The organism is Streptomyces sp. NPDC100445, assembly GCF_044759735.1.
In the GTDB taxonomy this organism is placed as follows: domain Bacteria; phylum Actinomycetota; class Actinomycetes; order Streptomycetales; family Streptomycetaceae; genus Streptomyces.
Genome location: NZ_JBIVZV010000002.1, coordinates 731155 through 781110, shown reverse-complemented (window position 1 = coordinate 781110; position 49956 = coordinate 731155). Strand labels below are relative to the sequence as shown.

Genomic DNA, 49956 nt, shown 5'->3' with positions numbered 1-49956 from the left:
GGGGGCGCCCCCCCGACCCCCCCCCCCCCCCCCCCCCCCCCCCCCCCCCCCCCCCCCCCCCCCGCCCCCCCCGCCCCCCCCCCCCCCCCCCCCCCCCCCCCCACGCCCGTACGGCATCCGCGCGCTCAGTCGCCCGTCCGCGCCCACTGGAGCTCAACGGTGCTCTGGTCGAACCCGGGGCCGCGCCGCGCCACCGGGTGCACCCTCAACCGCAGGCCCAGGCCGTCCAGGACCCGCCGCTGCTGCGGCACCTCGAGCGCTTCCCACGTCTCCGCCGACCGAGGCCCCACAAGGCCGTCGAAAGCGTCGAGGTCGAAGGCCGGCCGCAGCCGCCGGGCCACGTTCTGCGCGTCCGTGATCTGCTTCGCCAGCTTCGCCGTGATGCGCCGCAACTGCTCACGGGTGATGATCCCGTCCGCGTAGTCGTCCGCCGCCGCCTCCTGGCGCGCCTTCAGCCCCTCCGCCCGCTCCAGGGCCGCCAGGGCCGCCGAGTCGTCCCCGCGGAACACCTCGGCCGCCTCGGGCCGCGACAGCACACCAACGACCACCCGCCCCACGTACCGGTCGAGCACTTCCTCATTCCGGCCGACGCAGCCTCCCGCGTCGCAGACGTACGTCGGCTGCTTCCTGCCCCGCTTCGCGTTCCCCTTCAGCGCAACCCGGAACACCGACCCGCACGGCCCGCACGTGGCGACCTCGCCACACGTCAGCAGGTGCTTCCGCGCTCCCGGCAGCTCCCGCACCACGGCCCGCTCCGCGAACAGGTTCCGAAGCTGCGCGTACTGCTCGTCCGTGATGAGCGCCGGCCATGCCGCCTTGTACTCCACACCCTGGTGCACGCGGATCCCCACGTTCGCCGGCCGCGGCGCGAGCTTCTTCACGCTGGTCTTGTTCCGCAGCGACCCGTCCTCGTTCTGCCCGACCGCCCGCCGCTTGAGCTGCATCCCGGCACCGGGCGACGGAACACCAGGCTCGTTCAGGTCAGCCGTGATGCCGATGAGACTGCCGCCAGCCAGCAGGCGGGTGACGATCTCCCGGACAATCCCGGCCTGTACCGAGTCCTCGACGTCATGGAATCCGCTCACCTGGCCTCGCGCGTCGTACGCGTACGCCGGACGAGACGTGGGTCTACCCCGGACACGGCGACGACACCACGCTGGGCGCCGAACGGCCGCACCTGCCGGAGTGGCACGCGCGCGGGTGGTGATCGGCGCGCGCGAGCACTCCGGGCGACGCGGCCGGCTGAGCGGGTGAGTGGCTGTGAACGGCACCCTGCGGGCGAGTACCCGGAGCGGTCCGGCCTCACCGCCGGTTCACGCCGGGCGCGCGCCCGGCTCATGCGCCCGGCGTGCGGCACACAGACCGCGCCCCGTGTGAACATTTCACCCGCGTCCGGCGCGTGTGCGCGCTCCCCCGGCGCGGTGCGAGGCGGTCAACTGGTTGCAGCCCCGCACAGGATGACGGCTCCTGAGCGGTACGGGCCGCCGGTCTTCCACCCCGCCCTCGGCCGGCGGCCCGGGCTCCGGGCACGCGCGCGGGTGGTCGCACGCTCCCGCGTTCACACAGCCGCAACACCCGTTCCCAGTATGCGGACAACCAGCGCCGTGACCTGGACAGACGCGTCGTTCGCTGCCACTCTCCGGCCATGCATCCTGCTCCTCGCCTCTCGCGCCGCGCGGCGGCCGCCGCGGCCATAGTCCTGCTCGCCACCGCTGTCGGCTGTGCTCCGCAGCCCGAGGAGAAGGCGTCGGCGGCTCCGTCCGGGTCGGCCGCCCAGCACTGCGCGAAGGGCACGCCGGCCACCAGGACGCCGGGGAAGCTGACGGTGGCGACCGACGAACCGGCGTACGAGCCCTGGTTCCAGGACGGCAGGCCCGCCGACGGCAAGGGTTACGAGTCGGCGGTCGCCTACGCCGTGGCGAAGCGGCTCGGGTACGGCAAGGACGCGGTCGTCTGGCAGAGCGTGCCGTTCAACAAGGCCTTCGCGCCCGGTGTGAAGACCTTCGACTTCGACATCAACCAGGTGTCGATCAGCGCCGAACGCAAGAAGGCCGTCGACTTCTCCTCCGGCTACTACGACGTGCGCCAGGCAGTCATCGCCCTGAAGCACGGCGGGGCCGCCGGAGCGAAGGGCATCGCCGACCTGAGGAAGCTCAGGCTGGGCGCCCAGGTGGGCACCACGAGCCTCGAGTACATCACCGACGTGGTGAAGCCCACGCGGCAGCCCGCCGTCTACGCCAAGAACGACCAGGCCAAGTCCGCGCTGCGCAACGGCCAGGTGGACGCCGTCGTCACCGACCTGCCGACCGCCTTCTACATCACCTCCGCCGAGGTGACGGAGGCGAGGATCGTCGGCCAGTTCGAGAATCGGGGCGGCACGCCCGAGCAGTTCGGGCTCGTACTGGACAAGGGCAGCGCGCTGACCCCGTGCGTGACGCGTGCCGTCGACGCCCTGCGCGCGGACGGCACGCTGGCCCGGCTGGAGAAGCAGTGGCTCTCGGACGCCGTCGACGCCCCGGTGCTCAAGTGACGGTCACCCGCGGCGTGCCCGACCGGGAGGGGGCGGACGGCAAGGGCGGCACGGCCGCCGTGGCGAACTCGCCCGACGTTCCCGGAAGCGGCGCTTTGGGTGACGGGTACGTGCCCTCCGCGCGGCGGCTGGCGCGTGAACGCCACCAGCGCGCGCGTGCCCGCCGCGCCACGGCCGTCGCGGCCCTGTCGACGCTCGTCACGGCCGTCGTGCTCTACCTGGTCGTCGTCGGCGCGCCGGGCTGGCCGCGCACCAAGGAGACGTTCTTCAGCGCGCACTACGCGCGCGAGGCTCTCCCGAAGGTCCTCGACGGCCTGTGGCTGAACTTCCGCCTGCTGCTGGTCTGCGGTGTCGCCGTGCTGGTCCTCGGCATGCTGATCGCCATCGCCCGGACCCTGCGCGGCCCGGTCTTCTTCCCGCTGCGGGTGCTGGCGGCCGCGTACACCGACTTCTTCCGCGGTCTTCCGCTCATCATCAACCTGATGATCGTGGTCCTCGGCGTCCCCGCGCTGCGGCTCCAGGGCGTGACGGTCGATCCGGTGCTGCTCGGCGGTACGGCGCTGACACTGACGTACTCGGCGTACGTGGCGGAGGTCTTCCGGGCCGGCATCGAGTCCGTCCACCCCTCGCAGCGCGCCGCGGCCCGCTCGCTGGGCCTCACCAACCGGCAGGCGCTGCGCCACGTCGTGCTCCCCCAGGCGGTGCGCCGGCAGGTGCCGCCGCTGCTCAACGACCTGGTGTCGTTGCAGAAGGACACCGGCCTGGTCTCGATCGGCGGCGCGGTGGACGCCGTCCGCGCGGCCGACATCATCGTGGGCCGCAGTCTGAACTACACGCCGTACATCGTCGCGGGGCTGGTCTTCGTGGCGCTGACCATCCCGATGACCCGTTTCACGGACTGGGTGACGGCCAGGACGGACAGGCGACGGGCGCAGGGTGGATCCCTGTGAACACCTGGGGAGGACCCCTGTGAACACCACCGCGAACACTCCGGCGAGCGGCACCCCCGTCCTGCGGATGGAATCCGTCCGCAAGACCTTCGGCGGTTCGGTCGTGCTGCGGGACGTCGGCCTGGAGGTCGCCCCGCACACCGTGACCGCGCTGATCGGCGCCTCCGGCTCGGGCAAGTCGACACTGCTGCGCTGCGCCAACCTCCTGGAGGAGATCGACGACGGCGCGATCTGGCTGGACGGCGTGGAGATCACCGATCCGCGCACCGACCAGGACGCCGTGCGCCGGCGTATCGGCGTGGTCTTCCAGGCCTACAACCTGTTCCCGCACATGACCGTGCTCGACAACATCACGCTGGCGCCACGCCGGGTGCACGGCGTCTCCCGGCAGGAGGCCGAGGAGCGCGCCGGGGAGCTGCTGGAGCGCCTCGGACTGGCCGAGAAGGCGAGTGCCTACCCGGACCGGCTCAGTGGCGGTCAGCAGCAGCGTGTGGCGATCGTGCGGGCCCTGGCCGTACGGCCGCGGCTGTTGCTGCTGGACGAGATCACGGCCGCGCTGGACCCGGAGCTCGTGGGCGAGGTGCTGGAGGTGGTGCGCGGCCTGAAGGACGAGGGCATGACCATGATGCTGGCGACGCACGAGATGGGGTTCGCCCGGGACGTCGCCGACCAGGTGTGTTTCCTCGACGGCGGGGTGGTGCTGGAGCGCGGCACGCCGGAGCGGGTCTTCGGCGACCCGCGGCAGGAGCGCACCCGGCGCTTCCTGCGGCGGATCGTGGACGCGGGCCGGCTCTAGCGGGCCCGCACGGGGTCACGCCTGCGCCCGCGCCGCCCCCAGCAGGGCCGCGACCCGCTCCACGCCGAAGACGTAGCCCTGGACCCCGCAGCCGGCGATGACGCCGTCCGCGCGCAGCGACACGTACGAGTGGTGCCGGAACTCCTCGCGCTGGTGGATGTTGGAGATGTGCACCTCCAGGACGGGCATGCCGTCGCAGGTGTTCAGCGCGTCGAGGATCGCCACCGACGTGTGGGAGTACGCCCCGGGGTTGATGACGATGCCGCAGTGGCCGAGCCGCGCCTCGTGGATCCAGTCGACCAGTTCGCCCTCGTGGTTGGACTGCCGGAGGTCCACCGTGCCGCCGTGCGCGGCCGCCGCCTCGGCGCACCGGGCCTCCACGTCGGCCAGTGTGTCCCTGCCGTAGATCTCGGGCTGGCGCTGGCCGAGCAGGTTCAGGTTCGGCCCGTTGAGAATCATGATCGGGGCGTTGGCCAGGGTGCGGGGCACGGTTCCTCCGGGTCCGTTCGGGGCGGTGTTCTCGACGACCGCCGCTCGCACCCGGTCTATCACGGTGACCGCGGCGGCCCACGAGGCCGAGCGCGCCGGTCACCACGGCGTGTGCCCCGGCTCCGCGCGACGCTCCCGCACGCCCCGTGACCCCGGTCGGTCCCCGGGAGTTGACGCGGTATGCACGAGGTACGCCGCGTCAGCACACCGTCCATGCCGCGGCTCGCCGCCGCCTCGCTCGCCGGGACCGCGATCGAGTTCTACGACTTCTTCGTCTACGGCACCGCCGCCGCACTGGTCCTGGGCCCCCTGTTCTTCCCGACGTTCTCGCCGGCCGCGGGGACGCTGGCGGCGTTCGGGACGTTCGGCGCGGGGTTCGTGGCCCGGCCGCTGGGGGCGGTGGTCTTCGGGCACCTCGGGGACCGGCGCGGACGGCGGCCCGTGCTCGTGGTCTCCCTGCTGCTCACCGGCGCCTCCACGGTCGCGGTCGGCTGTGTGCCGTCGTACGGGACGATCGGTGTCGCCGCACCCGTGCTGCTGCTCGCCCTGCGCTTCCTCCAGGGGTTGGGGCTCGGCGGGGAGTGGGGCGGGGCGGTCCTGCTGACCGCCGAGCACGCGCCCGTCGGCCGGCGGGCCCTGTGGTCGAGCTTTCCGCAGGTGGGGCCGGCTCTCGGCTTCGTCCTGGCCAACGGGATCGTGCTCGCGCTGTCGGCGACGTTGTCCGCCGCGGAGTTCGCGCGGTGGGGGTGGCGGGTGCCGTTCTGGGCGGCCGGGGCGCTGGCACTGGCCGGTCTGTGGCTGCGCGCCTCGCTCACCGAGAGCCCGCGGTTCCTGGAGATCGACGACCACGCGCGCGTGCCGTTCGTCGAGGTCGTACGGCGGCACGGACGGCTGGTCCTGTTGACGGCGGGGGCACTGGCGGCCGGGTACGCGGTGTTCTACACGGTGACGACGTGGTCGCTGGCCTACGCGACGGAACGGCTGGGCGTGAGCCGCACGGTCATGCTGACGTGCGTCATGGCCGCGGTGCTGGTGATGGGCGCGCTGACACCGCTCGCGGCCCTGCTGGGTGACCGGTACGGGCGCCGGCCGATGTGTCTGACGGGGTGTGCGGCCAGCGCGCTGTGGATGCCCCCGATGGTCGCGCTCCTGGCGACCGGCGAGCCGCTGCTGATGTTCCTGGGCATCCTGGGCGCCCTGCTCGCCTTCGTCACCATGTTCGCGGTGATCGCCGCCTACCTGCCGGAACTGTTCGAGCCCCGGGTGCGCTGCACCGGTACCGCCGTGGGCTACAACCTCGGCGGGGTGCTCGGCGGCGCGCTCACCCCCCTCGTGGCCACCGCGCTCGCCGACCGGGGCGGTCGTGTCCCCTGGGGAGTGGCCGCGTATCTGAGCGGTGTCGCCCTGCTCAGCCTGGCGTGCTTCGCGCTGCTCCCGGAGACGCGTCCGGTGCCCGCGGCGGTGGCGGAGCCGGTGACGGAACCGTTGACGGGCTGACCGGACGGACTCACGGGCATCCACCGGCCGGGCGGGTGCCGGACCTGGTGATGACCTGGTGACGGCTTATGACGGGATGACAGCGGGTCAGGGGTTGATCGCCAGCTCCAGGTAGGCCGCGAAGATCACCAGGTGCACACCGCCCTGGAGCGGGGTGGCCCGGCCCGGCACCACCGTCAGGGAACTGACGACCACGGTCAGCGCGAGCAGCAGCATGTGCGTCGCGCCGAGACCGAGGACGAGCGGCCCGGACAGCCAGACGGAGGCGAGCGCCACGGCCGGGATGGTCAGGCCGATGCTGGCCATCGCCGAGCCCAGCGCCAGGTTGAGGCTGGTCTGCACCCGGTCACGGCGGGCGGAACGCAGCGCCGCGATGGTTTCCGGCAGCAGGACGAGCAGGGCGATGACCACACCGACGACGGCTGCGGGCAGACCCGCCGCCGCCACACCGGACTCGATGGTGGGCGACACGCTCTTCGCCAGGCCGACCACGCCCACCAGCGCCATACCGAGCAGCGCGACGCTGATCCAGGTGGTGCGTACCGAGGGAGGACCGGCGTGGTCGTCGGCGGTGATGACCTCGCCCTGGTGGGTGATGGGCAGGAAGTAGTCACGGTGGCGCACCGTCTGCGTGGTCACGAAGAGGCCGTACAGGATGAGTGACGACAGCGCGGCGAACGTCAGCTGGACCGTGGAGAACTCCGCCCCGGGCTTGCTCGTCGTGAACGTCGGCAGTACCAGGCTGAGCGTGGCCAGCGTCGCCACCGTCGCCAGTGCCGCGCCCGTGCCCTCGGGGTTGAACACCGCCGTGCCGTGCCGCAGGGAGGCGACGAGCAGGCAGATCCCCACGATCCCGTTACATGTGATCATCACGGCGGCGAAGACGGTGTCCCGGGCCAACGTGGAACTCTTGTCACCGCCGTCGGCCATGAGAGTGACGATCAGAGCCACCTCGATGATCGTGACGGCGATGGCGAGCACCAGCGAACCGAAGGGCTCACCCACCCGGTGGGCGATCACCTCGGCGTGGTGGACCGCCGCCAGGACGGCGCCGGCGAGGACGACGGTCACCAGGGCGACGATCGCGCCCGGCAGGTGCCGGCCCCAGACGAGGACCAGGAGGACGATCGCGAGCACCGGTACGAGGACCGTCCAGAGCCGGGTGAGCGACCGTAGCCGAGTGACCATGCGGCGATGCTCGCAGAGGCCCACCGGGTTCGCATTCCGTTCTTTTCGGATACCTCTCGTCCTTCCCGGCGCGGGGCCCGGTGTCGGCGGGACCGGACTCCGCACCGGCCGAACCGCCGTGTCGTACCGGGCCCCCGTGCGGCCGGCCGCGCGGTCAGGCGTCGGCGTTCTGCTTCGGCGCGCCTTCGTCCGCGTGCCCCGCTTCGGCGGCCGCCTGCTTCCGCGAGGCGATCAGGCTGGTGATGGTGGTGACGGCGAGGACGGCGCAGATCACGCCGAGCGAGACGGGAATGCTGATCTCCGGCACGTGCGCACCGGACTCGTGCAGAGCGTGCAGCACCAGCTTGACCCCGATGAAGCCGAGGATGATCGACAGGCCGTACGACAGGTGGACCAGCTTCCTGAGCAGCCCGCCGATGAGGAAGTACAGCTGACGCAGACCCATGAGGGCGAAGGCGTTGGCGGTGAAGACGATGTACGGGTCCTGGGTCAGACCGAAGATCGCGGGTATGGAGTCCAGCGCGAACAGAACGTCGGTGGTGCCGATGGCGAGCATCACGACCAGCATCGGCGTCATGACGCGCTTGCCGTTCTGCTGGATCCACAGCTTCGTACCGTGGTACCGGTCGGCCACGCCGAACCTGCGCTCAGCCGCCTTCAGCAGCTTGTTCTCCTCGAACTCCTCGTCCTCCTGGTCGGCTCGGGCCTCCTGGATGAGCTTCCAGGCGGTCCAGACCAGGAAGGCGCCGAAGAGGTAGAACACCCAGGAGAAGCTGCCGAGGATGGCGGCTCCCGCGGCGATGAAGACGGCCCTCAGGACCAGCGCTATGAGGACGCCGACGAGCAGGACACGCTGCTGGTACCGGGTAGGCACGGCGAACTTGGCCATGATCAGGACGAAGACGAAGAGGTTGTCGACGCTCAGCGACTTCTCGGTGATGAAGCCCGCGAAGAACTCGCCGGCCGGTTGTCCGCCGCCGAAGAGGAGGAGGCCGAGGCCGAAGAGGCCGGCCAGGGCGATCCAGACGACGGTCCAGACTCCCGCCTCCTTGACCGACACCTCATGCGGCTTGCGGCCGATGAAGAAGTCGACGGCGATCAGGGCCGCCAGGCCCACGATGGTGAGGACCCACAGGGTCAGGTCGACTTGCACTGCACCTCCGGCATTACGTCACGGCAAATACGTCAGCGTCGTCGCTGCCGGAGGTCTCTTCCACCCGCGATGGGCCGGCGTCCCGGGACCTGGACCGGTCCGTACTGACGGGTGCGCCGCAGTCAGGGAGTACTCCCCTCCGTACGGAAAACAGTACCCCAAAGACCAAGGAATGGTAAAGAGTCAAGTAAAGAGACATCTAAAAGCCCTGCTCAAACCGCTTTACTCCTGCTTGGGCAGAACTTCGGCCACTCGCGCGAGCATCTGGCTGGGGATCCGCCGGCGGCCGGGATGCGGCACGGCTCGTACGTCCAGGCGTGACCGCCCCACGCTCGGCGAGGTGGTCGCCGGGCAGTGGGGTGAGTCGCAGGAGCGAACGCCGAAACGGAGTGGGCAAGGGGCCGTGGACGACTGCGTCCTCCCGGTCCGCCCCCAGCAGGAGGTGCACGCCGACGGCCGGGGCTCCTCGGCGACACCGGCATCGGCGGACAGCGAATCGGGGCGCCCCGCCCCGGACGAGGGAGGCGCCGCCGGGACTCCGGACCGGGTCAGCGGAGCTGGGACAGCGGATGGTTCTGTCCTGGCACCAGCTCGGCCGTCAGCGCCGTCGTCCCCTGTGCAGCGTCCCGCGCGCCCGTCCGCCGGCCCGGTCCTACCTGCCCCGCCCGCCGGCCGGTACTACAGGTGCGGCAGGATCGCCGGCATCAGGTCCTGGAAGGTGCGGCCACCGGCCGGGGCGCCGATGGCGGTCATCGTCCAGCCGGAGCCGGCACGGTGCACCTTGGCCATGATCTGGGCGGTGTAGTCGCCCCCGCCGGCCAGGGTGTAGCGGGCGAGTTCCTGGCCGTTGGTCTCGTCGACGAGGCGGCAGAACGCGTTCTGCACCTCCTGGAAGGTCTGACCGGTGAAGGAGTTCACGGTGAAGACGATCTGGTCGATGTGGACCGGGACGCGCTGGAGGTCCACCAGGATCGCCTCGTCGTCCCCGCCCTGGCCGGCGCCGCCGACGCGGTTGTCCCCGGTGTGGCGCACCGAACCGTCGTCGCTCACCAGGTGGCGGAAGAAGACGACGTCCTTGGGTTCCCCGCCCGCGAAGAGGACCGCCGAGGCGTCCAGGTCGATCTCCCGGGTACGGGAGCCGAACAGACCACGCCGCTTCGCCGCCTGCCAGCCGAGGCCCATACGGACCGCGGTCAGGGTGGCCCCGTCCTGCTTCTCCAGGCTGATGGCCTGACCCTTGGACAAGTTCACGGTCACGGCTGATTCCCCTCTCGACTCTCCCCTGTTGCCGCGCCGTGGCACCGCGCGGTCGTCGAAACCCTATGCACCGGCCCCGACGGCACCGAACCCCGGACGGCCCTTTGTGTCGGTGTTGCAACACTCGGCGCGAGCAGCGGGGTCCGGCGCGTCACCGGGATCAGGCGAGGCCCGCCTCCCGCATCTGGCGCAGCTCCTTCTTCATCTCGGAGACCTCGTCACGCAGCCGGGCCGCGATCTCGAACTGGAGCTCGGCGGCGGCGGCGCGCATCCGTTCCGTCATCTCCTCGATCTGTCCGGCGAGCTCGGCCGCCGGCCGGTCCGTCGGGACCGTCCTGCCCTTGGCGTTCTTGCCGGCCTTCGCGCCCTTCGCCGCCTTGTCCCCGAGCGACGGGACGGGGGTCTTGGCGGCCTTGCCGTCCTTCGTGGTGCGGTAACCGGAGCCGAGGAGCTGTTCCGTGTCGACCTCCTCGCGGGCGATCTGCGCGACGATGTCGTTGATCTTCTTGCGCAGCGGCTGCGGGTCGATGCCCCTGGCCTTGTTGTAGGCGACCTGCTTCTCCCGGCGGCGGTTCGTCTCGTCGATGGCCTTCTCCATCGCCGGGGTGATCCTGTCGGCGTACATGTGGACCTCGCCGGAGACGTTCCGCGCGGCGCGGCCGATGGTCTGGATCAGCGAGGTGCCCGAGCGGAGGAAGCCCTCCTTGTCGGCGTCCAGGATCGCCACGAGGGACACCTCGGGCAGGTCCAGGCCCTCACGGAGCAGGTTGATGCCGACCAGGACGTCGTACTCGCCGGAGCGCAGCTCGCGCAGCAGTTCGACGCGGCGCAGGGTGTCGACGTCGCTGTGCAGGTAGCGGACCTGGATGCCGAGTTCCAGGAAGTAGTCGGTGAGGTCCTCGGCCATCTTCTTGGTCAGTGTGGTGACGAGGACCCGCTCGTCCTTGTCGGTGCGCTTGCGGATCTCGTGCACCAGGTCGTCGATCTGGCCCTCGGTGGGCTTGACCACGACCTCCGGGTCGACCAGGCCGGTGGGACGGATGATCTGCTCGACGACACCGTCCGACCGGGAGAGCTCGTAGGCGCCTGGAGTGGCCGACAGGTAGACGGTCTGACCGATGCGCTCCTGGAACTCCTCCCACTTCAGGGGACGGTTGTCCAGGGCCGACGGCAGGCGGAAGCCGTGGTCCACGAGCGTGCGCTTGCGGGACGCGTCGCCCTCGTACATCGCGCCGATCTGCGGGACGGTGACGTGCGACTCGTCGATGACGAGCAGGAAGTCTTCGGGGAAGTAGTCCAGCAGGGTGTTGGGCGGGGAGCCGGGGAGGCGTCCGTCGAAGTGCATCGAGTAGTTCTCCACGCCGGAGCAGGTGCCGATCTGGCGGAGCATCTCGATGTCGTACGTGGTGCGCATCCGCAGGCGCTGTGCCTCCAGGAGCTTGCCCTGCTTCTCCATCTCGGCGAGGCGGTCCCCCAGCTCCTTCTCGATGTCGTTGACGGCCCGCTCCATGCGCTCGGGGCCGGCGACGTAGTGGGAGGCCGGGAAGACGTACAGCTGCTGGTCGTCGCTGATGATCTCGCCGGTGAGGGGATGCAGCGTGGAGAGCGCCTCGATCTCGTCACCGAACATCTCGATGCGGACGGCCAGCTCCTCGTAGACCGGGAAGATCTCGATGGTGTCGCCGCGGACCCGGAAGGTGCCGCGGGTGAAGGCCATGTCGTTGCGGGTGTACTGGATGTCGACGAAGCGGCGCAGCAGCTCGTCCCGGTCGACCTCGTCGCCCACCCGGAGCGGGACCATGCGGTCCACGTACTCCTGCGGGGTGCCCAGGCCGTAGATGCAGGACACCGACGCGACCACGATGACGTCACGGCGGGTGAGCAGCGAGTTGGTGGCCGAGTGCCGCAGCCGCTCGACCTCCTCGTTGATGGAGGAGTCCTTCTCGATGTAGGTGTCCGACTGGGGGACGTAGGCCTCGGGCTGGTAGTAGTCGTAGTACGAGACGAAGTACTCGACGGCGTTGTTCGGGAGCAGCTCGCGGAACTCGTTGGCCAGCTGGGCGGCGAGCGTCTTGTTCGGCGCCATCACGAGCGTGGGTCGCTGGAGCTTCTCGATCATCCACGCGGTCGTGGCGGACTTGCCGGTGCCGGTGGCGCCCAGCAGGACGACGTCTTTCTCACCGGCCTCGATGCGCTTGGCCAGGTCGGCGATGGCCGCCGGCTGGTCGCCGCTGGGCTGGTAGGGGCTGACGACCTCGAAAGGCGCCCCCGTGCGTTCGATGTGGGAAACGGGCCGCATGCCATCAACCGTACGACCCCCCACTGACAATGGGCTTCGATCAGCGGTTCTGCGGGGTGCGGTGGCCGTGGTGCTCCGCCGGACGTCCTCCATGGAGGGCGGGCCGGTGATCCGCGTGGGACGCGACGGCGGCGGCCGGCACACCCGGTTTGTGCTCGACCGGTGTCCAGTCCGGGCGGCCCGTGACCATCAGCGGATCGAAGATCACGACGACGCCCGCGAGGAGCAGGAAGGCGAGCGGGCCGATGAGCATCGGCGCGAGCACGGAGGGCTCGGGTGCGCCTCCGGCCGCGTGGGAGGCGCCGTCGAGGTGGACACCGAGGGCGGCCATCCCGGTGTAGTGCATCCCGCTGACCGCGAGCCCCATGACCAGGCTCGCGCCCACGCTCCACAGGAAGCCCCGGACACGGCCGGCGGCCCACAGGGCGCTGGTGGCGGCGACGACCGCTATGACGACGGAGGCGGCGACGGTGACCGTGTTGTAGGTGAACCGGCCGTGGAAGCGGACCCCCGCCATGCCGAGGTAGTGCATGGAGGCGACACCCAGACCGGTGATCGTGCCGCCGGTGACGAGCGGGATGCCGGTGGCGCCCCGGTAGCCGACGATGAAGATGCCGACACCGACCATGACGATGGCGAGACCGAGACTCGCGTAGGTGATCGGCCCGTCGTAGTGGATCGGCGCGCCCTGGATGGAGAAACCCATCATGGCGACGAAGTGCATGGTCCATATGCCGGAGCCGATCGCGGCCGAGCCGAGGGCCAGCCAGGCGGGCCGCCTGGAGTGCGTGACCAACAGGGATCTGGTGGTGCAGCGCAGGCCGAGGGCGCCACCGAGGCAGGCCATCAGGTAGGCCACCAGCGGGGTCACGGCCCCGTAGCTGAATCCGTCGACCGTGCCTTGCATCGCGGCTGCCCTTCCGCCTTCTTACGTCCCGGAATGTTCGAAAATGCGCCCCCGTCCCAGGACCGCGCGGCGGTCAGGGTTGTCGCAGAGAGTATGACCCCCACCGGAATGGTCGAACGATTCTGCGGCAAAGAAACACGGCGTTGCCCCACTTGTGCGGCACTGGTGAGCGGTCGCGGGGCATCTCCGTCCGGTCTGTTATCGCGCGCGGCCCGGGTGTGGTCGACGCTGTGCTGTCAGTCTGGTGCTGTCGGTATTCGCTCGACGCGAGGAGTACGCATGTACGCGCGCGTGGTCGCCGCCACCGTCGCCACGGTCCTGGGGACGGTGGCGGCCCTGCTGAGCCCTACTTCCGACGCCCGGGCGGGCGAGCACGGCCCACCCACGGTGATCGCCCACCGGGGCGCCTCCGCCTACGCCCCCGAGAACACGCTGGCCTCCATCGACAAGGCCGCCGAGCTGGGCTTCTCCTGGGTGGAGAACGACGTCCAGCGCACCAAGGACGGTGTGCTGGTCGTCATCCACGACGACAGCCTGGAACGCACCACGGACGTGGAGCAGGTCTTCCCCGACCGCGCGCCGTGGAAGGTGAAGGACTTCACCGCCGCCGAGATCGCCCGGCTGGACGCGGGCAGCTGGTTCTCCCCCGCGTACGCGGGCACGCGCGTGCCGACGTTGGCGGAGTACATGCGCCGGCTGGAGCACAACCACGAGAAGCTGCTCCTGGAGGTCAAGAACCCGGAACTGTACCCGGGTCTCGAACAGCAGATCCTGAAGCTCCTCGCGAACGAGGGCTGGCTCGACGACCGGCATCCGGACCGGCTGATCGTGCAGAGCTTCAGCGCCGACAGCGTGCGGACCGTCCACGAGCTGAAGCCCGCGCTCACCACCGCCTACCTGGGCACACCCGCCGTGGCCGATCTGCCCCGCTTCGCAGCCTTCGCCGACCTGGTGAATCCGTCCTACGACTCGCTGTCCCTGGGGTACGTGTCGGCCGCGCACGCCATCACCGGGCCGCACGGCAGGCCGCTCGGCGTCTTCGCCTGGACGGTGAACGACGCGGCCGCCACGCGCCGGGTCGCGGGGTACGGCGTCGACGGGATCATCAGCAACAAGCCGGACGTGGTGCGGACGGCGCTGGCCCCGGACTGAGCGCGGCGGCGTTGTCAGTGGCGGGTCGTACCGTGGGCGCATGGACAGCCACGTGCGTGATCCGCAACCACTGGTGTGGACCGTCGTCGGTACCGACATCGGCCCGCTGCTGCTGGCCGCGACCGGCGAGGGCCTGGTGAACGTCGTCTTCCACGCGTCGGACGCCGTGCGCCTGCGGGCGCTGGAGCGGCTCGCCGCCCGGCTGGGCCGCGCGCCCGTGGAGGATCCGGAGGCGCCGCTGCTGGCGGAGGCGGTACGCCAGGTGCGGGCCTACCTCGCGGGCGAGCGGCACGATTTCGACCTGCCGCTGGACTGGTCGCTCATATCCGGGTTCAACCGGCAGGTACTGCGTGAACTGGCGTCCGGAGTGCCGTACGGCACGGTGGTCGGGTACGGCGCTCTGGCGGGACGGGTCGGGCAGCCCGGCGGTGCGCAGGCGGTCGGGGCGGCGATGGGCGCCAATCCGCTGCCGGTGGTCGTGCCGTGCCACCGGGTGGTGGAGAGCGGCGGTGGCATCGGTGGTTTCGGCGGTGGCCTGGAGACCAAGCGGAAGCTGCTGGCGCTGGAGGGGGTGCTGCCCGAGCCGCTGTTCTGACCGGCCGCCGGACGCCCGGTTAGTCGTCGTAGTGCCGGGCCTCGAACACGTTGCCGTCGAGGTCGCGGAAGTAGAAGCTGCGGGTGGCGGCACCGCGGGCACCCGACAGGCCGTGGTCCATGTCCGACACGGGAACACCGTGTGCCTCCAGACGGGCGCGCAGGGCGTCGAAGGCGCCGGCCGGAAGCGACAGGCAGACATGGTTGACGGGGTGGCCCGCGCTGTCGGCCGAGCCGGGCAGCATCCTCATGCGTGCGGCGAAGGTGCGCGGGGCGAGGTCGAGGATGGTCTCCTCGTTCACGCGCACGGAGGGGAAGGACGCCTTCCCCTCGATGAACTCGGTGAGCCTGACCGGTTCCAGGCCGACGGCCGTCTCGTAGAAGCGGGCTGCCGCGGCGGGATCGGCCACCCACAGGACGACGTGGTCGAGACGCGTGGTGTTGTTCGTCATGCGGCCCAGGCTGGTGGCGTCCCCCACAGGCCGCAAGCGTTTATCCGGTGCCGGCGCCCGCCAGGGATGAGGAGGGACCGACGGACGGGAGGCGGACACGTGGTGCTGGTGGTGTCGGAGGAGGTGCGGGAGGCGATCGGCGCGCGGCGCCCGGTGGTGGCCCTGGAGTCCACGATCATCGCGCACGGCCTGCCCCGTCCGCGCAACCTCGAGGTCGCGCGGGAGCTGGAGGAGGCGGTGCGGCGGGAGGGCGCCGTGCCGGCGACGGTGGCCGTGCTCGACGGCCGGCCCCTGGTCGGCCTGGACGAGCGGCAGTTGGAGCGGGTCGCGAACGAGGACGGCATCCGGAAACTGGGCCACCGTGACCTGCCGCTCGCCGTGGCGGCGGGGGCCAGCGGGGCGACGACCGTGTCGGGGACGGCACAGCTGGCCGCGCTGGCCGGGATCCGGGTGTTCGCCACGGGTGGGCTGGGCGGTGTGCACCGGGAGTGGACGCTGACCCAGGACGAGTCCGCCGACCTGGGGCTGCTGGCGCGGACCCGGATCACGGTGGTGTGCGCGGGCGTGAAGTCGATCCTGGACGTGCCGGCGACGCTCCAGCGACTGGAGACGCTGGGTGTCGCCGTCGCCGGATTCGGCACGGACCGGTTCCCCGGCTTCTACCTGTCGGACTCGGGGCATCCGGTCGACTGGACGCTGGACGGCCCGGAGCAGGTCGCCGCCGTCATGCGCGCCCAGGACGCCCTGGCCGCGCCGGAGTCGGCGCTGATCGTCGCCAACCCCGTTCCCGAGGCGGAGCAGCTCGATCCCGGGCTGCACGCGCGGGTGCTTGCCGACGCGCTGCGCGTCTGCGCCGAGCGCGGTGTCACCGGGCAGGCGGTGACACCGTTCCTGCTGGACCACCTGGTCCGTCACACCGGCGGAGCCTCGCTGGACGCCAACCTCGCGGCGGTGCGCGGCAACGTACGGCTGGCGGCGCGGATCGCCACGGCCTGGACCAGGGGATGACCTCCGGGAGGAACGGGGCGCTGCTGGTCGTCGGGGACGTGGTCACCGATGTGGTGGCCCGGCACCGTGGGCCGCTCGCCGCCGGCACCGACACGGCCGCCGTGGTCCGGACGCTGCCGGGTGGGGCGGGCGCCAACGTGGCCTGCTGGGCAGCCCACGCGGGCTGCGCGGACGTACGGCTGCTGGGACGGGTGGGTGCGGACGCCGCCGCGTGGCACGAGCAGGAGCTGGTGGCGGCCGGGGTGCGGCCCCGCCTGGTGGTGGATCCGCAGGCGGCGACCGGGACGGTGATATGCCTGGTCGACACGGGCGCGGCGGCCGAGCGGACGTTCCTGACGGACAGCGGGGCGTCCGCGCGCTTGTGCCCCGCCGACTGGTCGGACACGCTGCTCGACGGCGTGGCACGACTGCACCTGTCGGGTTACCTGCTCTTCTCCGAGCCGGGCCGCGCGCTGGTCCGCGGGGCAGTCGCCGCGGCACACGCGCGGGGAGTGCCGGTCAGTCTGGACCCGGCGTCGGCCGGCTTCCTGACGGCACTGGGGGTCGACCGGTTCGTGGAGTCCACGCGGGGGCTCGCCGTGCTCCTGCCCAGCAGGGACGAGGCGTGCCTGCTGGCCGGTGTGCCGGACCCGGTGGAAGCGGCGGCCGGGCTGAGCCGGGCCGTGCCCATGGTGGTGGTGAAGGCGGGCGCGGAGGGCGCGCTGGTGGCCCGCCGTGGTGCCGTACCGGTCCGGGTCCCGGCCGTGCCGGCGGCGCCACGGGACACCACGGGCGCCGGTGACGCCTTCACGGGTGCGTTCCTCGCCGCGCTGGTGGCGGGGAACGCGCCTGAGGAGGCTGCGGCGTGGGGCTGTCGTGCGGGTGCGGAGGCGGTGGCACGGGTGGGCGGCAGACCACCACGGCCCGGCCGGGGGAACTGACCCCTGGGAGGCGTTCGGTGGTGAGTGCGGCTGGCGGAACGGCCGGAGGCCTCGAGGGCATGCGCTACGGCTTGCGGCCCCACGCCGAGATCATGGGTGCGGTGGCCAGATCCATGGTGCCGGCCTCCACGGCGGTCAGATGCCGGTCGATCTCCTCGTCGGTGGCCAGTCCGGCGGCGACCAGCCGGTCACGGACCTGACGGACCGTCGCGGCCTCCAGTGCGGTGCAGGCGGGTGAGGTGACGGGGAAGTGCGCGTCGGCCTCCACCTCGCGCAGGCCGGCCTCCCGGAGCAGACGCGGAAGTCTGCGGCCGTACGACAGGTCGGCACCGCGGTCCGCGAGGAGTTGGCGGAAGCCTTGGCGCAGCCGGTTGGCGAGCCGCTGCTCAGGACCGTGTTCGTCGGGGCAGATCAGCGGCTGGAGGGCGGGGTCGGCGTCCTCGACCAGCAGATGTCCGCCGGGCCGCAGGGACCGGATCATGGAGCGCAACGCCCGTTCCCGGTCCGGGACGTGGACGAGGACCAGCCGGGCGTGGACCAGGTCGAAGCCCTCACCCGGTGGTTCGTCGGCGCCCACGTCATGGACACGGACCTCCACCGGCGGACGGGCGGTGACGAGCCGGGAGGTGTCGATGTCGGTGGCGACGACCTGGCCGGCCGGTCCCACCCTGCCGGCGAGCCAGGTCACGACGGAGGTGCCGCCGGCGCCGACCTCCCAACAGCGCGCGCCCGGCCGGACGCCGAGTCGTTCGAGGTGTCGGAAGGTCGTGGGGTCGAAGAGTGTGGCGAAGGCGTCGAAGCGTCGGCCCGCCTCGTCCTGCTGGTTGTCCAGGAGGTATCCGTCGGATGGCGTCATGCCGCGATCATCCCAGTCACCCGGCTTGTCCCGTTCGACCGTCCTCTGTCCACAGGCGGACACAAGCGGAACTTCCTGTTCCCACAGGCTTCCTCACGTTCTGTCCGGGACTGGCAGACTTGCGGGGCAAGGGCACGGAAGCGCTGCTCGGAGATCCACGCGAGGAGATCCAGATGTCGATGGCAGGGAATCTGCGGAAGGTCACCGGGCTGGGCAGGGTCGGTGGTCTGCGCGGAGTCGCGCGGCTGGGCCGGCGCCGGCCGCGCGTGGACCTGAGCCATCCCGCCAGGTCACCGCTGGGCTCGTCGGTGGTCAACTGCGTGACGTACCAGGACGGCGTACGTGTGCCGGGGCCCGCCGACCTGGCGGACGCCGTGCGGCTGGTCCGCAAGAGCGGCGAGGGCTTCGTCTGGCTGGGGCTGCACGAGCCGACGGAAGGTGAGATCGCGGACGTGGCCGAGCTGTTCGACCTGCATCCGCTGGCGGTGGAGGACACGGTCGAGGCCCATCAGCGCCCCAAGGTGGAGCGTTACGGGGACACGCTCTTCGCGGTGTTCAAAACCGTCTGTTACGTGGAGCACGAGCAGCTGACGGCGACCAGCGAGGTGGTGGACACCGGCGAGATCATGCTGTTCGTCGGCGAGGACTTCGTCATCACCGTACGGCACGGCCGGCACGGCTCACTGGGTCCGCTCCGCGAGGAGTTGGAGGCGAACCCGCAGCAGCTCGTCAAGGGACCCGCCGCGGTGCTGCACGCGATCGCCGACCATGTCGTCGACGACTACCTGAGCGTCACGGACGCGGTGCAGGCCGACATCGACCAGGTGGAGACGGAGGTGTTCTCGGAGAACGGCGCCTGCCTCGACCCGGGCCGTATCTACCAGATGAAGCGTGAACTGCTGGAACTCAAGCGGGCGGTGGTGCCCCTCGGGCGGCCCGTGGAGGAGCTGGCCACGCGCCCCGTACGAATCGTCGACCCGGAGATACAGACGTACTTCCGGGACGTGTCCGACCACCTCATACGGGCGAAGGAACAGATCGCCGCGTTCGACGAACTGCTCAACTCCATCCTCCAGGCGCACCTCGCGCAGGTGACCGTCGCGCAGAACGAGGACATGCGCAAGATCACCGCCTGGGCCGCGGTGATCGCCGTACCGACGATGGTGTGCGGCGTGTACGGCATGAACTTCCAGAACATGCCCGAGCTGCACTGGCGGTTCGGCTACCCCCTGGTCATGGCCGTGATGGCGGCGGGGTGCCTGGTGCTGTACCGGGGGTTCCGGCGCAACGGCTGGCTCTAGGCACCGCAGTTCCGGGGCGCGGGGTCGGCCGGGCGGTGGTGTCGGTGGCGTTCGCCGGGCGGACGGCCCGTCCGGGTGACCGGGGTCCGGGTCAGGCGCTCCAGGCGGGATGGCGCGGGTCGTCGGCACGCACGAGAACGTCCGCCGTGCCGACCGGGTCGGTCTCCGTCTCGTAGCGTGCGAAGGCGGGGAGCGTCCAGTGGTCGGTCTCGGGAGTGCGGCGGCGCAGGGCGCCCGGGGAGAGGAGGAGGTGCACGGTCAGGTCGAAGGGGAACCAGTGGCGGAGCAGGAAGGGGCCGTGGAGCAGCAGGACACCGCCGGGCGGGAGCGGGACGTACGGGCTGCGGGTGGCCCGGTCGGTGGCGGGGTCCCACAGGTCGGGCAGGATCCGCCCGGTACCTCCGGGGTCGAGCGGGCCGAAGACCTCCCGCCACAGGGCACCGGTGTCGAACCAGTCGCTGTAGTACGACTCCGCGTCCCGCCGCCCGTGCTCCAGCCGCAGCGAGGCAGGGCGCAGGAAACCCTCGGCACCGACCACCAGTGAGGGTCGGCCGCGCAGCCGCAGCGCCTCCCCCACGCGTGCGGCGAGGTCCCCGGGCCGGGCGGCCGGTGCTCCGTCGAAGGCGACACGCGGCCAGGCGCCCCCGTCGGCCGGTTCCAGGGCGGCCAGCCGGTCGGCGAGCAGTTCGGCGAGCCGGTCCCAGGTGATCGCTTCGAGTCGCACGGACACCATGATGCCGGGTGGCTTCGGGGAACGTGCAGGTGCCGGTTTCCGGGCGGCCACCGCGTGGGCTGGGCCAGGTGCCCGGCCTCCACCCGGGGACCGGACGGACGACCCAAGGAGGGGAGGAACCAGCGGCCCGGAGGGGAGGCGCGGGCGGTGGGAGGGGAAGTACCGCGTATGGCGTTTCCCACGATCCCCGACTCGCCCGACCCGCTCGGCCGGCTTGTGGTCGTCCAGCCGTTGCGTCGTAAGCGGTGCGCCGGCTGTCGGCGCGGTCCGTTGTCACTGCTGGCGCTGGAGGACGGGGCCCCGCGCTGCCTGGACTGTGCCGACCTCGGGCACCTGGTGTTCCTGCCGCGCGGTGACACGGCACTGACCCGCAGGTCGCTGGAGGAGAGTTCCCTGTCGGCGGTGGTGGTGCGGTTCGACCGCCGCAAGAGCCGTTACGAACGCCGGGGCGTGCTCGTGGAGGCGTCCGCGCTGGTCCGGGCCGAGGCCCGCTGCCTGGCGGACGCGGAGGCGCGACGCCGCAGACGGGCGCGGGACGCGCGGGGCAGGGCGATGGAGGACCAGCGGTTCGCGGCGGTGTTCGCGGCCGAGATCCTCCGGCTGTTCCCCGGTTGCCCGGACGAGCGGGCCCGGGCGATCGCGGCCCATGCCTCGGTGCGGCGCAGCGGACGGGTGGGGCGCAGCGCGGCCGGGCGCGCGCTGTCCGAGGGAGCGGTGACATCGGCGGTGGTGGCGGCCGTACGGCATCGGGACACGCCGTACGACGAGCTCCTGATGAGCGGGGTGGGCCGGTACGAGGCGCGGCGCCGGATCGCCCCGGTGGTAGAGGAGGCGCTGCGGACGTGGCGGCGGGGGCCGGGGAGGACACAGGATGAGGAGGCGTGAGGGCGCGCTGTCGGCCGAGGCGGGCGCGGACGGACGCTGCCGACGGGATCGAGCACGGACGGGCCCTGCCGATCACAGCGGGCGCTGTCGGCCGGGGCGGGTGCGGGCCGAGGAGGCTGTGCGAAAAGGCGTTGTCCGCCACTCTGCGCGGTGGCCGGCGCGGACGTATCGTGGCCGCAGGAGCAGCGCCCAGCGAGGCACGGCGCGTCGTACACCCGGTGCCTTCGGTGCCCCGTACGCGAGGAAGACGCCCATGGCCGATCCCAAGGGGTTCATGACCACGCCGCGCCAGGAGTGGCCGCGGCGGCCCGTCGAGGAGCGGGTGCGGGACTGGGACGAGGTGTACGTCCCGGGAGCGCTGCTGCCCATCATCAGCAAGCAGGCCGACCGGTGCATGGACTGCGGTGTGCCGTTCTGCCACCACGCCTGTCCGCTGGGGAACCTGATCCCCGAGTGGAACGACCTGGTGTCCCGCGAGGACTGGCGGGACGCGAGCGACCGGCTGCACTCCACGAACAACTTCCCCGAGTTCACGGGGCGGTTGTGTCCGGCGCCCTGCGAGGCGGGGTGCGTGTTGGCGATCAACCAGCCGGCCGTCACGATCAAGAACGTCGAGTGCGCGATCGCGGACCGGGCGTGGGAGGACGGGCTGACCCCGGCGCGGCCGCCGGAGCGGCTGTCCGGGAAGACGGTCGCCGTCATAGGCTCCGGGCCCACTGGGCTGGCCGCGGCACAGCAGCTGACCCGGGCCGGGCACACGGTGGCGGTGTACGAGAAGGACGACCGGATCGGTGGGCTGATGCGGTACGGCATCCCCGCGTTCAAGATGGAGAAGTTCCACTTGGAGCGGCGGATCGAGCAGATGCGGGCCGAGGGGACACGGTTCCGTACGTCGACGGTGGTCGGGCGGGACGTTCCGGCGGGGGAACTGCGGAGCCGGTACGACGCGGTGGTGATCGCGACGGGTGCGACGGCGTGGCGGGAACTTTCCGTGCCGGGGCGGGAGTTGAGCGGGATACACCAGGCGATGGAGTACCTGCCGCTGGCCAACCGGGTGTGCGAGGGAGACCTGGAGGTCTCACCGCTGTCGGCGTCCGGCAGACACGTCGTGATCGTCGGTGGCGGGGACACCGGGGCGGACTGCCTGGGCACCGCGGTGCGGGAGGGCGCCGCGTCCGTGACCCAGCTGGACATCTACGCCCAGCCGGGTGGCGAGCGCGACGAGGACACCGAGCCGTGGCCGACATATCCGAAGACGTACCGGCTGTCGGGCGCGCACGAGGAGGCGCGGGACCTGCGTACGGCGCCGGCGGCGGACGCGGACGCGCGGCTGTTCGCGGCGTCCACGCTGCGCTTCACCGGGGACGACCGGGGGCGGCTGCGGTCGCTGCACCTGGTGGAGGTCGACGCGCGGCGGTCCCCCGTGCCGGGCACCGAGCGGACGCTCCCGGCCGACCTCGTCCTGCTCGCCCTCGGATTCACCGGGCCCGACCGGGAGGACGGGCTCATCGAGCAGTTGGGGCTGACACTGGAGCCACGCGGCACGATAGCCCGGGACGGCGGTTTCGCCACCGGGGTGCCGGGGGTGTTCGCGGCCGGTGACGCGGCGCGCGGACAGTCGCTCATCGTGTGGGCGATCGCGGAGGGTCGGGCGGTCGCGGCGGCCGTCGACCGTCACCTGACGGGCCGTTCACGCCTTCCGGCCCCGATAACGCCCACCGACCGGCCGATGGTGGTCTGAGGGGCGGTGCGGGCGACGGGGGCACGCCGGTGGGCTCCCCGGCCGCTTCGGCGCGCTGTCCGCACGACGCCGGGGTGGCGGACGCCGGTGAACGGCGCTCGACACGGCCCGTGTTGTGGCGCGGCGCGTACCGCGGCGTAGCTCGCCTGTGAGTCCGGCGCCGCGCCGGTCGGCCGGCGGGCGGGCGGGCGGGGTCGGTTCAGCCGACGCGTTCGTCGGTGCCGGCCACCTTGCCCGTCGCCAGGGCCACGCGGTTCCACGTGTTGATCGTGAGGATCAGGGCGAGGACGTGGGCCAGTTCCTGGTCGTCGAAGTGGGCGGCGGCCGCGGCGTAGACGGAGTCGGGGACGCCGGCGTCGCCGACCCGGGTCACCGCGTCCGTCAGGGCGAGGGCGGCCTGCTCCCTCGGGGTGAAGAAGTGGCGGGCCTCGCGCCAGACGGCGGTCATGTGCAGCCGGTCCTCGCTCTCGCCGGCCTTGCGGGCGTCGTTGGTGTGCATGTGCAGGCAGTAGGCGCACTGGTTGAGGTGCGAGGACCGGATCTGGATCAGTTCGACGAGGGACGGGTCGAGGCCCTCGCGGGCGGCGGCGTCGAGGCCGACGAGGGCGCGGAAGGCCTTGGGGGCGGCCTTCGCCAGGTTCAGGCGCGGGCGGGTGGCGGCGGCAGTGGTCCCGGCGGGGGTGGCAGCGGTGTTCGGATGCGTCGTCATGTGTCCAACCTATGGCCCGCAAAGACCGGTTGTAGGGTGCATTCCCATGACGGATTCGTGGGTCAATTCCGCGCAGCGCATCGGCGTCGACCTGCACCTGGAGCTGTCGGGGCCGGGTGGCCGACGGGCGGCGCTGACGCGGGCGCTCCGGGACGCCGTACGCGGCGGGCGGCTGGCTCCGGGCACCCGGCTGCCGCCGTACCGCTCGCTCGCCGCGGACCTGGGGGTGGCCCGCAACACGGTGGCCGACGCATACGCGGAGCTGGCGGCGGAGGGCTGGCTCACGGCCCGGCAGGGTTCCGGGACCCGGGTCGCCCAGGGGGTGGGGCCTTCGCGTCCCGTCCGGCGGGAGAGCGCCGAGCCGGGGCGAGACGCCAGGGCAACGCCCGTAACGGCACCTCCACGCGCGCACGGGCCGCGGCACGACCTGCGGCAGGGCGCGCCGGATTCCTCGTCCTTCCCGCGTGCGGCCTGGGCGGCGTCGTACCGGCGGGCGCTCCTGGCTGCGCCGAGCGAGGCGTTCGGGCCCGGTGACCCCGCCGGGCGCCGGGAGTTGCGGGAGGCGCTGGCGGAGTACCTGGCCCGGGCGCGCGGGGTGCGGACCGACCCGGACCGGATCGTGATCTGCTCGGGTTTCGGGCACGCGCTCCGGCTGCTCTTCGCCCGGTCCGGCCCGGGCGGACCGGGCACCTCGAGGAGGGCGGGAGCAGCGGCCGGGCCGCGCGCGTCGGACGCCGGGGGCGTACTGCGCGGTCCGCTCGGCGTGGAGGCGTACGGGCTGGGCTTCCACCGGGACCTGCTGGCGGCGGCCGGTGTGCGGACCGTACCGCTGCCGCTGGACGACGACGGGGCGCGGGTGGAGGCGCTGGACCGGGAGCGGGCCGTGCTGCTCACACCCGCGCACCAGTTCCCGACCGGTGGCCCGCTGCACCCGGGGCGCCGGGCCGCGGTGATCGACTGGGCACGCGCGCGGGACGCGGTGGTGGTGGAGGACGACTACGACGGCGAGTTCCGCTACGACCGCCGGCCCGTCGGCGCGCTCCAGGGCCTCGATCCGGAACGGGTCGTCCACGTCGGCTCGGTCAGCAAGAGCCTGTCACCGGCGCTGCGGCTGGGCTGGATGGTCCTGCCCAGCCGGCTCGTGGCGCCGGTGCTGGCGGCGAAGGGCGAGCGGGAGGGGTGGGCGAGCGTGCCGGACCAGCTCGCCCTCGCGGACTTCCTGGCCTGCGGGTCGTACGACCGTCATGTGCGGCGGATGCGGCAGACGTACCGCCGGCGACGGGACCGGCTGGTCGCCGTGCTCGCCGCGCGGGCGCCGCACGTCGAGGTGACCGGCATCGCGGCGGGCCTCCACGCGGTGCTGCGGCTGCCGCCCGGTACGGAGGCGTCCACGGTACGGGCCGCCGCACGGCAGGGCGTCGCCCTCGACGGCCTCGCCGGATTCCGGCACCCGGACGCGGCACCGGGAAAGGGCGTGACCGTGGGGGACGGCCTGGTGGTGGGGTACGCGGCGCCCGCCGAACACGCCTACGGTGCCGCGCTGGAGGCGCTGTGCGGGGTCCTGTCGTCCGGTTGACGTGGGCGCGCCGGGACACAGGCCGTCACCGGGCGACGGAGCCGGAGGCGTCGCCAGGCCGTGGGAGGGCCGCCCGACGGGGTCAGGACAGCAGGAAGTCGGCCTCCCCCGCCTTGGCGCCCTCGATGAACGCGGTTATCTCGGCGGTCGTGTAGATCAGCGCGGGCCCGTCGGGGTCGGTGGACTGCCGTACCGCGACCCGGCCGTCCGCCAGCTTCATCGCCTCCAGGCAGTTCCCGCCGTTACCGCCGCTCCACGGCTTGTGCCACCCCTCGCTGCCCAGGTCCCGCGCGGGCATCCCGTTGTAGACGCGTCCGCGCGGCTTGATCCGGTCCATTCACAGCTCCTTGCGGAGATCCCGGAGGATCTCCTTCGTGCGTCGTGCCGTGGCGGCCTGCGCCGCCATGCGGTCCATGACCTCCAGGTGGGTCGCCACCTCGGTGCGCGCGTCCAGGTAGACGGCGCCGGTCAGGTACTCGCTGTAGACCATGTCGGGCAGTTCCGGCATGGCGAAGCGGAACAGCACGAAGGGCCCGTACGTCCCCGGGTGCGGCCCGTTGGCGAACGGGGCGACCTGGAGCGTCACGTGGGGCAGCTTCGTGGCCTCGAGCAACTTGTCGATCTGCGCGCGCATCACCTCCGGGCCGCCGACCGGACGGCGCAGGACCGTCTCGTCCATCACCGCCCAGAAACGGGGGGCGTCGGTACGGGTGAGCAGTTCCTGGCGTCGCATGCGCAGCGCGACGTGCCGCTCCATGTCCTCCGGGCCGGTCTGGCCCACGGCACCGGAGGTCAGCACCGCGCGCGCGTAGTCCTCGGTCTGGAGCAGGCCGGGGACGAAGTGCGGATCGTAGGAGCGGATGAGGGCGGCCGCGCCCTCCAGGCTGACGTACATGGAGAACCAGCCCGGCAGGATGTCGTGGAACCGCTGCCACCAGCCGGGCCTGTTGGCCTCCTCGGCCAGCCGGACGAAGTCGTCGGCCTCGTCGTCGGGGACGCCGTAGGCCTTCAGCAGCAGTTGGAGGTAGGGGATCTTGAGGCTGACCTCGGCCATCTCCATGCGGCGGACGGTGGCGGGGGCGACACGCAGGAGGCGGGCGGCCTCCTCGCGCTTGAGACCGGCGCGTTCCCGCAGGTCCAGGAGGCGCCGGCCGAGGACCACCTGGCCCACGGTCGGCGCGGACCGCGGTTCGCTCACGCTGCCACCTCCACCGAAAGCCCCGGAACCCCAGGGCTCCGGGTTCCGGGGCTCCCGAGAACCCCACCGAAAGTTTCCTGACAGCCCTACGGCGCCAGTCGAAAGTCGTGCGAAGACCGGATCGGTTCTTCGACGACATCAAGTGGCGCCGCGCGTGGTGCTGTTGCGAGCAGTGTGCCACGACCTCTGACCGAGTCATACAGCACTCTGCAATTTTCAGAGTGACACTTGCCAAGTGTCCGCGCCAGGGAGATAGTGACAGCGTGATTCCGTCCGCGCCCTTAGGAACAGACGCCGCCGCAGACCGCCCCGGTCTCGGTGCCGCGACGGGGGCACCCCCTCAGGGGGGCGCCGCCGAGCGCAGGTTCCGGTTCGAGCTGGCCGCCCATCCGGGCTCCGTCGCCCAGGCGAGACGCCTGACGCACGCCCGGTTGTCGGGGTGGTCGGTGTGCGCGGACACCTGCGACAACGCGGCCCTGGTCATATCCGAGCTGGTCACGAACGCGGTGGTGCACACCGCCAGTACCCGGGTCGTGTGCGAGCTGCACGAGCACGGTGACGTGGTGCGCATAGCCGTGCGTGACGAGGGCTGTGCCCCTGGGGAACCCCACCCGTCCGCGCAGCGCCCCGACGAGGAGCACGGGAGGGGGTTGCTCCTCGTCGACGCGCTGTGCCGGGCCTGGGGTGCCCAGGGGCACGGGCCCGGGCTGCTGGTCTGGGCCGAACTGGCCCGTCGGGGCGACGCGGTCCCCGACACCGCCGAGCCGCGCGACGACCTCGGCTGGGGCGCCCGCCCCAAGCCGGGACGCCCGGACGACTCCGGCGAGGACCAGCAGGCCGAGGCCGACGTGGCGGAGGACGACGTGGCGGGCGGAACCGACGGCCACGGACCGGAGCAGCACCGGCAGGGGCAGCCGCACCGGCACCCCGTCGCGGGGCAGTCGCCGCACCGGGCGCCCGAGCAGCACCGGCACGCGCCGGTGGACGGGCATCAGCACGTGATCGCGGAACAGCAGCACCGGCCGGGCAGGCGTCCGGATCCGCACCGGCACGCGGTACCCGGTCGGCCCCAGCACCACGCCCCCGATCCGCACCGCCACGGGGAGCGCCCGTGACCGGCGCCGGCGCGGGCCGGGAGGGCGCCATCGGCCTGGACTCCCTGGTGGGCCTGCGGCGTCGCCGGCCGACCGTGGATCCGGTCCGCCGGCTCCGGGTGCCGGCCGGCATGACGGCCCCGCTCGGCTGGGACGCCGTGGCCGTCCCCGACGACCTCGCCCCGCGGGTCGCGCCCCTGCTGCCGCGGCTGGGATGCGTGTACGCCGACGAGTCCCACTGGTGGTGGATCGTCCCGTCGGACTCCGACTACGCCCTGCCGTGGCCGTACCCGGCGCACTACGCCACCGGCGCGCTGATCAACGGCACCGCCAGCCTCATCCACCGGCCGGAGGGGACGGTTCCGTACACCCCGCCGATCCCGCTCTACCTCGCGCTGTGCCGGGTCACGGGGACCGCACCGGACTGGTCGCGGGAAATACCGGCGTGACGCCGGCGCCGGTACCGGGCAAGCGACGGCGCCGGCCCGGTCAGGCCGTGACAGACGGTGCGGCACGATGCGTCGGCCGGATCGTGGAGGAGCCGAGCCGACGGCGCCCGACGCGCGGGCCGCACGCTCCGAAGGCGTTTCCGTAGGCGCCTGGCGGAAGGTACCGGGCGACAACGGTCCGGGTACCGGCGTCGCCGACAACGGTCCGGCCTCCAGGAGGACACGTCCGGGCCGCATCGGCACCCGCCGGAGCCGATCCGGTACCGCCGCTCCAGCCCGGGCAGCGGCGGACGCCCGACGCCGGCTCACCGGCTCACTCGAAAACCTCGCTCCCCCGCACGATGACCAGGAACGTGTCCGTGGCGAGATCCATGACGACCTCCGCGGCCAGCCCCTCCAGTCGGCGTGCGTGCGCGAACTCCTCCGCGGGCCAGGAGCCCCGCGGACCACCGGCGGGAAAGCGCTCGAGCACCTTTCGCCCGTTCACCATCTCGCACCTCCAGAAAGCGTCGTTCGTGTAGGAGTTAACGCTCTGGAGAGGGAAAAGGCCTCGCTCAGTGACGCTACTGATACCTTCTCGACACCTGATGGGCGCGGACGGTGAGGATCCGTTCACCTTGTGACACGAACAGGACCCGTGGCGGTCGATCTCCGCGGACCGAGGGGGCCGTCCGGGTCATGAGTCGTACTCGTCGTGGAGGCGGAGGCGGTCGCTGCCGGCGGGATCACGGCCGAGCGCCGTCAGGTCGAGCAGCCCGGTGACGGTGCCGAGGCCGACCAGTCCGTCGTCGTACACCGAGTACGTGTGGAAGACCCGGTCGTGGTCGCGCAGGAAGCAGCTGAGCCCGGGACGCTCGGTCGGTGCACCACCGGAGTCGACGGTGGCCTCGAAGTCGCGGTTGAAGTCGCGGCCGAGGTCGTCGTGGCCCGAGGAGTACCAGGGCACGGCCCAGCCCATGCGGGCCTTGAACGGCAGGATCCTGGTGAACGGCGCCCGGGAGACGACCGCGAAGGACGTGTTCCGGGCGCGCAGGTGGGCGAGGTGACCGACCTGGTCCAGGAAGGCCGCGCAGCACGGGCAGCCGCTCGTCCACTCCGGCGCGAACTCGAAGTGGTGGACGACGAGCTGGGTCCGCCCCTCGAAGAGGTCCAGGAGGGTGGCCTTGCCGTCGCCGCCGTCGAGGACGTAGTCAGGATCGACCTCGGTCATGGGCAGACGGCGCCGCTCCGCGCCGAGGAGCTCCCGGGCCCGTCTGACCGCCTCCTCCTTGCGCCGTAACTCCTCGCGCGCCGCGCGCCACTGCTCGCGCGAGACGATCTCCGGAAGCGACATGGGCCCTCCTGTCCGACGGTCGGTTCGGGGTGGTGACCGTCGGCGCGGGCGGAACTCATCGCCCGGTGCGGAGCGTTTTCCGGCCAGTTGTGCCGGGGCGGCAGCGGTGCGGCCGGGGGCGCCGGTGCCGCCGACCGCACCGTCACGCCGCCACGGGCAGCGGCAGCGGCTCCCCGCCGCTCCCCAGCTCTCCCAGCGCCTCCCGCAGTCGTCGCAGGTGCCGGGGGCCGAGGCGGCCGGTGTCGTCCAGCTCCACGGCGCACGCCGTGGTCGTGTCCACGAGCCGTTCCAGCGCCTCGGCGACGGTGTCCGTGCCCTCGGTGTGCCGGGCGAGGGCGGGCAGTTCGGCGGCGGCGTGCGCGATGGCGGTACGGGCCTCGGCGAGGGTGCGGTAGGCCTCCCGGCGCAGCGCCCAGCGTTCGACGCGGTCGCCGGACCCGTCGAGGACGTGGCGGAGGTAGGCGCGCGCGGCGTTCTCGGCCGCGGCGAGCCGGGACCGCACCCCGCCGCCGCGCTGCCCCGGCAGCGGCAGGTGCCCGACGAGCAGCACGAGCACGCAGGCCAGCAGTGTCTCGCCGATCCGGCCGACGGAGGCCTGCGGTTCCCCGCCCGCCATGACCAGCGCGAGCACGAGGACGGTGACGACGGCGGTCAGCGCCGCGAAGTGCCGGGTGGCGACCGGGACCAGGGCGCCGCAGACCGCGACCAGCGCGACCAGTCCGGCCGGGCGGGGCAGCAGCGCGGCACAGCCGGCGAACACCAGGGCGCCCAGCACGGTGCCGGCGGCCCGGCACAGCACCCGGGAGGCGAGCGGGCCGAGATCGGGCTTCACGAGGAAGACGGCCGTGGCGGGCAGCCAGTACCAGTGCTCGTGCTGCCCGTACCAGCGGGCGTGGTGCAGGGCCTGGGCGATGGCGGCGCCGGCGCCGAAGCACAGGGCGACGCGCAGCCCGTACTCGCGTCCGCCGGCGCCCAGCGCGGCACGCAGCGCCCACCGGGCGCCGCGGCGGCGGCCGGGCAGCCCGCGGTGGGCGCCCTCGCCCCGGTCGAAGACCTCGGCGGCGCGCAGCAGGGCGTCGTCCAGGGCGCGCAGCGCGGGCGCCGACCGGTGCGGCGCGGGCAGCGGGCCGGGTCCACCGCCGGAGCGGATCGCCGTGGCGAGCCGCCTCGGGCCCTGGGCCGTGCGTGCCGGCACCGGCTCCCCCGCCCAGTACAGGGCGGTGGCGGCCTCGGCGAGCGGCAGCGCCGCCGCGAACCGGGCGTGCAGCCGGCGCTCGGCGGCGGAGCCGGCGTACCGGCGCAGCCGGGGCCCGGCGAGGGCGTCCTGGGCGTGGTCCAGGGCGGCGGTGAGCGCGGCCCGCCGGGCGGTGGCCCGTTCCCCGCCCACGGCGTCGAGGAGCGCGGCGACCGCGTCGTACACGTCGGCGACCGCCGCGCGCTCCCCGTCGAACCGGAAGTCCCCGGGGGGTGAGCCGGGGGTGGGCAGCGCCAGCCGCAGCAGGAGCAGCCAGCCGGCTCCGGCGAGGAACGCGAGGGCACGCTGCCAGCCGGGGTCGGCCGCCGGCATCCCGGCGCCGACGGCGGCGGCGACGAGCAGCTGGGTCCCGGCCGCGGAGGCGACGGGTCCGACCGCGCTGACCGCTCCGGCGACCAGCCCCAGCAGGGTGAGCGCCAGGGTCAGCGGTACGGCGCTCAGGCCCTGCCCGGCGTACGTGCCCACGAGCAGCCCGAGCGCGCCGGCCAGCGCGGGCACCCCGAGCCGCCGCACGGAGGCCCGCCGGCCGCCGGGCCGGTCGTTGATGCCGGCGAGCATCGCGGCGATGGCGGCGAGCACCCCTACGGCGGTCCGCCCGCCGAGCAGGCCGGCGAGCAGCAGCGGTCCCGCGGCGAGCGCGCCACGGGTCATGGCGCTCCAGGGGACGGGGCCACGCTGGGTACGGAAGGCGTGGGCGAGCCAAGGGGGTGCGGCGGGCCGGGACACGGGGCTCCTGTTCGGACGAGGGCGGGGTGGGCCTTCGGACGACAGTGGCCGGCGGACTGTGTTCCCACCGTAGGGCGTCTTCCCGCGATGCACGGTGTGCTCACGTTTCGCCCGTGTGAAAGGTGCCGGGCCAGGTGGTTTCTTTATGACCGCAAGTCCGTGACCGGCCTTCCCCGGACGATTCGTCCTCCCCGGGGAGGACGGGCGGTCCGGCCTCCCCGGATCCGTCCGGCCTCCCCGCGGGCCTCGCGCACCCGAGCCGGTGCCGGCTGCCCGATCCGGTGCCGGCACCCCTCGGGACCGGATAATTCGGATGCGGTCGGGGCCGGGAAGGGACGATCATCGGGCGATTGCCCATGGACCGTCCCAGGAGCCGCTTCCATGATCCAGCGTGTCACCGTTCCCACTCTGTTCCCTCCGCCCACCTACTCCCACACCTCCGTCGTCGAGGCCGGCACCAAGCTGGCGTTCCTCGCCGGGGCGGTACCGCTCGACGCCGAGGGCGAACTGGTGGGCCCGGGGGACCCCGTACGCCAGGCCGAGCAGGTGATCGCCAACCTGCGCGAGCAACTCGGAGCCGTCGGGAGCGACTTGGAGCATGTCCTCTCCACGGAGGTGTACGTGGTCAGCGCCGAGACGGCGACGCTGTCCGCCGTGTGGGAGGTGGTCGAGGCGTCGGGTCTGAGCCGGGGACCGCACTCCTCCACGTTGCTCGGCGTCACCTGCCTCGGCTACACCGGCCAGCTGGTGGAGATAACGGCCACGGCCGTGGTGCCGGAGACCCCCGCGCACCCCTGAGCGCCCTCGATCGTGCCTGCGCGGGGGCGCGGCCACCCGGTGTCCGGGCACCGCGTTCCGGCCGTCGGCGCGGCGACCGGCGGAGCGTTCCGTCGGCAGTCGTCCCGTCAGGGCAGCCCGGCCGTTCGCGCCGCCGTGCGCAGGACCTCGCGGAGCATCTCGGTGGTGAGGCGGCCGGTGAAGGTGTTGCGCTGACTGACGTGGAAGCAGCCGAACAGGTCGAGGCCGTCGAGCGCGACCCGGGCGCCGTGGGCGAAGGCCGGCCGGGGGCGGGGCACGGTCCAGCCCGCCTGGGCGAACGCGGGGAGCGCGGCCTGCCAGCCGAAGGCACCGAGGACGACTGCGGCCCGCAGTGTCGGGCGCAGCATCGTCAGCTCCTGGACCAGCCAGGGCCGGCAGGTGTCGCGCTCACCCGGCGTGGGCTTGTTGGCGGGCGGGGCGCAGTGCACGGGCGCGGTGACACGGACGCCGTACAGTTCCAGGCCGTCGTCGGCACGCACCGACGTGGGCTGCGAGGCGAGCCCCACGTCGTACATCGCCTGGTAGAGGACGTCGCCGGAGCGGTCGCCGGTGAACATGCGGCCGGTGCGGTTGCCGCCGTGCGCGGCCGGCGCCAGACCGATGATCACCAGCCGGGCATCGGCGGGGCCGAAACCGGGGACCGGCCGCCCCCAGTACGTCTCGTCGGCGAACGCGGCCCGTTTGGTACGGGCCACCTCCTCACGCCAGTCGACCAGCCGGGGACAGGCCCGGCAGTCGGCGACGCGCCGGTCGAGGCGGGCGAGGGCACTGCTGTCGTCCATACCGTCCCGTGTGCCCCGAGCCGCCCGGCCGAACGCGGCACCCGGCGACGGCAGCCGCCCGGAGTCCCGGTGTCGGTGGTCGGCTCGGCCGTGCCGACCGTCACCGTCGGCGCAGGCGGTCCAGCAGATCCAGCAGGTCCCTGGTGTGCCGCCGCCGGGCCCAGGCGATCACGAGCAGCGGTATCAGGAGGATGAGCGGGGTCGCCGCGTTCTGGCCGTCGAACGCGGTGAGCTGGACGACGAACGCGCCGACCATGAGGGCGCCCAGGGCGAGCGCGGCCAGGGACTGGAGGACGGGTATCAACAGCGCTACGGCCCCCGCCAATTCGAGCGCGCCGATGGTGTACATGGCGCCGCTGCCCCAGCCGATCCTGTCGAAGGACTCGACGGCCGACGGGTGCGCGATGAGCTTGGGCAGGGCGCTCGCGAGGCCGTAGAACAGGGCGAGCAGCACCTGCACGGTCCGCAGGGCGATCCGGAGCCCGCGCGCCCGGCCGGTGGTGGGCGAGCCGGGGTCGCCGGCGGGCGTCGTGGTGCCGACGGGAACGGTCGTCTGCGACATGGAGGTCTCCTGAGAAGTGGTGCGGCGGTGTCGATTGCTTTCAGCCGGGTAGACCGGCGCAGCGCCAGGAACTCATCGCCACAGCGACCCCCGGACGCGGCGTCGACGGCCCCCGGATGCGGCATTTCCGGATGCCCTCTCCCCCGACGCCCGCCGTGACCGCGTGGTCCCGCCGGTACCGTCCGCCGTCAGGCCCCGGGCACCGCCCTGACCCATATGCCGTCCGGGGTCAGATACGCGTCCACCACCAGCCCCACCTCCTCCAGCGCCGACTCGAACTGCTCCTCGGTCAGGGGACGGGCCAGGAACGTCTGCGTCCAGACGGCGTCCGGGAACACGTACTCGGCGCGGACCGAGTTCACCCCGTCCCCGACCGGATCCGCCGAGAGGATGCGCACGGTGAAGCCGCTCGGGTCGACCCGCTCCCTCGGCACATCGGTGTGGTAGTTCGCGCCCTCGCGCTGGATGAGTACGCAGCCGCCCTCCGCCACGTGCCGGACGCAGGTCCGCAGCAGCTTTCTGCGCACCTCCTCGTCCCCGGCGTGCACCAGGAACGACGCGAGCATCACCACGTCGAACGTCTCGCCCAGGTCGAGGGTCTCGATGGGGCCGCATATCGTGCGCGCCCCGCGGACCCGGGCCAGCATGTCCGCCGACTCGTCCACCGCCGTGACCGTGAACCCGCGTTCCAGCAGGGGGTGGGTGACCCGGCCCGCGCCGCTGCCCAGTTCCAGGATGTGCGCGCCCGCCGGTACCGCCGCGGCGATGACGTCCGGCTCGTCGCCCACCGGCAGCCGCGCGTACAACTCCACCGCGCAGCCGTCCGGAGTGACGGCTCCCGGGCCCGTACCCTCGTGTCCCGTCCGCATGTCGATCCTCATGCCCGCACAACGGCCCGCCCCCGCACGCCCGTTCCCCTCCGCTCTCGGTTCACCCGTTCGAGTCATTCGGCGTGGAACGGGAACCATCCGTGGCCGATGTACCAGTGCCGGCCCGCCCGCAGGTGGTCGCCGACCGCCCGTTCCACGGACGTGCGGCGGGGCAGCCGGTCCACCGGCAGGTCCGGGTCCCCGAAGACGAAGCGGACGGGCTCCGCGTCGGCCGGCGCGCCCTCGTCACGGGCGACGCGGAACCGCTCCTGGAAGCGGACGATGTGCGAGTCGGCGGGCAGGTACTGCCTCAACTGCCGGTCCAGGAGCCAGGAGTGGCACAGAACGGCGCGCGGCCGCTCCTCGGGGAAGTGCCGGGGGAAGAACGCGCGGGCCAGGGCCAGGGAGCGGTCGACGGCGGACGGGGTGAGCGGGCCGTGACAGTCGGGGACGTGCAGGTTCAGGCAGGGTGTTTTGGGTGCCGCGTCCGGTCCGGCCGCCGCCGTCACCCGCGCGTCACGGTCCCCGAGCCGCGCCCGCTCGAACTGGATCCGGCCCAGCTGGTACAGCTCCCCACGGAAATGACGGACCAGCCAGCGCCGCGAACCCACGCCGGTCCTACCGTGCCGCCCGCGGTACACGGCCATGTGCCGGCCCAGGTCGGCCAGGGTGCGCCGGGATGTCTCGGCCGGGATGCCGCGCGCCCGGTGACCGGCCAGGGTGCGCGGGAGGGCGGCGAGGAAGACGTACACGGGGAAGACGTCGGCGGCTTCGGCCGGGGCCGCGGCGAACGGCCCGGCGAGGTCGGGTGTGCGGCCGACCTCCCGCGGTTCCCGGAACAGCTCCTCGACGCAGTGCGTCAGGAGCGTGCGCGTGCCGGGGTCCGCGATCGCGCCGCGCCAGCCCGCGACGAGTGCGTTGATGTCCTCGTGCGGCACGGCGAGGTCGAGGAGGAGTTCGGGCAGGTCGTCGGTGTCGGGCAGCACGGGTGTGATTCCCCCTTCCGTAGCGGCGGACGGACGCCTTCCGTAGCAGCGGGCGGGCGTCACCGCGCGCCGCTCACCCCTCGGCACCGCGCCGGGCTTCCGTGCCGTGCGCGGGCGCCGGTCGGGGTCGCCCCTGGGCGTTGGTGCCCGTCGCTGCCGAAGAGTACGGTGCGAAGGAGGAGTGGGGTGGTGGCCCGATGCGTACCGGCAACGAACCGAGGACCGCGCGCAGCCCCCTGCGGGCGCGGTTCTGGCTGGCCGTGTGGGGTCTGCTGTGGGCGGTCCTCGGCACGGTGGCGTTCGCGCTGGCCGGGCGGCCCGGCTGGGCGGCGGCCTGCGGCGTGCTGTCGCTGGTGGTCGTCACCGACTTGGCCATGATCCTCCGGCACCTGCGCCAGGGCCCGCACTACCAGCCGGGCCGTGACATCCCGCCGTACCAGCCACCGGACGGCTGGCCGTCCCGCCCCCGGCCCCGCCACCTCCGGCCGCCCGGACACCGCCATCCGTGATCCACGGCACCGGTGCACCGGTGCCGCGGGGACACTCCGGCCGGATCGCGGTGGCACCGGTTCCACCGGCGCCGCCCGTCGTCAGACCTCGAAGCGCGCGGCTTTGAGGTAGTCCGGGTTCGGGTCGAGCGCGGCGGCCAGCCGGAAGTGGCGCTTGGCCTGGTCGGGACGGTTCTGCCGCTGGTAGGTGCGGGCCAGCGCGAAGTGCGCGAAGGCGTTGTCCGGCTCGCGCTCCAACACGATGGTGAACTCCAGCTCGGCCGGCCGCAGTTGCGCCGCGGCGAAGAAGGCACGCGCGCGCAGCAGCCGGGCGGCGGTGTTCTCGGGGTGGGCGGCGATGACCTTGTCGAGCAGTTTCACCGCGCCCTGCGGGTCCCGCGCGTTGAGCAGCTGCTCGGCGGCACGGAAGTCGATCACGTGGGTTTCCGGGGTGGGTCCGGTGGAACCGCTGGTCTCGGGCACGGCAGAGTCCTTCCCTCACTCCCCCGCTGCAACGCCACCCACCGGGCCGCTATTCCGCGGCCCGGCCGCCCTCGCCCCGCTCCCGGTCCGCGCCGCCGCCCGCTCGCCGTTCGAGGTCGTCCCAGACCTCGGCGACGCGCGCGCGCAGCTCGTCCAGGGGCACGTCGTTGTCGATCAGGATGTCGGCGATCTCCCGGCGTCGCTCGCGGGTCGCCTGCGCGGCCATGCGCGCGCGGGCGTCCTCCTCGGTCATGCCGCGCAGCCGGACCAGCCGGTCGAGCTGGGTGCCGGGGGCGGTGTCGACGACGATCACCACGTCGTAGAGGGGTGCGAGGCCGTTCTCGGTGAGCAGCGGCACGTCGTGGACGACGACGGCGTCCTCGTCCGCGGCGCTCTCCAACCGCTCGGAGCGGTCGCGCACCAGGGGGTGCACGATCGCGTTGAGGACGGCGAGCTTCTCGGGGTCGGCGAAGACGATCGAGCCGAGCCGGGGCCGGTCGAGGCCGCCGTCGGCGGTGAGGACGTCCGGGCCGAAGGCGTCGACGACGGCGGCGAGGCCGGGGGTGCCGGGCGCCACGACCTCGCGCGCGATGCGGTCCGCGTCGATCAGCACGGCCCCGTGCTCCACGAGCAGCCGCGACACCTCGCTCTTGCCGGCGCCGATCCCACCGGTCAGGCCAACTTTCAGCATGAGCGGAAGCTTAGGCCTTGCCGTCGGCGGGCCCGGCGGCGGCGGTCAGTTCTCGCCCTCGCGCTCCGCCAGGAAGCGCTCGAACTCCTGCCCGATCTCGTCGGCCGACGGGATGTCCACGGCCTCGGCGAGCATGTTGCCCCGGGTCTCGGCGCCCGCGGCGGCGTCGTACTGGTGCTCCAGACCCTGCACGAGCGCGGTCAGTTCCTCGTCGCCCTCCTGGATCTGCCGGTCGATCTCGGTCTGGGTGCGGTGCGCGTCCGTGCGGAGCGCGTGGGCGACCCCGGGCAGCACCAGGCCGGTGGCGGCCGTGATGGCCTCCAGGACGGTCAGGGCGGCGTCCGGGTAGGGGGAACGGGCGATGTAGTGCGGGACGTGCGCGGCGACGCCCAGCACGTCGTGCCCGGCCTCCATGAGGCGGTACTCGACCAGCGACTCGGCGCTGCCGGGCACCTGGGCCTCCTCGAAGGGGCTGCGGTGGCCGGGGACGAGGTCGTTGCGGTTGCCGTGGGGGGTCAGGCCCACGGGGCGGGTGTGCGGGACGCCCATGGGGATGCCGTGGAAGTTCACGGACAGGCGGACGCCGAGCCGCTCCACCAGCTGCCGCACCGCCGCCGCGAACCGCTCCCACTCGACGTCCGGTTCCGGGCCCGCCAGCAGCAGGAACGGCGCGCCGGTGGTGTCCTGGACGAGGTGGACCTCGATGGCCGGGACCTCGTAGTCGGTCCAGCGGTCGCGCTTGAAGGTCAGCAGGGGGCGGCGGGCGCGGTAGTCCACGAGCCGGTCGTGGTCGAAGCGTGCCACGAGCTGGTGGGGCAGCGAGTCGAGCAGCCGGTCCACGATCTGGTCGCCGGTCTCACCCGCGTCGATGTACCCGTCGAAGTGGTAGAGCATGACAAGGCCGGCCGACTCCTGGGCGAGCGCCATGTCGACCACGGCCACGCCCTTCGGCTCCCATGCGTACAAACCCTGCGGATCAAGCACTGTGACCGCCCCTCCTCGTGTTCCCCTCCCACAACGCGCCCCGCGGCGGGGGAATTCCCGCGACCCGCCGCTGATCAGCGAGCTCGCGCGCGACCTCTTGACGGCCCGTCACCTGGTCCGTACCTTCGCCACGACCAGGATTCAGATCAGAGTCCGCCGTTCATGTGGGAGAACGCACGACAGGGGCACTCATGCGCGCACGTACGTCGCTCACCTTCCTGCTCGCCACCACGCTCGCCGCCGGCGGACTGCTGTTCACCGCCGGCGGCACCGCCTCGGCCGCCACCCTGGACGTCACGACCGCGGCCCAGCTGAAGACCGCCCTCGGCGCCGCGCGGCCCGGCGACACGATCCACCTGGCGGACGGCACCTACACCGGCAACTTCAAGGCGGCGACCCCGGCGACGGCGTCCGCGCGCATCACCCTCACCGGCTCGCCGGGGGCCGTGCTGACGGCGGGGGGCGGCTACGGCCTGCACCTGAACGGCGCCTCCTACTGGACGGTCGGCGGCCTGACCGTGACCGGCGGCCAGAAGGGCATCGTGATCGACGCGGCCACGGGTGTCGTCGTGGACGGCGTCACGGTGCACGGCCTGGACATGGAGGGCGTGCACTTCCGCGACTCCAGCACGGACGGCGTGATCAGGAACTCGAGGATCTACGACACCGGGAACGACGGCCGGGGCATGGGCGAGGGCGTGTACGTGGGCACCGCCAACACGCTCACCGACCGGAGCGACCGCATCCAGATCCTGGGGAACACGATCGGACCCGGTGTGGGCGGCGAGAACGTCGACATCAAGGAGGGCACGACGGGTGCCCGGATCGTCGGCAACACCTTCGACGGCAGCGGCCTGACGGGCGCGAACTACGACGACTCCTGGGTCGACGTGAAGGGCAACGACGTCCTCGTGCAGGACAACACGGGCAGCGCCACCACCAACGACGGCTACCAGACCCACACCCAGCAGGCCGGCTGGGGCTGCGGCACGGCCTTCAGGGGCAACCGGTCGACGCTGACCGGCGCGACCGGTGCCACACGGCTGGCCATCGACGTCGGCAACGACGGCGCCGGCTGCCGGACGACGGTCTACGGCAGCAACACGGTGACGGGCGGCAGGGGCCTGACCAACATCCAGGTGACGCCGTAAGGGGGGCCGCGGGACGGGGCGGGCGGCCCGGGGAACGTCTGAGGGGCCGTACCCCGAAAGGTACGGCCCCTCAGCCGACTACCGGCTAAGCCTCAGCGGCAGCGGTCAGCTCTGGCCGCCGGCCAGCTTCTCGCGCAGCGCGGCGAGCGCCTCGTCCGAGGCCAGGGCACCGGAGGTGTCCGCGCCCTCGGAGGAGTACGAACCGCCACCGCCGGTGGACACGGCCGGAGCCGCGGCCTCGCCACCCTCGGCCGCAGCGGCCTCGTCGGCCTCGCGGGACTTGATGACCTGCTGCTGGTGCTGCTCGAAGCGGGACTGCGCCTCGGCGTACTGGCGCTCCCACTCCTCGCGCTGCTTCTCGTAGCCCTCGAGCCAGTCGTTGGTCTCGGGGTCGAAGCCCTCGGGGTAGATGTAGTTGCCCTGGTCGTCGTAGGACGCGGCCATGCCGTACAGGGTCGGGTCGAACTCGACCGAGGCCGGGTCGGAACCGAACGACTCGTTGGCCTGCTTCAGCGAGAGGCTGATGCGACGACGCTCGAGGTCGATGTCGATGACCTTGACGAAGATCTCGTCGTTGACCTGGACGACCTGCTCCGGGATCTCCACGTGGCGCTCGGCCAGCTCGGAGATGTGCACCAGGCCCTCGATGCCCTCGTCCACGCGGACGAACGCACCGAACGGAACCAGCTTCGTGACCTTGCCGGGCACGACCTGGCCGATCTGGTGGGTGCGGGCGAACTGCTGCCACGGGTCTTCCTGGGTCGCCTTCAGCGACAGGGAGACGCGCTCGCGGTCCATGTCCACGTCGAGAACCTCGACGGTGACCTCCTGGCCGACCTCGACCACCTCGGAGGGGTGGTCGATGTGCTTCCAGGACAGCTCGGAGACGTGGACCAGGCCGTCGACGCCACCCAGGTCCACGAAGGCACCGAAGTTGACGATCGAGGAGACCACGCCGGAGCGGACCTGACCCTTCTGGAGGGTCGTGAGGAAGGTCTGGCGGACCTCGGACTGGGTCTGCTCGAGCCAGGCGCGGCGGGACAGGACCACGTTGTTGCGGTTCTTGTCCAGCTCGATGATCTTGGCCTCGAGCTCCTTGCCCACGTAGGGCTGGAGGTCGCGCACGCGGCGCATCTCGACCAGGGAGGCCGGCAGGAAGCCACGGAGGCCGATGTCGAGGATGAGACCACCCTTGACGACCTCGATGACGGTACCGGTGACGATCCCGTCCTCTTCCTTGATCTTCTCGATGGTGCCCCAGGCACGCTCGTACTGGGCGCGCTTCTTCGAGAGGATCAGGCGGCCTTCCTTGTCCTCCTTCTGGAGAACAAGGGCCTCGATCTCGTCACCGACGGCGACGACCTCGTTGGGGTCGACGTCGTGCTTGATCGAGAGCTCGCGGCTCGGGATCACACCTTCGGTCTTGTAACCGATGTCGAGCAGGACCTCGTCCCGGTCGACCTTCACGATGACGCCGTCGACGATGTCGCCGTCGTTGAAGTACTTGATCGTCTCGTCGATCGCGGCGAGGAAGGCTTCCTCGTTACCGATGTCGTTGACCGCTACCTGCGGGGTGGTGGCGGTGGTCTCGGTGCTGCTCGTCATGTGGGAAAGGGCTCCGGTACGGACATTGAAGTCGTAGGTACTGCTTACGCCGGGAGCCCGTTTCGCTCTGAAGAAGCCGGACAGCCAAGGAAGCGCCACTTGAACACCGGGTGTCCGGTGGCGCCTCGACAACCGAGGGGACATACAACAGATGCGAGCGCAGCCTGCTACGTCTGAGGAGCGCAGGCCCGCAGCGCAACTTGTAGCATACGGGGGCAGCCGGGCAGGGTCAATGCGCGAAGGCGCACACCCGGGGCGGATCACCCCATTCCCGGCACAATAAATGTCTCAGCGGGCCGCGCGCGCCCGCACACGCCTTCCGTGGGGCCCCGGTGCGGGTTGGACGGAAGGGTACGACGAGGGAGCCGATCATCCAAGAGCCGGAAGCGTACGAACCGGAAGCCTCCGAGGGGTCGGAGCCGGAGGCCACCCGGCGTGACGCGGACGTCACGGAGAGCGCGCGGGCCAACCGGGGCTGGTGGGACCGCAACGCCGACGAGTACCAGACCGAGCACGGCACGTTCCTCGGCGACGACCGCTTCGTGTGGTGTCCGGAGGGCCTGGACGAGGTGGAGGCCGAGCTGCTCGGCCCGCCCGAGGAGCTGAAGGGCAGGTCGGTCCTGGAGATCGGCGCGGGCGCGGCGCAGTGCGCGCGTTGGCTGGCCGCGCAGGGAGCCCGTCCGGTGGCCCTGGACCTCTCGCACCGGCAGCTCCAGCACGCGCTGCGGATAGGCGGCTCGTTCCCGCTGGTCTGCGCCGACGCCGGGGCGCTGCCGTTCGCGGACGGGGCGTTCGACCTGGTCTGCTCCGCGTACGGGGCGCTGCCGTTCGTGGCCGACCCGCGGCAGGTGCTGCGCGAGGTGCACCGGGTGCTGCGCCCGGGCGGCCGGTTCGTCTTCTCGGTGACCCATCCGGTCCGCTGGGCGTTCCCGGACGAGCCGGGCCCCGAGGGGCTGACGGTGGCCTCCTCCTACTTCGACCGCACGCCCTACGTGGAGCAGGACGAGGAGGGCCGCGCGGTCTACGTGGAGCACCACAGGACGCTCGGCGACCGGGTGCGGGACATCGTGGCGTCGGGTTTCCGGCTGGCGGACCTGGTGGAGCCGGAGTGGCCGGCCTGGAACACCTCGGAGTGGGGCGGCTGGTCGCCGCTGCGCGGGAACCTGATCCCGGGCACGGCGATCTTCGTGTGCGAGCGGGAGGACCGGGTCCCGTAGGCGGCCCCCGCCCTTCCTCCGTACTCACGCGCATGCGCGGGGAGCGCGGGAGGGGCGGTTCCCGGCGGCGTACGACACTGGGGGCGTGATCCGTGACGACGCCCTGGACGCGCTGCCCGTACGCTCCGCCGTGCCCGCCCTGACCGACGCCCTGGAGAGCGGTGGCACCGCCGTGCTGGTGGCACCGCCCGGCACGGGGAAGACGACCCTGGTGCCGCTGGTGCTCGCGGGGCTGGTGGGCGGCGGTCCCGCGCGGCGCGTGGTGGTGGCCGAACCGCGGCGGATCGCGGCCCGGGCGGCGGCCCGACGCATGGCCTGGCTGCTCGGCGAGAGGCCCGGTGACAGCGTCGGCTTCACGGTCCGCGGCGAGCGGGTGGTGGGGCCGCACACGCGCGTGGAGGTCGTGACGACCGGTGTGCTGCTGATGCGGCTCCAGCGCGACCAGGAACTGGCCGGTACGGACACCGTCGTCCTCGACGAGTGCCACGAGCGGCATCTGGACGCCGACACGGCGGCCGCGTTCCTGTGGGACGTGCGGCAGACGCTGCGGCCGGAGCTGCGGCTGGTGGCCGCGTCGGCGACCACCGACGCCGGGGGGTGGTCGCGGCTGCTCGGCGGGGCGCCGGTGGTCGAGGCGACAGGCGTGACCCATCCCGTGGAAGTGGTGTGGGCCCCGCCGGCGCGCCCGGTACGGCCACCGCACGGCATGCGGGTGGACCCCGCGCTGACGGCGCACGTGGCGGCGATGGTGCGGCGGGCGCTGGCCGAGCGGGACGGGGACGTGCTGTGCTTCCTGCCCGGCGTCGGCGAGATCGCGCGGGTGGCCGGACAACTGGGGGACCTGGGGGCGGTGGACGTGCTCCAGGTGCACGGGCGGATGCCGGCGGCGGCGCAGGACGCGGTGCTGGCGCCCGGGGAGCGGCGCCGGGTGGTGCTGGCGACGTCCGTGGCGGAGTCGTCGCTGACGGTGCCCGGGGTGCGGGTGGTGGTGGACTCCGGGCTGGCGCGGGAGCCGCGGGTCGACCACGCGCGCGGGCTGAGCGGTCTCACGACCGTGCGGGCGTCGCGGGCCGCCGGGCGGCAGCGGGCGGGGCGGGCCGGGCGGGAGGCGCCGGGCGCGGTGTACCGGTGCTGGGCGGAGGCCGAGGACGGTCGTCTGCCGGCGTTCCCGGCGCCGGAGATCAAGGTGGCCGATCTGACGGCGTTCGCCCTCCAGGCGGCCTGCTGGGGTGTCCCGGACGCCTCCGGACTGGCGTTGCTGGATCCGCCGCCCGGCGGGGCGATGGCGGCGGCGCGGGAGGTGCTGGCGGCGGTGGGCGCGGTGGACGCCGCCGGGCGGGCCACGGAGCTGGGCGCGCGGCTGGGCCGGCTGGGGGTGCACCCGCGGCTGGGGCGGGCCCTGCTGGACACGTCGGGCGCGGGCGCGGAGGTCGTCGCCCTGCTCTCCGAGGAGGTGCCGAGGGAGTACGGCGACGATCTCGCGGGCGCTCTGCGGCGCGCCCGGCGCGGGGGTGACGGTTACGCCGGCCGGTGGGCCGCGGAGGTGCGGCGGCTGCGGGCGGTGTCGGCGTCTTCCGCCCGTCCCTCCGCCCGGAAGGCGGACCCGGGCCGCGGCACCGGTCCGGCCGGGCCGGGCGCCGGTGACGACCGTCTCGCCGGGACCGTGGCGTCCCTGGCGTTCCCCGAGCGGGTCGCCGCGCTCGACGGCGGGTCGTACCTCATGGCCTCCGGCACGCGGGTCGAGCTGGGCGAGGGGTCGGCGCTGCGCGGGGCGCCCTGGATCGTGGTCGCGGTCGCCGGGCGCCCCGCCGGGACGGGGCACGCGCGCGTGCGGCTGGGGGCCGCCGTGCCGGAGGACGTGGCGCGGGCCGCCGCGGGGGCGCTGCTCACGGAGCGGGAGGAGGTGCGCTGGGCCGGCGGGGACGTCGTGGCCCGGCGCGTGGAGCGGCTGGGCGCGATCGAGCTGGCCGTACGGCCCCTGAAGGACGCGCGTCCGGCGCTCGTGCGCGCCGCCCTGCTGGAGGGGTTGCGTCAGGAGGGGCTGGGGCTGCTGCGCTGGTCGCCGGGGGCGGCGCTGCTGCGGCAGCGGCTGGCGTTCCTGCGGACCCACCTCGGGGAGCCGTGGCCCGAGGTGTCGGACGAGGCGCTGTACGCGCGCGTGGACGAGTGGCTGGAGCCGGAGCTGGGGCGGGCCCGGCGGCGGGCGGACCTCGGGCGGATCGACGCCGGGCAGGCGCTCGCGCGGCTCCTGCCCTGGGCGGGCGGGGAGGCGGCCCGGCTGGACGAGCTGGCGCCGGAGCGGGTCACCGTGCCGAGCGGGTCGAGGATCCGGATCGACTACGGGGATCCGGAGCGGCCGGTGCTGGCGGTGAAGCTCCAGGAGCTGTTCGGGCTCCGGGAGACGCCGGCCGTGGCGGGGGTGCCGCTGCTCGTGCACCTGCTCTCCCCCGCCGGGCGGCCGGCCGCCGTCACGGCCGACCTCGCCTCCTTCTGGCGGGACGGCTACCGGGCCGTGCGCGCGGAGCTGCGCGGACGCTACCCCCGGCATCCGTGGCCCGAGGACCCGGCGACGGCACCGGCGACCCGGCACACGAAGGCGCGGTCGGAACGGGGATGAGCGCCGGGCGGCGCGGGAGGGCGCCCGGCCCGCCGGAGCGGGGAGGGCGCCCTGCCGGTCGTGCGCGGGGTCAGGAGGCGGTGGACGGGGTCGGGGACGGGGTCGGGGTGACCGGGGCCTCGGCGGGGGCGACCTTCAGTTCGACGGTGAGGGTGGCGCCGCCCGTGGTGGTGACGCGGAGCAGGAAGGTGCCGGTGGTGTCGTCCGCGTACAGCTTCGGCAGGGTGAGCAGGCCCTTGTCGTCCGTCTCCAGGGTGGTGAGGGTGCGGACGGGCTTGCCGTCGGCGTCCTTGAAGTAGGGGCCCTTGTCGATCGGGGTGGCGTCGCTCGCGGAGGTGACCAGGGTGGCGGTGGCCGCGACCTTGTCGGCGACGGTGCCCAGGTACGTCGCCTTCACCTGGACCTGGTCGGCGAACTCGCCGCCCGGGACGCAGGTCAGCGGGGTGTCGCCGGTGCGGGTCAGGGTGTCGGCGGCGCGCGCGGTGACCGTGGCGGTGTAGTCGACGCCCTTCACCGGACGGCCCACGACGGACACGGTGACCTTGAAGTCGCCGGTCTTCTCGCCGGCCCGCAGCGCGGGGGCGAGCGCGACGCCGCGGGCGTCGGTGGCGACCGTGGCCACGGTCTCGCCGCCGGTGAAGGTGGCGTCGGTGCCGCCGCTGATGGTGAACCGGAGCCTGACCTTGGCGACGGACTTGCCGACCTTGGTCTCGGCGCGCGCGCTGATCCGGTCGGTGAAGGTGTCGCCGGCCATCGCGGTGAGCTTCTTGGTTCCCGCGTCCTCCAGGTGGTCGACCAGGTCGGTGTTGGACGGCGGGGGCGTCGGCGGGACGGGGGGCTTCGGCGGCTGCGGGTCGGGGGTCTCGTGCCCGCCGTTGCCGTTGCCGTTGCCGTCGTCGGTCCCGCCGTGGCCGTGGTCGCCGCCCTTGCCGCCGTCCTCGTCGCCGGGCCTGCCGGGCTTGTGGGGGGCGTGGGGGCTGTCGGGCTTCGGGGCCGGCCCGGTGGTCGGCGGGTGCGTCGGCTGCGTCGGGAAGGGCAGGCGGGGGTGGGTGTCGCTGCGGTGCTCGGGCACCCCGCCGGTGCCGTCCGGGATGGAGTGGGTGCCCTTGCGGTAGTACTTCATCCAGTTCAGGACGAGGTCGAGGTAGTCCTGCGAGTCGTTGTAGCTGAGGATCGCCCGGTGGAGGTCGGCCTCCTGGGACAGGTCCCAGCCGTTGCGGCACAGGTAGTGGCCCGCGGCGAGTGCGGCGTCGTAGACGTTGTTGGGGTCCTTCTTGCCGTCGCCGTTGCCGTCGCGGCCGGCCCACGCCCAGGTGGACGGGATGAACTGCATCGGCCCGATGGCCTGGTCGTAGGCGCTGTTGCCGTCGTACGCGCCGTCGTCGGTGTCGGCGATGAGCGCGAAGCCGTTGCCGTCGAGCTGCGGGCCGAGGATCCGGCCCAGTGTGGTGCCGGCGGCGTCGACCCGGCCGCCGCGGGCCTGACCCGACTCCACGTTGCCGATGGCGGCGAGCAGTTGCCAGGGCAGGTTGCAACCCGGCTTGGCGGCGCGCAGTTCGGCCTCCGCCTTCTTGTACGCGTCCAGCACCGTCGCGGGGATGCCGCCCTCGGCCCTGGTGACGGGACCGGTGGGGCCGGCGCTGGAGGAGGGGCTCGGGCTGGGGCTCTTCAGCGGCGGCAGGTCCGTGTAGTACGGGGAGTTGCCGGTGGCGTTGCCGTCGGTGTCCGGCACGGGTGCCGTGGCACCGGCCGCCGCCTGTCTGCCGTGCTCCTCGCCGGCCGCTCCCGGAGCCTGGGACGCGGAGAGAGCCGCGACCGCCGCCGCGGCCACGGCGGTGGTCGCCGCTCCCTTGCGCAGTCGCCTGCCGAAATGCGCCGCCATGAAGTGAACCCCTCCCGTGGACGCCCGTGCGTCCGTCTCCGCCTGACTGCCTCGCTCTGGTGTGACGGTTGACCCGGTGCTGTGGTTGCCCCTGTTTCGCTTTTCCATGTGCGCGACATCTGTTCGACCGCGCGTCCGGCGCGGTGACGCAGGTGACCCTACGACAACTTGCTGTGAGCGGGCACCCGTTCGGCCCCGATTTCGGTGGTCCGCGGGGGGCCGGCGACGGGAACGCGCCGCACGGCGGTCCCGCATACCGACCGGACTCGATCACCGGTGCCGCGTCCCGGTCCGTGTCCGCCCCAGGGGGTTCGCGTTGCCGTTCACACTCAGCCACGCGGCAGCCGTGCTGCCCGCGGTCCGCCGGGACGGCAGCGGCCGGGGCCGGCTGGTGCCCGCGGTGCTCGTCACCGGTTCCTTCGCGCCCGACGTCCCCTACTACGCGGCCGCGGTCCTGCCGGGCGGCATGGAGTCCGGCGGGTTCACGCACTCCCTCCCGGGTGTCGTCACCGTGGACGTCCTCATCGCCTGGGCGCTCACGGGACTGTGGCTGCTCGTCCGGGAACCGTCGCTGGCGCTGCTGCCCGCGGGCAGGCAGGGCGGCCCGGCCGCGCTGCTGCGCCTCGGTGCGCCCCGCGCGCGCGTGGACGCCGCCACGGCGGGCCGGTGGTACGGCTCCGCGGTGCTCGGCGCGCTCTCCCACGTGGTGTGGGACGCCTTCACGCACCACGACCGGTGGGGCACCCGGCTGGTCCCGGCCCTCGGACGGGACCGCCCGGCGGGCGTGCCGCTGTTCACCTGGCTCCAGTACGGGTCGTCCGTGGCGGGTGCCGTGACGATCGCCGTGTGCGTGCTGCGTGCGCTGCGGCGGGCACCGGGCGGCGGGGCGCCGGCGGGGGTGCCCGCGCTGTCCGTACGGGACCGGTGGTGGGCGCTCGCGGTGATCGGCGGCTGTGCGCTGGCCGGGGCGGTGCAGCGGGCGGCGGACCGGTGGGCGCGGCCGGGGGCGGCGGACCGGATATGGGAACTGGTGCCCACCCTCTGCTTCGGGGTGGGCGCCGGGACGGTGCCGGGAGTGCTGCTGTACGCGGTCGGGATCAGGATCCGGCGTCCGGCCGCCGCTCCCGGGGCTCGTGGTGGGGCGGCCGGTGCGGACCGGGAGCGTCCGGTCGCTCGGTGAGGGACGCCACGAAGACGGTGAGGGTGTGCCGGGGCCGCGCCCTCGGGACCTGGGTGAGGGCCAGGGCGAGGTAGGCGCGGGCCAGGTCCGCCCACAGGCGCCGGTCGGGGAGGCGGCGCCGCAGGTTCCTGGTGACCCTGCGGACGGTGGTGGCCAGGTCGGCCGGGATGCGGGCGGTGCTTGCGCCTGCGGCGAGGACCGGGACCCGCGAAGGAGGCATGGCCGGCGCCGATGAGGTGTCCGCCCAGGCCCGGGGCACTGCCTCGGGCGTCCGGCGGTGAAGCATGCGTATACCCATGCCCGCAGTGTTGCGGCTGCGGGGGGTGGTGGGCGTTCTGACGGGGGCCACGAGAGTGACGGCCGCGCCGGGGGGCCGTCACTCCGGTGGGCCGCCCACCGACGCGCCCCGCAGGTGGGACGGGGTGCCGCGGCCTCGCGCCGACGGAGAGACCGACCAGGACGGAATCCCGCCCTCCGCGGCACCCCGCCGAGGACACGGGAAGGAGCCGGCCTCGTGGCGGGCCGCCGGGGGACCGACAGGGGCCGGCGGGCCGCCCCGGGCGGCGGCTCGCCCGCCCGGCGCGGCTGCCGGGACGGTGAGGGCGCCGGGTGGGTTGGCTGGGACGTGTCACCTACGCGACCGGCGCGCCTCCGGAGAGGCGGTGAGGGCAGGGTGGGCCGCGTGGCTCGGCGGGCGCTGGGTCGGCAGGGCCACGCGGTCGCCCACATCCCTGTGGCCGGCCGCCGAGGGATCGGTGGGACGCAGGGACCAGGTGGGCCGTGGGTCGGCAAAGTGGAAGGGCGGCGGGGCGCCGGTAGCCGCCGGAACCGGCCCCCGGCGGAGGCGTCGCAGGCGGTCAGCCGGGCGCGGACCGCCCTCGTGGGAGCCGTTGAGGGACCGGGACGCGGGGACCAGGTGGACCGTGGGCCGGTAGGCGGAAGGCCGGTAGGACGCCGGTGGCCGCCGGAATCCGCCCCGGCGTCGCCGGTGCCCGCCGGAACAGGTCCCCGGTGGAGGGGTCGCAGGTGCCCGCCGGGATCCGTCCCCCCGGTGGGGGGCGGCACAGGCGGTCGGTCGCGACGCCCCCCACCTCCGTGGGGCGTCGGTCAGTGGGCTGCCGACTCCCAGTCCGGGCCCACGCCCACGGAGACGTCCAGCGGTGCCCTCAGCTGGACGGCGTTCGCCATCTCGTGGCGGACGATCTCCTCCGCGGCCGCCCGCTCGCCGGGGGCGATCTCCAGGACGATCTCGTCGTGCACCTGGAGGAGCATGCGGGAGGTGAGACCGGCCGCCCGCAGGCCGCTGTCCACCTTGAGCATGGCGAACTTGACGATGTCCGCCGCGGTGCCCTGGATGGGCGCGTTGAGGGCCATGCGCTCGGCGGCCTCGCGACGCTGGCGGTTGTCGCTGTTGAGGTCGGGGAGGTAGCGGCGGCGCCCGAAGATCGTCGCCGTGTAGCCCGTCGCCCGGGCCTCGTCGACCGCGCGGCGCAGATAGTCCCGGACCCCGCCGAAGCGCTCGAAGTACGCGTCCATCAGGGCCCGCGCCTCGGCCGCCTCGATGTTCAGCTGCTGGGACAGGCCGAACGCCGACAGGCCGTAGGCCAGGCCGTACGACATCGCCTTGATCTTGCGCCGCATCTCCGCGTCGACGGCGTCCCGGGCGACACCGAACACCTGGGAGGCGGCCGTGGTGTGCAGGTCCTCACCGGAGGTGAACGCCTCGATCAGGCCCGCGTCCTCGGAGAGGTGTGCCATCACCCGCAGCTCGATCTGGCTGTAGTCCGCGGTCATCAGGGACTCGAAGCCCTCGCCGACCACGAAGCCCCGGCGGATCGCCCGGCCCTCGTCGGTGCGGACGGGGATGTTCTGGAGGTTGGGGTCGGTGGAGGAGAGCCGGCCGGTCGCGGCCACCGTCTGGTTGAAGGTGGTGTGGATGCGGCCGTCGCCCGCGATGGTCTTGATGAGGCCCTCGACGGTGACACGGAGCTTGGCCTGCTCCCGGTGCCGGAGCATGATCACCGGCAGTTCGTTGTCGGTCTGGGTGGCGAGCCAGGCCAGGGCATCGGCGTCGGTGGTGTAGCCGGTCTTGGTCTTCTTCGTCCTCGGCAGGGCCAGCTCGCCGAAGAGGACTTCCTGGAGCTGCTTGGGCGAGCCCAGGTTGAACTCGTGGCCGGCGGCCGCGTGCGCCTCCTTCACGGCCTGCTGCACCGCGCCGGCGAACATCTGCTCCATCGCCTGGAGGTGCGTGCGGTCGGCCGCGATGCCGTGGCGCTCCATGCGGGCGAGCAGCGCGGACGTGGGCAGTTCCATGTCGCGCAGCAGGTCGGCGGCGCCGACCTCGGCCAGGCGGTCCTCGAAGGCCTCGCCCAGGTCGAGGACGGCGCGGGCCTTGATCATCAGGGCGTCGGCCTCGGCGCCGTCGTCCGCGCCGAAGGCGAGCTGGCCGTCGGCCGCGGCGGCGGGGGCCAGCTCGCGGTGCAGGTACTCCATGGACAACGCGTCCAGGTCGAAGGAGCGGCGGCCCGGCTTGACCAGGTACGCGGCGAGCGCGGTGTCCATGTGCACGCCGCCGACGCTCCAGCCGTGCTC

The 49956-nt window shown here is 73.2% G+C and carries 46 protein-coding genes and 2 pseudogenes (1 of these 48 only partly in view); 20 read left to right on the top strand and 28 right to left on the bottom strand.

Annotation, left to right across the window (positions count from 1 at the left end; translation table 11 throughout):
- Positions 1 to 125: 125 nt before the first annotated feature.
- Positions 126 to 1085 (bottom strand): recombinase family protein, encoded by a 960-nt coding sequence (locus tag ACIQVT_RS08880; protein ID WP_403749618.1) that lies wholly within the window; start codon positions 1083 to 1085, stop codon positions 126 to 128.
- A 560-nt stretch (positions 1086 to 1645) separates the two neighbouring features.
- Between ACIQVT_RS08880 and ACIQVT_RS08875 the strand changes: the two genes are divergently transcribed.
- The 3 genes from ACIQVT_RS08875 (at position 1646) to ACIQVT_RS08865 (ending at position 4276) form a co-directional block, all read left to right on the top strand.
- A complete protein-coding gene (locus tag ACIQVT_RS08875) occupies positions 1646 to 2530 on the top strand; it encodes an ABC transporter substrate-binding protein (RefSeq protein WP_403749614.1) in 885 nt (294 codons plus the stop codon).
- Positions 2527 to 3480: an amino acid ABC transporter permease gene (locus ACIQVT_RS08870; protein WP_403749612.1), complete on the top strand. Its 954-nt coding sequence runs from the start codon at positions 2527 to 2529 to the stop codon at positions 3478 to 3480. Before ACIQVT_RS08875 ends, ACIQVT_RS08870 begins: the two co-directional genes overlap by 4 nt.
- Positions 3481 to 3547: 67 nt before the next feature.
- Positions 3548 to 4276, top strand: coding sequence for an amino acid ABC transporter ATP-binding protein (locus tag ACIQVT_RS08865; RefSeq protein ID WP_403749756.1), 729 nt, complete (start codon positions 3548 to 3550; stop codon positions 4274 to 4276).
- Between the two features lie 15 nt (positions 4277 to 4291).
- On the opposite strand, the gene aroQ is transcribed toward ACIQVT_RS08865, so the two are convergent.
- Positions 4292 to 4765: a type II 3-dehydroquinate dehydratase gene (aroQ, locus tag ACIQVT_RS08860; RefSeq protein WP_403749610.1), complete on the bottom strand. Its 474-nt coding sequence runs from the start codon at positions 4763 to 4765 to the stop codon at positions 4292 to 4294.
- Between the two features lie 213 nt (positions 4766 to 4978).
- On the opposite strand from aroQ, the gene ACIQVT_RS08855 reads away from it, so the two are divergent.
- A complete protein-coding gene (locus ACIQVT_RS08855) occupies positions 4979 to 6262 on the top strand; it encodes an MFS transporter (protein WP_403749753.1) in 1284 nt (427 codons plus the stop codon).
- 87 nt (positions 6263 to 6349) lie between these two features.
- On the opposite strand, the gene ACIQVT_RS08850 is transcribed toward ACIQVT_RS08855, so the two are convergent.
- The 6 genes and pseudogenes from ACIQVT_RS08850 to ACIQVT_RS08825 form a co-directional block, all read right to left on the bottom strand.
- The gene (locus ACIQVT_RS08850) at positions 6350 to 7450 is read right to left on the bottom strand and encodes a calcium:proton antiporter (protein WP_403749608.1); all 1101 of its coding nucleotides are present in this window, start codon (positions 7448 to 7450) and stop codon (positions 6350 to 6352) included.
- 154 nt (positions 7451 to 7604) lie between these two features.
- Positions 7605 to 8603 (bottom strand): TerC family protein, encoded by a 999-nt coding sequence (locus ACIQVT_RS08845; RefSeq protein WP_403749606.1) that lies wholly within the window; start codon positions 8601 to 8603, stop codon positions 7605 to 7607.
- Positions 8604 to 8825: 222 nt separating this feature from the next.
- Positions 8826 to 9063: pseudogene (locus ACIQVT_RS08840) on the bottom strand (export associated protein); the annotation flags it as partial.
- Positions 9064 to 9281: 218 nt separating this feature from the next.
- Positions 9282 to 9860, bottom strand: coding sequence for a TerD family protein (locus ACIQVT_RS08835; protein ID WP_403749603.1), 579 nt, complete (start codon positions 9858 to 9860; stop codon positions 9282 to 9284).
- A gap of 160 nt (positions 9861 to 10020) precedes the next feature.
- On the bottom strand, positions 10021 to 12159 hold the full coding sequence (gene uvrB / locus ACIQVT_RS08830; RefSeq protein WP_403749601.1) for an excinuclease ABC subunit UvrB: 2139 nt from the start codon (positions 12157 to 12159) through the stop codon (positions 10021 to 10023).
- A gap of 40 nt (positions 12160 to 12199) precedes the next feature.
- Positions 12200 to 13066, bottom strand: a complete 867-nt coding sequence (locus ACIQVT_RS08825) for an MHYT domain-containing protein (RefSeq protein ID WP_403749599.1) — start codon at positions 13064 to 13066, stop codon at positions 12200 to 12202.
- A gap of 279 nt (positions 13067 to 13345) precedes the next feature.
- On the opposite strand from ACIQVT_RS08825, the gene ACIQVT_RS08820 reads away from it, so the two are divergent.
- Positions 13346 to 14218 (top strand): glycerophosphodiester phosphodiesterase, encoded by an 873-nt coding sequence (locus ACIQVT_RS08820; RefSeq protein ID WP_403749596.1) that lies wholly within the window; start codon positions 13346 to 13348, stop codon positions 14216 to 14218.
- A 40-nt stretch (positions 14219 to 14258) separates the two neighbouring features.
- Positions 14259 to 14813, top strand: coding sequence for a methylated-DNA--[protein]-cysteine S-methyltransferase (locus ACIQVT_RS08815; protein ID WP_403749593.1), 555 nt, complete (start codon positions 14259 to 14261; stop codon positions 14811 to 14813).
- A gap of 19 nt (positions 14814 to 14832) precedes the next feature.
- Here the strand turns inward: ACIQVT_RS08815 and ACIQVT_RS08810 are convergent, their stop codons facing one another.
- Positions 14833 to 15264, bottom strand: coding sequence for a VOC family protein (locus ACIQVT_RS08810; protein ID WP_403749591.1), 432 nt, complete (start codon positions 15262 to 15264; stop codon positions 14833 to 14835).
- Between the two features lie 99 nt (positions 15265 to 15363).
- Here ACIQVT_RS08810 and ACIQVT_RS08805 point away from each other — a divergent pair, with 99 nt between their 5' ends.
- Complete coding sequence (locus ACIQVT_RS08805; RefSeq protein ID WP_403749588.1) at positions 15364 to 16272, top strand: pseudouridine-5'-phosphate glycosidase; 909 nt, start codon at positions 15364 to 15366, stop codon at positions 16270 to 16272.
- Positions 16269 to 17192, top strand: a complete 924-nt coding sequence (locus tag ACIQVT_RS08800) for a carbohydrate kinase family protein (RefSeq protein ID WP_403749586.1) — start codon at positions 16269 to 16271, stop codon at positions 17190 to 17192. Before ACIQVT_RS08805 ends, ACIQVT_RS08800 begins: the two co-directional genes overlap by 4 nt.
- A 64-nt stretch (positions 17193 to 17256) precedes the next feature.
- Here the strand turns inward: ACIQVT_RS08800 and ACIQVT_RS08795 are convergent, their stop codons facing one another.
- Positions 17257 to 18048, bottom strand: coding sequence for a methyltransferase domain-containing protein (locus ACIQVT_RS08795; protein WP_403749583.1), 792 nt, complete (start codon positions 18046 to 18048; stop codon positions 17257 to 17259).
- Positions 18049 to 18221: 173 nt separating this feature from the next.
- Here ACIQVT_RS08795 and corA point away from each other — a divergent pair, with 173 nt between their 5' ends.
- Entirely contained in the window at positions 18222 to 19349 is a 1128-nt protein-coding gene (gene corA / locus ACIQVT_RS08790; RefSeq protein ID WP_403749580.1) for a magnesium/cobalt transporter CorA, read from the top strand.
- 91 nt (positions 19350 to 19440) lie between these two features.
- On the opposite strand, the gene ACIQVT_RS08785 is transcribed toward corA, so the two are convergent.
- The gene (locus ACIQVT_RS08785) at positions 19441 to 20073 is read right to left on the bottom strand and encodes a uridine kinase (protein WP_403749576.1); all 633 of its coding nucleotides are present in this window, start codon (positions 20071 to 20073) and stop codon (positions 19441 to 19443) included.
- Between the two features lie 177 nt (positions 20074 to 20250).
- On the opposite strand from ACIQVT_RS08785, the gene ACIQVT_RS08780 reads away from it, so the two are divergent.
- Both ACIQVT_RS08780 and ACIQVT_RS08775 read left to right on the top strand, forming a co-directional pair.
- Positions 20251 to 20967 carry a DUF2293 domain-containing protein gene (locus tag ACIQVT_RS08780; protein ID WP_403749573.1) on the top strand — a complete coding sequence of 239 codons (717 nt, stop codon included), beginning with the start codon at positions 20251 to 20253 and terminating at the stop codon, positions 20965 to 20967.
- A 253-nt stretch (positions 20968 to 21220) separates the two neighbouring features.
- Positions 21221 to 22708, top strand: coding sequence for a glutamate synthase subunit beta (locus ACIQVT_RS08775; RefSeq protein ID WP_403749570.1), 1488 nt, complete (start codon positions 21221 to 21223; stop codon positions 22706 to 22708).
- Between the two features lie 199 nt (positions 22709 to 22907).
- Here the strand turns inward: ACIQVT_RS08775 and ACIQVT_RS08770 are convergent, their stop codons facing one another.
- The gene (locus ACIQVT_RS08770) at positions 22908 to 23417 is read right to left on the bottom strand and encodes a carboxymuconolactone decarboxylase family protein (protein ID WP_403749566.1); all 510 of its coding nucleotides are present in this window, start codon (positions 23415 to 23417) and stop codon (positions 22908 to 22910) included.
- Positions 23418 to 23463: 46 nt separating this feature from the next.
- Here ACIQVT_RS08770 and ACIQVT_RS08765 point away from each other — a divergent pair, with 46 nt between their 5' ends.
- The gene (locus ACIQVT_RS08765) at positions 23464 to 24993 is read left to right on the top strand and encodes a PLP-dependent aminotransferase family protein (RefSeq protein WP_403749563.1); all 1530 of its coding nucleotides are present in this window, start codon (positions 23464 to 23466) and stop codon (positions 24991 to 24993) included.
- Between the two features lie 82 nt (positions 24994 to 25075).
- Here ACIQVT_RS08765 and ACIQVT_RS08760 read toward each other — a convergent pair whose 3' ends face one another.
- A complete protein-coding gene (locus ACIQVT_RS08760; protein ID WP_403749560.1) occupies positions 25076 to 25330 on the bottom strand; it encodes a DUF397 domain-containing protein in 255 nt (84 codons plus the stop codon).
- On the bottom strand, positions 25331 to 26191 hold the full coding sequence (locus ACIQVT_RS08755; RefSeq protein ID WP_403749558.1) for a helix-turn-helix domain-containing protein: 861 nt from the start codon (positions 26189 to 26191) through the stop codon (positions 25331 to 25333). It abuts the gene before it with no gap.
- A gap of 228 nt (positions 26192 to 26419) precedes the next feature.
- Here ACIQVT_RS08755 and ACIQVT_RS08750 point away from each other — a divergent pair.
- Both ACIQVT_RS08750 and ACIQVT_RS08745 read left to right on the top strand, forming a co-directional pair.
- Positions 26420 to 27033 (top strand): annotated as a pseudogene (locus tag ACIQVT_RS08750) (ATP-binding protein); the annotation flags it as partial.
- A 269-nt stretch (positions 27034 to 27302) separates the two neighbouring features.
- Complete coding sequence (locus ACIQVT_RS08745) at positions 27303 to 27734, top strand: hypothetical protein (RefSeq protein WP_403749555.1); 432 nt, start codon at positions 27303 to 27305, stop codon at positions 27732 to 27734.
- A 313-nt stretch (positions 27735 to 28047) separates the two neighbouring features.
- Here ACIQVT_RS08745 and ACIQVT_RS08740 read toward each other — a convergent pair whose 3' ends face one another.
- From ACIQVT_RS08740 to ACIQVT_RS08730, 3 genes are all read right to left on the bottom strand, one after another.
- Positions 28048 to 28224, bottom strand: coding sequence for a hypothetical protein (locus ACIQVT_RS08740; RefSeq protein ID WP_403749552.1), 177 nt, complete (start codon positions 28222 to 28224; stop codon positions 28048 to 28050).
- A 186-nt stretch (positions 28225 to 28410) separates the two neighbouring features.
- The gene (locus ACIQVT_RS08735) at positions 28411 to 29067 is read right to left on the bottom strand and encodes a DUF899 domain-containing protein (RefSeq protein WP_403749549.1); all 657 of its coding nucleotides are present in this window, start codon (positions 29065 to 29067) and stop codon (positions 28411 to 28413) included.
- A 142-nt stretch (positions 29068 to 29209) separates the two neighbouring features.
- Positions 29210 to 30973 carry an FUSC family protein gene (locus ACIQVT_RS08730; RefSeq protein WP_403749547.1) on the bottom strand — a complete coding sequence of 588 codons (1764 nt, stop codon included), beginning with the start codon at positions 30971 to 30973 and terminating at the stop codon, positions 29210 to 29212.
- A 456-nt stretch (positions 30974 to 31429) separates the two neighbouring features.
- On the opposite strand from ACIQVT_RS08730, the gene ACIQVT_RS08725 reads away from it, so the two are divergent.
- Positions 31430 to 31846 carry a RidA family protein gene (locus ACIQVT_RS08725; protein ID WP_403749544.1) on the top strand — a complete coding sequence of 139 codons (417 nt, stop codon included), beginning with the start codon at positions 31430 to 31432 and terminating at the stop codon, positions 31844 to 31846.
- Positions 31847 to 31953: 107 nt separating this feature from the next.
- Here the strand turns inward: ACIQVT_RS08725 and ACIQVT_RS08720 are convergent, their stop codons facing one another.
- From ACIQVT_RS08720 to ACIQVT_RS08705, 4 genes are all read right to left on the bottom strand, one after another.
- Positions 31954 to 32649, bottom strand: a complete 696-nt coding sequence (locus ACIQVT_RS08720) for a uracil-DNA glycosylase (RefSeq protein WP_403749541.1) — start codon at positions 32647 to 32649, stop codon at positions 31954 to 31956.
- 100 nt (positions 32650 to 32749) lie between these two features.
- Positions 32750 to 33211, bottom strand: coding sequence for a DoxX family protein (locus ACIQVT_RS08715; RefSeq protein ID WP_403749538.1), 462 nt, complete (start codon positions 33209 to 33211; stop codon positions 32750 to 32752).
- Positions 33212 to 33399: 188 nt separating this feature from the next.
- Positions 33400 to 34080, bottom strand: a complete 681-nt coding sequence (locus ACIQVT_RS08710; protein ID WP_403749536.1) for a class I SAM-dependent methyltransferase — start codon at positions 34078 to 34080, stop codon at positions 33400 to 33402.
- Positions 34081 to 34154: 74 nt separating this feature from the next.
- Positions 34155 to 35066 carry an acyltransferase domain-containing protein gene (locus tag ACIQVT_RS08705; protein WP_403749532.1) on the bottom strand — a complete coding sequence of 304 codons (912 nt, stop codon included), beginning with the start codon at positions 35064 to 35066 and terminating at the stop codon, positions 34155 to 34157.
- 197 nt (positions 35067 to 35263) lie between these two features.
- On the opposite strand from ACIQVT_RS08705, the gene ACIQVT_RS08700 reads away from it, so the two are divergent.
- Positions 35264 to 35575: a DUF6343 family protein gene (locus ACIQVT_RS08700; RefSeq protein WP_403749530.1), complete on the top strand. Its 312-nt coding sequence runs from the start codon at positions 35264 to 35266 to the stop codon at positions 35573 to 35575.
- An 81-nt stretch (positions 35576 to 35656) separates the two neighbouring features.
- Here ACIQVT_RS08700 and ACIQVT_RS08695 read toward each other — a convergent pair whose 3' ends face one another.
- Genes ACIQVT_RS08695 through ACIQVT_RS08685 form a run of 3 tightly spaced genes read right to left on the bottom strand, consistent with a single transcriptional unit; the run spans position 35657 to position 37712 of the window.
- The gene (locus ACIQVT_RS08695; RefSeq protein WP_403749527.1) at positions 35657 to 36037 is read right to left on the bottom strand and encodes a tetratricopeptide repeat protein; all 381 of its coding nucleotides are present in this window, start codon (positions 36035 to 36037) and stop codon (positions 35657 to 35659) included.
- A 49-nt stretch (positions 36038 to 36086) separates the two neighbouring features.
- Positions 36087 to 36728, bottom strand: a complete 642-nt coding sequence (gene coaE / locus ACIQVT_RS08690) for a dephospho-CoA kinase (RefSeq protein WP_403749524.1) — start codon at positions 36726 to 36728, stop codon at positions 36087 to 36089.
- A gap of 45 nt (positions 36729 to 36773) precedes the next feature.
- On the bottom strand, positions 36774 to 37712 hold the full coding sequence (locus tag ACIQVT_RS08685; RefSeq protein ID WP_403749521.1) for a PAC2 family protein: 939 nt from the start codon (positions 37710 to 37712) through the stop codon (positions 36774 to 36776).
- A 191-nt stretch (positions 37713 to 37903) separates the two neighbouring features.
- Between ACIQVT_RS08685 and ACIQVT_RS08680 the strand changes: the two genes are divergently transcribed.
- Positions 37904 to 38863, top strand: a complete 960-nt coding sequence (locus ACIQVT_RS08680) for a right-handed parallel beta-helix repeat-containing protein (RefSeq protein ID WP_403749518.1) — start codon at positions 37904 to 37906, stop codon at positions 38861 to 38863.
- A gap of 105 nt (positions 38864 to 38968) precedes the next feature.
- Here the strand turns inward: ACIQVT_RS08680 and rpsA are convergent, their stop codons facing one another.
- Positions 38969 to 40468 (bottom strand): 30S ribosomal protein S1, encoded by a 1500-nt coding sequence (rpsA, locus tag ACIQVT_RS08675; RefSeq protein WP_403749515.1) that lies wholly within the window; start codon positions 40466 to 40468, stop codon positions 38969 to 38971.
- Between the two features lie 332 nt (positions 40469 to 40800).
- On the opposite strand from rpsA, the gene ACIQVT_RS08670 reads away from it, so the two are divergent.
- Together ACIQVT_RS08670 and hrpB are read left to right on the top strand one after the other, a co-directional pair.
- Positions 40801 to 41685 carry a class I SAM-dependent methyltransferase gene (locus ACIQVT_RS08670; RefSeq protein WP_403749512.1) on the top strand — a complete coding sequence of 295 codons (885 nt, stop codon included), beginning with the start codon at positions 40801 to 40803 and terminating at the stop codon, positions 41683 to 41685.
- An 85-nt stretch (positions 41686 to 41770) separates the two neighbouring features.
- Positions 41771 to 44302: an ATP-dependent helicase HrpB gene (hrpB, locus tag ACIQVT_RS08665; RefSeq protein WP_403749509.1), complete on the top strand. Its 2532-nt coding sequence runs from the start codon at positions 41771 to 41773 to the stop codon at positions 44300 to 44302.
- 70 nt (positions 44303 to 44372) lie between these two features.
- On the opposite strand, the gene ACIQVT_RS08660 is transcribed toward hrpB, so the two are convergent.
- Positions 44373 to 46184, bottom strand: a complete 1812-nt coding sequence (locus ACIQVT_RS08660; protein ID WP_403749506.1) for a lytic transglycosylase domain-containing protein — start codon at positions 46182 to 46184, stop codon at positions 44373 to 44375.
- Positions 46185 to 46500: 316 nt separating this feature from the next.
- Here ACIQVT_RS08660 and ACIQVT_RS08655 point away from each other — a divergent pair, with 316 nt between their 5' ends.
- A complete protein-coding gene (locus ACIQVT_RS08655; protein WP_403749504.1) occupies positions 46501 to 47364 on the top strand; it encodes a DUF4184 family protein in 864 nt (287 codons plus the stop codon).
- Here the strand turns inward: ACIQVT_RS08655 and ACIQVT_RS08650 are convergent.
- Both ACIQVT_RS08650 and polA read right to left on the bottom strand, forming a co-directional pair.
- Positions 47282 to 47584 (bottom strand): hypothetical protein, encoded by a 303-nt coding sequence (locus ACIQVT_RS08650; RefSeq protein ID WP_403749501.1) that lies wholly within the window; start codon positions 47582 to 47584, stop codon positions 47282 to 47284. The two genes, ACIQVT_RS08655 and ACIQVT_RS08650, sit on opposite strands and share 83 nt — an antisense overlap.
- Positions 47585 to 48471: 887 nt before the next feature.
- Positions 48472 to 49956, bottom strand: the 3' portion of a protein-coding gene (polA, locus tag ACIQVT_RS08645; RefSeq protein WP_403749499.1) for a DNA polymerase I. It continues 1242 nt past the right edge of the window; the window shows 1485 of its 2727 coding nt (coding positions 1243-2727); its start codon lies off the right edge, out of view; it ends in the stop codon at positions 48472 to 48474.

Excerpts from the sequence above, each read along its gene's own strand:
- ACIQVT_RS08875 (WP_403749614.1), top strand. The coding sequence starts at position 1,646 with ATGCATCCTGCTCCTCGCCTCTCGCGCCGCGCGGCGGCCGCCGCGGCC.
- ACIQVT_RS08865 (WP_403749756.1), top strand. The coding sequence starts at position 3,548 with ATGGAATCCGTCCGCAAGACCTTCGGCGGTTCGGTCGTGCTGCGGGAC.
- ACIQVT_RS08855 (WP_403749753.1), top strand. The coding sequence starts at position 4,979 with ATGCCGCGGCTCGCCGCCGCCTCGCTCGCCGGGACCGCGATCGAGTTC.
- ACIQVT_RS08850 (WP_403749608.1), bottom strand. The coding sequence starts at position 7,450 with ATGGTCACTCGGCTACGGTCGCTCACCCGGCTCTGGACGGTCCTCGTA.
- uvrB (WP_403749601.1), bottom strand. The coding sequence starts at position 12,159 with ATGCGGCCCGTTTCCCACATCGAACGCACGGGGGCGCCTTTCGAGGTC.
- ACIQVT_RS08825 (WP_403749599.1), bottom strand. The coding sequence starts at position 13,066 with ATGCAAGGCACGGTCGACGGATTCAGCTACGGGGCCGTGACCCCGCTG.
- ACIQVT_RS08820 (WP_403749596.1), top strand. The coding sequence starts at position 13,346 with ATGTACGCGCGCGTGGTCGCCGCCACCGTCGCCACGGTCCTGGGGACG.
- ACIQVT_RS08815 (WP_403749593.1), top strand. The coding sequence starts at position 14,259 with ATGGACAGCCACGTGCGTGATCCGCAACCACTGGTGTGGACCGTCGTC.
- ACIQVT_RS08810 (WP_403749591.1), bottom strand. The coding sequence starts at position 15,264 with ATGACGAACAACACCACGCGTCTCGACCACGTCGTCCTGTGGGTGGCC.
- ACIQVT_RS08800 (WP_403749586.1), top strand. The coding sequence starts at position 16,269 with ATGACCTCCGGGAGGAACGGGGCGCTGCTGGTCGTCGGGGACGTGGTC.
- ACIQVT_RS08795 (WP_403749583.1), bottom strand. The coding sequence starts at position 18,048 with ATGACGCCATCCGACGGATACCTCCTGGACAACCAGCAGGACGAGGCG.
- corA (WP_403749580.1), top strand. The coding sequence starts at position 18,222 with ATGTCGATGGCAGGGAATCTGCGGAAGGTCACCGGGCTGGGCAGGGTC.
- ACIQVT_RS08780 (WP_403749573.1), top strand. The coding sequence starts at position 20,251 with ATGGCGTTTCCCACGATCCCCGACTCGCCCGACCCGCTCGGCCGGCTT.
- ACIQVT_RS08775 (WP_403749570.1), top strand. The coding sequence starts at position 21,221 with ATGGCCGATCCCAAGGGGTTCATGACCACGCCGCGCCAGGAGTGGCCG.
- ACIQVT_RS08770 (WP_403749566.1), bottom strand. The coding sequence starts at position 23,417 with ATGACGACGCATCCGAACACCGCTGCCACCCCCGCCGGGACCACTGCC.
- ACIQVT_RS08765 (WP_403749563.1), top strand. The coding sequence starts at position 23,464 with ATGACGGATTCGTGGGTCAATTCCGCGCAGCGCATCGGCGTCGACCTG.
- ACIQVT_RS08760 (WP_403749560.1), bottom strand. The coding sequence starts at position 25,330 with ATGGACCGGATCAAGCCGCGCGGACGCGTCTACAACGGGATGCCCGCG.
- ACIQVT_RS08740 (WP_403749552.1), bottom strand. The coding sequence starts at position 28,224 with ATGGTGAACGGGCGAAAGGTGCTCGAGCGCTTTCCCGCCGGTGGTCCG.
- ACIQVT_RS08735 (WP_403749549.1), bottom strand. The coding sequence starts at position 29,067 with ATGTCGCTTCCGGAGATCGTCTCGCGCGAGCAGTGGCGCGCGGCGCGC.
- ACIQVT_RS08730 (WP_403749547.1), bottom strand. The coding sequence starts at position 30,973 with ATGACCCGTGGCGCGCTCGCCGCGGGACCGCTGCTGCTCGCCGGCCTG.
- ACIQVT_RS08725 (WP_403749544.1), top strand. The coding sequence starts at position 31,430 with ATGATCCAGCGTGTCACCGTTCCCACTCTGTTCCCTCCGCCCACCTAC.
- ACIQVT_RS08720 (WP_403749541.1), bottom strand. The coding sequence starts at position 32,649 with ATGGACGACAGCAGTGCCCTCGCCCGCCTCGACCGGCGCGTCGCCGAC.
- ACIQVT_RS08715 (WP_403749538.1), bottom strand. The coding sequence starts at position 33,211 with ATGTCGCAGACGACCGTTCCCGTCGGCACCACGACGCCCGCCGGCGAC.
- ACIQVT_RS08710 (WP_403749536.1), bottom strand. The coding sequence starts at position 34,080 with ATGCGGACGGGACACGAGGGTACGGGCCCGGGAGCCGTCACTCCGGAC.
- ACIQVT_RS08700 (WP_403749530.1), top strand. The coding sequence starts at position 35,264 with ATGCGTACCGGCAACGAACCGAGGACCGCGCGCAGCCCCCTGCGGGCG.
- coaE (WP_403749524.1), bottom strand. The coding sequence starts at position 36,728 with ATGCTGAAAGTTGGCCTGACCGGTGGGATCGGCGCCGGCAAGAGCGAG.
- ACIQVT_RS08680 (WP_403749518.1), top strand. The coding sequence starts at position 37,904 with ATGCGCGCACGTACGTCGCTCACCTTCCTGCTCGCCACCACGCTCGCC.
- rpsA (WP_403749515.1), bottom strand. The coding sequence starts at position 40,468 with ATGACGAGCAGCACCGAGACCACCGCCACCACCCCGCAGGTAGCGGTC.
- ACIQVT_RS08660 (WP_403749506.1), bottom strand. The coding sequence starts at position 46,184 with ATGGCGGCGCATTTCGGCAGGCGACTGCGCAAGGGAGCGGCGACCACC.
- ACIQVT_RS08650 (WP_403749501.1), bottom strand. The coding sequence starts at position 47,584 with ATGCCTCCTTCGCGGGTCCCGGTCCTCGCCGCAGGCGCAAGCACCGCC.